Genomic DNA, 40,826 nt, shown 5'->3' with positions numbered 1-40,826 from the left:
CGCTCGCTACGGCGCTGTTGAGGGCGCGCTCGCGAGCGGCTTCGCTACCGCCGAGCTACACCACCTGTAGGGACACGACCCGTCGCAGTGTCACATCCATTCCCCTCCAATTTGGCGACGATCTCGCGCTGAAGCGCTACATGGCGCTCGCCGTCCGCGATATGTCTTTCCGCCGCTGCCAGGTGTTCCTTAATGAGGGCAAGGTGATCCATCCCCGCAATACAGCACAAGCGGTCGCATCCACGTTTCAGAACACCCCTCAAAGCTGACTGAAGCTCGCGCGGAACATCGCGACGTCGCAGCGATTTGGAGTGTACAAACCGGGAGGCAATCCAAATGTCTGCCATTGCACGCGATCCTGCGTCGGATAGCGCATTGTCCTCCGACCAGCGGAGTGCGACAGCCCTCAAACGTTGGTCGCTGCAAAGCGGAGAAGCGCTTTGACGTCAGCCGTCACCAGCGGTACGATCGCAAGCCTGACGACGACGGCGGCATTGGCGCTGCTCGCTGTGTTGGAGGAACGGAGCATTTTCCAGCCAACAAACGCGACGAGCACATGCCGCGCCATGGCGACGAACGGCCTGCCGAAGACGAGCGCCACGCCGTTCATTCAGCTTGCATCTAAGGATGGAGGCGGACCAATCAGGTGCGCAGCGGTTCAAGGTTCTCGAACAGCGACAGAGCCTCGGGATTTGCCAAGGCATCCTTGTTCTTGACCGGCCTCCCGTGCACCGTTTGCCGGACGGCCAATTCGACGATCTTTCCGGATTTGGTGCGGGGAATGTCCGCCACTGCTAATATCTTCGCCGGGACATGCCGTGGCGAAGCCCCTGTCCTGATGCGTGTCCTGATCGCCTGTTCAAGATCTGCATCGAGGTGAATGCCTTCCGCCAGTCGGACGAACAGGACGACGCGAACGTCGCCGTCCCACTCCTGGCCAATGCAAAGGCCTCGACGACCTCGTCCATCCGCTCGACCTGGTTGTAGATCTCCGCTGTTCCAATGCGGACACCTCCCGGATTGAGCGTGGCGTTCGAGCGACCATGTATCACGATACCATCGTGTTCAGTCCACTCCGCGAAATCCCCGTGGCACCAGACGTTGTTGAAGCGGCCGAAGTAGGCCGCGCCGTACTTCTCGCCGCCCGGATCGTTCCAGAAGATCGACGTGCTGGTTTGAGGTGTGGACGTGGACGCGCAGCTCGGGATGCCGCGCTGCGAACTCGCATAGCATCGCATGGAGGCCAGCGCTCGTCATCGGCGGAACCGAGACGCGCAAATCTCCACGCACGATGTCGTCGGTGGTTCGCACGCTTTGTTCGGCGGCGCGCACGGCCTCAAGTGCAATGCAAGCCTGCCGGTAGAACACCTCGCCAGCATCAGTGAGGACGAGCTTTCGCGTGGTACGGCGCAGGAGGCGTGCGCCGAGACGCTCCGACGCTCGCTCCCGGCTCCGGATCGACGAAGACAGCCTATCTATGGGCCTATGCCAGGGATGACCGACCATTTGGCGGCAGCGGTCCGCCGATGGTCGTCTACCGCTTCGAGGATAGTCGGGCCGGCGAATGCGTCGCCCGGCATCTCAACGGCTACCGCGGCATTCTGCAGGTGGACGGCTATGCCGCCTACAACAAGCTGGTCCGCTCCGATCGCGGCAATGACGGCGTTCTGCTGGCAGGCTGCTGGTCGCACAGCCGGCGGAAGTTTTATGAGCTGCATGTCGCGGAAAGCTCGAAGGTCGCAACGGAGACGGTCGAGCGGATGGCGACGCTCTGGCAGATTGAGGAGACCGTCCGCGGGCAAAGCCCCGATGCCCGTGTCGCGGCGCGTCAGCAGGCCTCTGCGGCGGTTGTCGCCGAGCTCTTCGCTCTCTGGCAGAAGACCCTGCCGCGGATCTCAGGCAAATCGAAACTGGCCGAAGCGATCCGCTATGCGATCTCGCGTCGCGCCATCTTCGAGCGCTTCCTGACCGACGGCCGCATCGAGCTCGACTCCAACATCGTCGAGCGAGCAATCCGGCTCCAGGCAATCACGAGAAAGAACTCACTCTTCGCCGGCAGCGACGGCGGGGGACGGAGCTGGGCAACCATCGCGACGCTGCTGCAGACAGCAAAGATCAACAACGTCGATCCGCTCGCCTGGCTCACGCAAACCCTCGAGCGCATTGCCAATGGCTGGCCGAGCAGCGAAATCGACGCACTCATGCCGTGGAACTACGCCGGCTGAACGGCCTCAGCTTGCCGCTTACCCGAAAAAGGCCGAGATGCCAGTATGTTGATTTGCACTGAGAAGTGACCCGGCATTGGAGTGCTCGCCCCGCGTTTTGATCTGGGAAACTGCGCGGCTTGCTCTAAGTGCTTCGGGTAACTTTTTCCCAGCTTTCTCAGTGCGCACGCTTCAGCCCGTCGAAACTGCGAGCGGGACGCTATGGATGTACAGAAAGCAGGAATGGCCGGCTGCTGCTGACAGCTCCTGAACTGCCCGATTGCGCGTGGATGTTGGAGGATCTCGCCTTCCTGAAACTATGCGACGTCTACGAGGTCGCATGTTTGCGACGCGACGTTATGCGATGCTCGGGCGAAAGAGAAGACGAAGCGTTGCTCAAGTCTGAAGAGGAATGCAAGAGCTTGGAGGCAATCGCCTACATTCGCGAGCGCCAGAAATTCTCCGGGATCATTGGGAAGGCGGCACCAGCCCGTCGGGCAGGGCTATTGTCTGAAACTAATCGTTGCGCGTGTGCCCTGACCCGGAGTGGAACGCACTTTGAGATCAGCTTTAGAGTTTTCGCGCAGCGATTGCACGATCAACTCGCCAAGCTTGCCCGGTTTGGGCCAGGTTTCTCCATCGGGGAGACCTAATCCGTCGTCCGCAACGATCACACGATAAGCTCCGTCTTCCAAGGTGCTTCTCAGAGTGATCACCCCTCCTTGGCGCCCGGTAAAAGCGTGCTTGAGCGCGTTAGTGAGCAGTTCGTTGACGACCAGCCCGGTTGGCATAGCTACGTTTATCGAGACGGGGTATGGGTCGATTTTCATGTCGAGGCTGACCCCATCGCAAGCGTTCGATGCCATCACGGCAGATGCGATCTGACCGATATAGATGCCAAGATCGACTATCTGGCTGCTCTCTCCCTTTGCGAGGGTTTGATACAGCGTGGTCAGTGCTTCAATCCGTCCGGCCAGCCTTTCGAACGACTGCGTGTCTGGGGCCGGATTGCTGCGTGCTTCGAGCCGGATCAGTGCCGTTATCATCTGAAGGTTGTTCTTCACCCGATGTTGCAGCTCCCGAAGTAGGAGATCCTGCTCTTTGACACGATTTTCGAGCTCCTCGCGTTCGGCCTGCTTGTGTTCTGTCACATCGACAAGGGCGACGAGGCGGAAACACGGCGTTCCCTCGTCGTCTTCAAGCACACTTGAATAAACGTCGATTATGATCGTCGCGTCCCCCACAGTTCTTTTGAAGGTTCCGACACGATCGGTCAGAATGGCGACAGCTTGACCCAGCGATGACATCTCCTGCGCGACGACGGGCTCTGCTTCAATTACGCCCCACTCCCGGTTCTCTACTTCCGCCGCGGTCAATCCTGAGAGGCTCTCGAACTCAGGGTTGGCGTAGATAATCCGCTCGCCCCGGCTACCAATTTTGGAAACGACGAGAGCGATCGGCACTTGATCGAGAAATCGTTTGAATTGTTCGTTTTCGAGAGCTTCCGCCAGATCGGCATTGTCGAGGAGTCGGTCGATTTGTTCGGGCAAATTGTCGGAGGTCATTTCGAGTCCCCAGTTAGGCATAGAAGTGTAACAGAAACATTGGAAGTGGGGGCCGAAAATGCGTCAGGAGCAAAATGGGCGCGCGCTGGTATTAGGACGCCGTCTCACATTGGCGTAAATCTCGTGCCGACGAGCTTCCGCTCAAGTCCCAACAAGACCTTTTATCATCCAGATTTTTGCGGCCGCGGGCGGCATTCTGAGACGCATGTTGGCGCTAGGCACGAGCCAGGTGCGCCGGCTGCTTGGGCGTCAGGACGGCTCCGGAGCACTCAATCGCTGGACTCGCCTATGGTGTCAGCCACGTAGGCGTCGCGCTTGCCCATTTTCTTGGGCGGACCGGTCGTGGAATCGCGCGCCGTCTGGTGCTCCAGCTCTGCGTTAAGCTCCGCGCCCACGATGATGATCATCGTCGATACCCAAATCCAGAGCATGAAGCCGATCAACGCGCCCATTGCGCCGTAGGTGGCGTTATAGTCCGCGAAGTTGTCGATGTAGAATGAGAACAGAAGCGACGCGGGGAACCAGCAGAGCGTGCTGAACGCTGCGCCCCAAGTGAGCCACCTCAGCTTCGGTGGATCTCGATGCGGCCCGTAACGGTAAACCAGGGCGATGGCAGCACCAATCAGGAGCAAGAGCACGGGCCAGCGCGCAATCCTTGCAAGCCTGTCCAGCCATTGGTCGAGCGGCAGAAAGGCAAGGACTGCCGGCAAAACCGCGATGGCAGCGATCAGTACAGCCGTGATCAGGAGACCACCCGCCGTAAAGCCAAGGATAAGCAGCGTCAGCCGGATGAAGCCTCGCTCCTCAACTTCGTCATAGGCGATGTTCATGGCCTCGAAGAGTGCTGCCACCCCGTTACGCGCGCTCCAGAGTGCGATGAGTAGCCCAGCAATGAAGCCGATACTCAGACTGGAGGCCTTCTGCGACGAGATCGCCTGCAATTGGTCCGTCACCAACTGAAGCGACTGCTTCGGCAGGACGCCCGCCAGGAAGGTGATCTGCTCACCAATGCCCGCCGGATCGGAAATGAGGCCGTAGATTGACACCAGCGAGGTCAGTGCCGGAAACAGGGCGAGAAGAATATAGAAGGTGACGCCGGCTGCGATGAGCGGCACCCGGTCTTCGCTGACCTGTGAGACCACGCGCCAGAAAACGTCTCTCAATCCACGCGCCGGGATCTCGCCGGGGGTGGTAGCGGTCCGTCCCCTCCCCGGCTTGTCCCGTGCCGCTCCTTCTTCTTGGTTTTCGTGGGAATTCATTGCGAGACCTCGTAGTTCGAGCGCCCCAAGGAAAGCGGGAGAACTTGATCGGCTCACGTGACGCGCGTCGACGCTCGATGGGTGGTGAGCTTCCATACCAACCGCTCACTTTATACCTTGTTCCGCTCGAGCCGGTCCGTGCGCGGAGGACTCCGCCCGAGGTAGGGGGCGACGTCAAAAATTCGAGAATGCCATCCAAGTAGCGAACGATCGTGTCGTGCGGGTGTGACACGCGGAGTAGGCGAATGCCCGGTCCTAGGAAACCTATTGGCGTGTCGCGCCGTTTTATAGAAGCGGGCAAGTTCGCCCGTTTTTTGCGAGCAGTTCCTATTGTTATGCAGAGAACACTTTGAACGCACGAGTTTCCCTGGGCGGTTCGAAGGGCGTCAACGTAAACGCGAGGGTCTCCGCCGGCGCGTGGACGAGTCCGCCATTCCGTTTCGACGGAAGGAGGATCACCTGAAGCGCGGTGGCGGCAGCAGCACCGCGAACCAGATTTGGATCGCCGGAGCGGTCGAAAGGCGCGGCAGGTTCGCGGTCGGTCGGATCAGGCTGGCACGCATTGCCGACCGCTCGTCCGCAAGCCTCATCCCGTTCGTGCTGGCGAACACCGAGCCCGGATCACACCTGCGGACCGACGAGAACTCCGCCTATCGGGCTGCGCCGGATCGAAGGGGGGGTCAGTTTTTCATTTCGCCCGACACCAGTTCCACGTCGAGCGATTCGGGGCTTACCGCTTGAACACCGCTGCCTCCCTGCTGCTATCGTGGGACCGCGCGATTCCGGTCGATGACAAGGCCGCCTGGCGCGATCCGTGGGTGGCTGAAGCCTATCAAGCCGCGGCGGTTGCCTCTGATCCGACTTCGCCCAGCCGCAACCCGCCATCCTTCAGAGCCCCGTCGGGCGCGATGGCCGACTCATTTGATCTCGCTTCGGGACGCAAGCTGTGGGATGCCGGTCCGATTACCGCGCATGTGCTGGTGATCCGCTCGCAGAATGATTTCTGGAGTCGACCGGAGGATGTCACAACGCTGGCGCAGGATTTGAGGCAGGCTGCAAGCGTGCGCACAGTCACAATCCCCGGGGCGACGCATTACGTTCATCTCGACAGACCGGAGCGCGGGCGCAGCAGGTTCATCGCCGAGGTGACCCGGACGCTCGCGCAGCCCGCCGATGTGAAACCGTTTGACTGAGAACGGATCATGGAGGCCATGCTCGTCTATCTGGAGAGCCTTCCTCCCAGCGTCGGGATGCGGACAGGAGTGTAGCCCTTTCCCGTCGTGAACCCGTTTCACGTGTTCGGATCGCCCTTCTGTTCGGTCGCATTGCGGTACGCGATCTCGGTCTCCTGGGCCTCGCCATGCCGTGACAGAGTCCAGTGGCGGAACCCTCATTCAGATTTGGTGATTGAGGTAGCCGCCACCCACCGCGTCGGATGCCGCCAACGTTCGCGTCTCGCCCGACTTGGAAAGGCTTGGTTTCCGCGATGTGCTCGCAAAAGCCCAGCGCCGGAACCCGGAGTGCGCTATACACTTGACCTCGCGCTCCAATTGGGCGGCTGGCGACTTGGGGAATGGTTGCGGCCCCGCGCCGTGGCGAGCGGCTAGTCGCGGTCGCCTTCCCCTCGTGCGGAGGAACCTGGTTCAGTCCCCCCGGCCGTCATCGTACTAGCAAACGGAAGCGCCGTACGGCAGCAGTCGGTCGCTTTGCCGGCTGGCTGCAGCGGTGCCCCTCGCGGTTGACGACCCGCGACTATCTGTGAGCGCGGCTCGGGCCAATCTAAGGCGACCGAAATTGCTGCCGCCTTCCTTGCTGAGCGTTCGAGCGATCCGCAACAGCCGATCCTCGTGATCAGCAACATTCGGGAGCCATTCCTCCGCCACACATTCGCACATCCGCGCCCAAGACGTCTCCATCAATGGATACCTCCCCGGGCTTCTGGCTTCGGCCGAATGTTCCATTGATACATCATGCGATCCTTTTTGGCCCAGAACGTGAACATCCTCGCAACAAGCCGTGCACGGCGCTCGTGAAGAACGGCTCCCTTCAAGACCAGTCGATCCGGCCGGACTGGCCGATCTCGAGGGCACCGTCATGCGGTCGCTGCGCACCGGTCGCATCACGCAGCGCCAAATGCGCGATGCCGATGGGCTTGAGCAGCCGATCCCCCTGAAGCAGACGATCCCGCCGCCATGCGGGCAGCAGCCCTGCTCGGACTTGGTGTCACGATGATCGCCAAGCCGGACGCCCTACCCTATCTGGAGCGAGGAGAACTCATCCGGCTCCTGCCCACCTGGTGGGTGGATGCAGGTCCCATCTCGATCTATTTTGCAAACCGAACCCTGCTGCCCTCGAAGACACGCGTGTTCGTCGACTTTATCGTCGAGGTGTTCCAGCGGGAGAGATTTGCCGAGCGGTTTGCCGGAGGCCTGGGGTAAAAGCCGATCACTTGCCTCTGCTCTTGAGGGGAGGTGAACTCGCGCCCCCAGCGACTATCTACGACAATCTATTGCGCTGGCCGAGGACGCGCCAATCGTCAGAGCCTCGGCAGAACTTAAGGAAAATGTCTGCTTCAGGCGCTCACTTCGGGAAGACGCCTGCCCGTGGCTGCCAAAAACAGATGTTCACTCGCCGCCCGCAAGGTGAAGCGGATGGTGTCGCCAGGCCTTACTGCAACGCGCTCGCGAAACAGCATGTTGATGTTTTCTTCCCCGATCCGGGCGACGACCTGCGTCTCCGCGCCCGTCGGCTCGACGACCACGACCTTTGCCGGCGTTCCCTCGTCGGCGATGACGAACTGTTCCGGCCTGATGCCGTAGATGAGCTCTTCGCCGGGATCGGCTGTGCCGGGGCGCAGCGACAGCGGCATGGCGACGCCGCTGTTCGTGCGAAAGACCGAAGGGGCGTCGGCCTGTATCCGGCCCTTGAGCAGGTTCATCGCCGGCATGCCGATGAAGCCGGCGACGAAAGTGGTTGCCGGGCGGTCGTATATTTTCAGCGGCGTTCCGATCTGCTCGACGATGCCGTCGCGCATCACGACGATGCGGTCGGCCATGGTCATAGCCTCGGTCTGGTCGTGGGTCACGTAGACAGTGGTGATCTTCAGCCGCTGGTGAAGCTCCTTGATCTCGGTGCGCATCGCCACGCGGAGTTTGGCGTCGAGATTGGAAAGCGGTTCGTCGAAGAGGAACACCTTCGGATCGCGCACGATCGCGCGGCCCATGGCGACGCGCTGGCGCTGGCCGCCCGAGAGATGGCGCGGATGGCGGTCGAGATAGGATTCCAGCGCCAGAATCTTTGCCGCGGACTGTACCCGGCTGCGGATTTCATCCTTGGCGGTGCCGCGCAGCTTCAGGGAAAAGCCCATATTCTCGGCCACCGTCAGATGCGGATAGAGCGCATAGCTCTGGAACACCATGGCAATGTCGCGCTCTTTCGACGGCAGGTCATTGACTGTGCGCCCGCCGATCGAAAGGCGGCCGTCGGAGATCGTCTCCAGGCCGGCGATCATGCGCAGCAATGTGGACTTGCCGCAGCCGGACGGCCCGACGAGCACGATGAATTCGCCGTCTTCAATATCGACGTCGACGCCGTGAATGACAGGCAGGTTGCCGTAGGACTTGCGGATGTTCTGAAGCGCGATCGACGCCATGATGTTTTCTCCCTGCCCTTGTGTTCAGGCCGCGCCCTCGCCCTCATGATTGACCGCCGTCCTGGTGCCGGAGGAGAACATGATCAGGGCGAAGAGCGGTTCGCTGCCGAGCGCGCGCGCCCAATGGCGGATGTTGCGGGGGATGCGGATCGCATCGCCGGCTTCGAGCCGATAGAGGGCGTCGCCGAGCTTGTGTTCGCAACTGCCGGAAACGACGTAGAGGATCTCCTCGCAATCGGGATGCGAGTGCAGCTGGTTGCGCTCACCGGGGTTGATGCGGCAGGTGCCGAAGGTCATCTCGGCGCCGGGCGTGCCGTCGCCGGTGATCTTCCAGTTGAGTTCGCCCCAGCTGGTCGGCATGAGTTCGCCACCCGCTTTCCTGAAAATGATATCGGTCTCGGTCAAGGCTGTGTCTCCGGTCAGAGATTGGTGGTGACGCCGGCATCCGTGCGTCGATAGAATTCGAAGAGCTTCATGATCTCGCGGGCAATTTCGAGCGTGCCCCGCGTGATCTGCGTGCCGGCAAGGATCGCGTCGGTCAGGTGCAGGATTTCGGGCACATAGCCGAGATAGAAGAGGTTGTTGTTGTAGAGCTGGCCGAGCGAATGCTCCGGCTCGTAGAGCAGCGCTGCATTCTCGTCCGGCTGGATGAAGCTCGCGGCGCGGCCGTAGACGGGCAGGTCCGCCTTGCGGAAATAGGTCAGCCGGCTGCCGTTTTCGACAATGGCATTGGCGCCCTCGCCGATGATCTCCACCCGCTCGAAGATGCTGCCGCCCGATTGGCCGGCGGCAAGATGCAGCGTGCCGATCGCGCCGCAGCGAAAGCGCAGGGTGGTGACGGTCGCGCCCGTCAGCGGCTCCCACTCGTAGCTCGCGCGCTCGATCTCCCCGCCGAGAAAGTTGAGGATCGACCCCGGATGGTAGATATGGTCGAGGAAACTTTGCATCTTGACGAGATCGGCGCGGTCCTCCCGGCTCGGCAGGCTCTGGGGATAGCGGACGTTAATCGAGGTCAGCCTGCCGAAACCGGGTGAGCCGATCAGATCCTTGAGCTTCTCGACGGTCGGGAAGAAGGTCTTCTTCAGACCGGTCATTACCATGCGGCCGGCCGCGGCGCTTGCCGCCCGCAGCCTTTCGGTATCCTCCAGGCTCGCCGCCGTCGGCTTTTCCATCCAGACGTGAGCGCCTGCCGCCAGCGCGTCCAGCGCGAGATCGGTCGCCTGTACCCGGCCGTCGGGATGATAGGCGGTGACGATGAAGACCAGCTCGGGCCTCTCGCGCTCCAGCATCTCGCGGTGATCGGTATAGGCTTTGCCGGCGCCGAAGAGTCTTGCGAATTTCTCGGCGCGGCCGAGATCGAGATCGCAGATGCCAGCAAGCTCGACCGGTGCATAACGTAGCGCCGGATAGACATTGCGGTAGGCATGGCCGCCGGCGCCGATGAAGCAGGCCTTGATGCGGTGGTCGAACTCGAAATTGTAGCGGATTTCCCGCTGAACGTGGTGCGACATGGTCAGCCCTTGATTGCCCCCTGCGTCAGCCCCTCGGTGAAGCGGCGCTGCATCAGGATGTAGAGAAGAATGATCGGCAGGAACGAAATGACGGTCCCGGAAAAGACCAGGCGGTAATCGGAAGCATAGGTGCTGGCGAAACGGACGAGCCCGAGCGGCAGCGTCTGCACATCAGGACTGATCAATACGATCAGCGGCAGGAAGAAATCGTTCCAGGTCGAGAGCGCGCTGATGATGACGAGCGCCTGGACCGCCGGCGTCGAGATCGGCAGGAAGACCTTGGTGAGGATCTGGATATGCGAGGCGCCGTCGATCTTGGCCGCCTCGATCAGATCATCAGGCACGCCGATGAAGAAGCTCCGCATCAGGAATATGCCGAAGGGAATGCCGTTGCTGACCTGCACCAGCACGATACCAGCAAGCGTGTTGACGAGGTTCAGCCCGAAGAGCACCTGATAGAGCGGGATGACGATCGCCTGGACAGGCACGGTCAGGCCGAGGATGAAGGCGTAGAACAGCCATTCCCGCCCGGGGAAGCGGATCTTGGCAAGCGCATAGCCGGCCGGCGCACAGGTGATCAGCGACAAGGCGACGACGCCGATAAGATTGAGGAGACTGTTGCCGACGAGTTCGCCGAATCCGCCGATCTGCCAGGCGTCGAGATAGTTCCGCCACATCAGGTCGGCAGGCCATGTAAAGGGGTCGGCCTGACCGATCTCCGCCTCGGTCTTGAAACTCGAGATCACCAGCCAGACGAAGGGGGCGAGGATCAGGATCAGTACCGGGGTCAGCGCCAGCGCCACCGGCCATTCGCGATGGCGCACACTCATTGGGACAGCCTCGCGCGCCAGCGGTTGAAGATGATGGTGATGACGATCGCCAGCAGGCTGAGCAGGATGCAGAGCACAGCCGCAAGCCCGTGATCCTGGGACTGGAAGGCTAGCCGGTAGATATAGGTCGTGATCAGCTCGCTCTGATAGAATGGCCCGCCATTGGTCATGACGAAGACCGTGGCGAAGCCCTTCAGGCCGTTGATCATCGCCAGCGAGACGACGAAGGTCATCACCTCGCGAAGTCCCGGCAGCGTCACATAGATCAGCTTCTGAAAAGCGTTGGCGCCGTCCACTTCAACCGCGTCATAAAGCGAGCGGTCGATATTCTGCAGGCCGGCGATGAAGAGCAGCATGTAAAGGCCGAAGCCCTGCCAAGAGCTTGCGACATTGACGGAGAACAGCACCAACGCGGGATCGGAAAGCCAGCCTTTGGTGAAGGCGCCGAGCCCGATGCGCGTCAGCGCGGTATTCAGCAGGCCGAAAAACGGATCGTAGATATTGGCCCAGATGACGCCGACGACCGCGAGCGAGACCAGATGCGGCAGGAAGAAAGCCGTGCGGAAGAAGACCTGGGTGGTCCTGAGTCTGCTGACGGCAAGCGCCAGCAGCAGGCCGAGACCGCCGGCCATCACCACGTGGCCGGCCAGCCAGATGAAGGTATGGACGAGGCTCTTCCAGACGATCGGATCATGCGCAGCTTTCGTATAATTGTCGACGCCGACGAAGCTCGCCGACGTGTTGAAGCCGGCGGAGCTGTTGAAGCTCAGCCAGAAGGTGGCGGCGATCGGCAGCAGGGTGAAGACGCCATAAAGCGCAAGTGCCGGCGCCATCAGCCAGAATGCGGTGCGGGCGTCGCCATCGGGCGAGGCAGAACCGGCCGTCCGGCGTTTGGACATACGGGCAGAGATGCCGCCCGTATGTCCCGCCACGGCAGGTGCAGCGCTGAGAGGAGCCATGACCTTGCTTCCCGGCGTTTCTCGAATGGCCACTACTTCGCCTCGGCCATCTTCGCCTGGATCTGCTTCATGCCTTCCTCACCGCCGATCTGGCCGGAGATCAGGCCCTGGATAACCTGGAAGTAGGTGTCGAGCACGGTGCCGGGCAGATAGACGCTCGGATTGTAGCCGACGCCGCCTGCGGCAGCCGCGAAGATATCCTTCAGGACCGGGGTCGGCGGCTCGACGCCTGGGATTTCGCGCGGATAGATCATCGTGCTTGCCGGATCCTGCGCGCGTTTCTTCATCACCGCATCCGACAGCATGAAATCGATCCACTTCATCGCAAGCTCCGGCTGCTTGGAATTGACAGGGACGAGCCAGCTCCAGCCGACGCCGCCGGTCGGCATCGCCGCCCCCTTGATGTCGGAAGGCATGGGCGCGTAACCGGCGTTGGCGAGGTCATAGCCTGCCTTGCGGGCATTGGCGGTGAACCAGGGGCCGGCAACGAACATCGCGGCGCGCTTGTTGAACCAGAGGCGCGAGGCGCCGTCGAGATCGAGGCCGGCCATTTCCTTCTTGATGTAACCCGCCTCGACCAGCTTCTGCAGCCGGATGGCGCCGGCGGCGACCGAAGGATCGTCCCAGGCGATCTCGCGGCGCAGGGCCTTGCCGATCACCTCCTTGCCGCTTGCCGATTGCAGCAGGTTGCCGAAGAGGTGGCCGGCGCTGCCCGTCGTGCGCGGCCCGATCGCGATCGGCTGCAGGCCGGTTCCCTCGATCGATTTCATCAACGTTTCGAATTCGCTCCAACTCTCCGGGATCTTCCAGCCGGACTGTTCGAAAAGATCCTTGTGATACCAGATGCCAAGCGCATCGAGGCCGTCGGGAACCTCGTAGATCTCCCCGCCGAACTGGCCTTTCAGCTCGGCGTAGAGCCAGGGATAGATCTTGTCCTTCCAGCCGCGCTTTTCATATTGGTCGGTCAGCGGGATGATCTGCTCGGCGTTCTTGACGACGCTGATGCGGCCGATGCCCGAATTGGTGAGGATCACGTCGGGGCCGGCGTCCGACTGGATCGCTGCCTGCACCGCGCCGTTGCTGATCGTCCCCGTCGGCGGCATGAACTCGACGGTCGCGCCGGGATTGGCCTTTTCGAAATCGGCCTTGATGCCGTTCCACAGCTGCGCGACCAGAGGTTCGGTGATCTGCTCCGGACCCCACATCCTCAAGGTTTCGGCATGCGCTAACGAACTTGCGGCGATCATCGCCGCCAGCGCCGTGCCGCGGGCAAGAAATTTCAGCATTGCTCCCTCCTCTTGGGCCGCTCCACGGCCATATCTTCGATCGATGAAAAGGAGACCTCCCTCTCCTTTTCCACCTGGCATTCCATCCCGCTACCGTGCCGGATTCTCCTTCTGAAACCGCGCCATGACGGCCTGCTGGACGTCGCTGATATGCGCGTGCATCAGCGCCTTTGCGCGCCGGATGTCGCGCGCCCTGAAAGCCTGCAGGATCTGATCGCGCTCCTCTGCCGCCCTCTCGGCGAGATCGCGACTCTCATTGGCGATCAAGCGGCAGATCTGGATCTGCAGCGCAAGCCGCGCCAGCGTTTCGATCAGCGGCGCGCTTCCCGAAAGCTCGGCGATGGTTTCGTGAAACTCCTTGTCGCGGACGCCATAGGTCTCCATGTCGCCGCGGTGGAGCGCTGCGACCGCCTCATCCAGGATGCGCTCAAAGCCGGCGATATGACGGTCGCTCATTTGCGGAACGGCGAGTTCGACGGCGAAGCATTCGAGCGTCTTGCGAAGTTCATAGAGGTCATCGATCTCCTTCGGCGCGAAGCTGCGTACGAAGAAACCGCGATAGGGCTTGATCTCGATCAGCCCTTCCTTGGCAAGCGTGCCGATCGCCTCGCGAAACGGCGTGCGGCTGACCTGCAGGCGTTCCGTCAGCTCCTTTTCGTCGATCGAGACGCCGCTCGGCAGCTCGCCGGAGACGATCAGGCGGACGATCTCTTCATAGATCCGCTCGCGAAGGGTGAGGTGGCGCGGTGCGTTCATGGTCTCCATTTCCACTGGCATTCGTGCGCTAAGTATGCAATATGCGACATAATATACAATATGGAAAACACAAAAACTTGAATTTTATCGGAAGTCGTCCGGGGCCGGTGTAAAAGGAGGAGGAAAAACAATGGGAAAGGTCTATATCGTCGGCACCTGTGATACCAAGGGCGCCGAATTGAACTACGCCAGAGAGGTGGTTCTTGCCACTGGAACCGATGCCGTGCTCGTCGATGTCGGCACGCTCGGGAACGGCGCCGGGGCAGACATCCGGGCACGCGACGTCGCCGAATTTCATCCCGATGGTGCTGCGACCGTGCTCGGGCAGACAGATCGGGGAATGGCGGTCTCGGCCATGGCCAAGGCGCTGACGGCGTTCCTCAAATCGCGTGATGACATCGGCGCCGTTCTCGGGCTCGGTGGCACCGGCAATACCGCGCTTGTCACGGAGGCGATGCGGGCGCTTCCCATCGGCCTGCCGAAACTGATGGTCTCGACGGTCGCCTCGGGCAATGTGGCGCCCTATGTCGGCCCGAACGACCTCACCATGATGTATTCGGTCGTCGACGTCGCCGGCCTGAATGCGATCTCCCGCAAAGTCATCGGCAATGCGGCGAACGCGGCGGCCGGCATGGCCCGCAATCCCGTTCCCGCCTCTGGGGATGACCGGCCGGGCATCGGCATGACCATGTTCGGCGTCACCACGTCCTGCGTCACCCAGGTTCGCGAGATGCTCGGCAAGATGCATGAGATCTACGTCTTCCACGCGACCGGCGTCGGCGGCCAGTCTATGGAGAAGCTTGCCGATTCAGGCCTGCTGCAGGGCGTGATCGATGTGACGACGACGGAGGTTCCCGATCTCCTTGTCGGCGGCATCTTTCCGGCGACGGAGGATCGCTTCGGCGCCATCATCCGCACCGGCCTGCCCTATGTCGGTTCGGTCGGCGCCGTCGACATGGTGAATTTCGGCGCGCGGGAAACCGTGCCGGCGCCGTTTCGGGACCGCAGGCTTCACGTCCACAATGCGCAGGTGACCCTGATGCGCACCACTCCTGAGGAAAACAGCCGGATCGGCGCTTTCATCGTCGAACGTCTCAACCGGATGCAGGGCCCGGTTCGTTTCCTGCTGCCGCGTCAGGGCGTTTCGGCAATCGATGCGGCCGGTCAGCCCTTCCACGACCCTGAAGCCGATGCGGCGCTGTTCTCCGCCATCCGCTGCGGCTGGCGCGATGCGCCGAACAGGCGCCTCGTCGAAATCGATGCCCATATCAACAGCCCGGAATTCGCCGCCGCACTCGTCGCCAATTTCCACGAAATTCATGCCTGAGGAGAGAATTTTGACCCGCATCGACAGAAACGACATTCTGAGCAAGCTCCGCCGCAAGATCGCCGAGGGACGGCCAATCATCGGCGGCGGCGCCGGCACCGGCCTCTCCGCCAAGAGCGAGGAGGCGGGCGGCATTGACCTGATCGTCATCTATAATTCCGGCCGGTACCGCATGGCCGGGCGCGGCTCCCTTGCCGGCCTGCTCGCCTATGGCAATGCCAATAAGATCGTCAAGGAAATGGGCCGCGAGATCCTGCCGGTCGTACGCCATACGCCGGTGCTTGCCGGCGTCAACGGCACCGATCCCTTCATGTTGCCCGATCATTTCCTCGACGAATTGAAGGCGATGGGTTTTGCCGGCATCCAGAATTTTCCCACCGTCGGGCTGATCGACGGCACCTTCCGCGCCAATCTCGAAGAGACCGGTATGGGTTTCGATCTGGAAATCGATATCATCGCCCGCGCCAACGCCAAGGACATGCTGACCACACCCTATATCTTCAGCAGCGGGGACGCGATTGCCATGACCAGGGCCGGCGCGGATATCGTGGTCTGCCATCTCGGCCTGACGACAGGCGGCGCGATCGGCGCCGAAACGGCGGCGACGCTCGACGAATGCGTGGAGAAAGTCAACGAATGGGCGGACGCCGCAAGATCGGTGCGCGATGATGTCATCGTGCTCTGCCATGGCGGCCCGATCGCGATGCCGGCGGATGCGGCCTACATGCTCGCCGGCTGCAAAGGTTGCAACGGCTTTTACGGTGCAAGCTCGATGGAACGTCTGCCGACTGAGGTCGCGATCAGGGCGCAGGTCGAGGACTTCGCGAAGATGTAGGTGTCGCGGTGCAACGAGGCCAGATGGGCCGGCACGTGCGGGGCAATCGCAGAGGAAGTCGACAAACCCGTCATTGAAGCCACGGGCGTCAGGCGCGGATCTCGCCTCTGTTGCTGCATTCTGGCGTCGGTTGTGCGAGAGCCGCGGTCGCATCAATACCCTGATCAACAACGCCGGCGTCGTGGTGCAACCGCTGGCGCAAGGCGACGCCAGATGGTTTCGAACTCGTCCCAAAGCTTGCCGGCGGCAATATGGGGCGGGCGCGGTGGCCGGCGCCGTCAGCGAAATCGTGCGTGCCGTCCAACGTCGCCGATGAGTCGGACCCGAGCCGTAGCAAGCCACGATCTGCGAGCTGCCAAGGCGCGTGAAGGTCTTGAGAGGATAATGAATCATCGGCCCTGTAGTCGCCAATCGTGCAGTTGAAGGGAAGCGAACCGCCGGCCCACCAATAGCTTTGGCGGGAATGTCCGAGCGCTCAGTGACCATTCGGCTCCTGCATCCATTGCGGAATGTCTCGCGTCGCATGTAGCACGCGCCACACATCGACATGATTTGGCTGCTCGCGATAGAAAACGAGATAGGGATATCGCTTCAGAGACACACACCGTAGGTCAGGCAATCCCAAATCGTATGCATACCGCAACGATCCGGCCTCCGGATGCTCTGGGATCAAAGCGTACGCCGCTTGAAGTGCGTCGATAAATCCGAGGGCGGCCTCGGTTCCTGCTTCGCGTGCGTAATAGTCAATGGCAGCCTCGACGTCGCTGCGCGCCAGCTGCCGTGGGATAATAGTCTTATTATTCACTTGCTCTGCTGACCACGAACTCGATCGCGCAGACTGGTGAAATATTCCGCGTCGACCGCCTCAGTTGGTGCGGACGAGGCTCCGTCAAGCAACAGCCGGCGTAACGCGAGGCGATCCTGATCTCGGCGTATCAACTCCCGGATATATTCACTGCTCGTCCCATACCCCCCTCCGGCGACTTGCTCATCGACGAAGCTCTTAAGATGGTCCGGCAGGGAAATGTTCATCGTGCCCATGCAAGTGACCATACCGGCTTTGGCAAAAATTGCCAAGACGCTCGCTTCCTTCAACCACGATCCGTCGCAATGCCGAATCCGCGGGCATGGCAGTGACGCCAGGTTCCAATCGATAGATTACGCGGTCGCTCTATTGTCCAGGTGCGACAGAGGCCTCCGGCGCCGGCAGTTCAATTTCGATTTCTCCACGAAATTCGAGGCCTACCAGTCAATGACGGCGCCCCCAATGACAGCGGCGATCTAGATCACAGCCTTCTCTAGGAATGGACGGTTCTGAATAACCCTTTCGAAGCCGACTTCCGTTAGGTCGAGGCTGCGATATTCGTCATAAATAATCAGTTCCGACACGCCCCGCCCGGTGGCCGGGCCCTGCTGAAGGCCGTGGCCGGAGAAGCCGTTGGCGAAGATAAAATTGCGAACTTCCGGATGCCGGCCAACGATCAGGTTGTGGTCCAGCGTGTTGAAATCATAATGGCCGGCCCACTGGTTGACCACCTTGATGGCTTCGAACCTTGGCGAACGTTCGGCCAGCGCCGGCCAGATGATATTCTCGAATTCCTCGTAGCGTGGCTCGAAATCGTCCCAGTCCGAGATCGGATCCTCGACCGGCGGGCATCCTGACAGGAAGAAGCGGCCTTCAGGGCGGCAGAACACGCCGCTCGGGTCGATCATCAGTGGCAGCCGGCCGCTGTTGATATTGGCTGTACCCTCGGGCGTATCGGCGCAATCGAAGACGAACAATGTACGCTTGCGCGGCTCTACCGGGATGTCGAGGCCGGCCATGCGGGCGGTCAAGGCGGCGCGCGGACCCGATCCATTCACGATCGTCCCCGCGCCGATGGTCCGGCCGGATTTCAGGGCGACGGACGTTACCTTATTGCCTTCCCGGGCGATGCCGACGACCTCGTCGGTGATGTATTCCGCCCCGAGCGAACGCGCCTTGTTGCGAAAGCCGTACATCAGGCCGGTGTTGTTGAACCAGCCCTCCCCCGACCGACCGTAGGAGGCAAGCTCGATATCGGCGACATTGAGATGCGGAAAGGCATCGGCGAGTTCGTCGCGGTTGAACAGCACGACATCGGCGCCGCAGGAAACCTGCACCGCATGGTTCTCCCGCAGGATCTGCACCTGTTCGGGCGTGCTGGCCAGGAACAGGTAACCGCCGGGGTGGAAGCAGAGATCCGGCCGGTCGTTTTCAACCTGCATCATGTCGGCGAAGTTGCGGATGACCTCCGAGCCGTACTGGCTGATCCTGACATTGATCGGGTTGGAGAACTGCGTCCGGATCGAGGACGACGACAACGAGGTCGACGCCTTCGCATAGGTCGGATCCTTCTCGATCACGAGAATGGAGCCGTCGAAATCCGGATTGGCTGAGAGATAGTAGGCGACGGCCGAACCGATGACGGCGCCGCCGACGATCACGACATCATAAGTATCCTTCACTTCGACACCTCGTCATCAGGATGCGGCAGATCGACGAACCAGCCCCCGAGATGCTGGGTCGCGGATGCATGCGGGTCGAGCCTCGGCACAGCGGCCTCCACCTTCTCGCGCGCGAATTCGGTATTGTCCTTCGGGTGGTAGCCGAGCCGGCCCCAGTTGGCGTTCTCGACGGGGCAGACCTTGTTGTCGGACAATCCGAAGGCGACCGTACAGCCGATATGCGGAGCAGTCAGCGCTGCTTCCACGAGCCGGACGCAATCGTCGAAGGACAGCCAGGACCACAGCATGCGGCGCTCCGGCGGTTCCGGGAAGGACGAGAAGATGCGCAGGCAGGCGCTCTCCAGGCCGAACTTGTCCCAATAGAACTGCGCCAGGGCCTCGACGAAGCATTTCGACACGCCGTAGAGGCTGTCGGGACGAACCGGTGCGGTCTCATCGATATTGTCGGTCAGCTTGTAATAGCCGATGGCATGCACGGACGAGGCATAGATCACGCGCTTTACGCCGTTACGACGGGCGGCCTCATAGATATTGTAACTACCCTCGATATTCGACGAGAGGATTGTCTTCCAGGCAGTTTCGAGCGGCGCGCCACCGAAATGCACGATGGCGTCGACGCCCTTGACGGCATTCTCGACCGCTTCGGCATCGGCGAGATCGAAGACGAAGGCTTCTTCATGCGGCGCAAGATCGGTGATCTCGACCCGGTCGGCGACGCGGACGTTTTCGGCAAGATGTACCAGCCCTTTCCGCAGTTCAGTGCCCAGCCGTCCGGCGGCGCCGGTGATCAGAATGGTGTTGTAATCCTTGGCCATGGTTCTGTCCGTCATATCTTGAGCCTGGCTACGGCGCGGCCAATGCGCGCCACGGCCTCAACCAGTATCTCGTCCGATGTCGCGGTGGAAATGCGGAAGAACGGCGACAGGCCATAGGCTGTGCCCGGCACCGCCGCCACGTGACCTTCCTCGAGAAGATATTTGGCCACCGCGACGTCGTCGGCCAATGTCTGCCCGGACGGCGTCACCGCACCGATAAGCGCGGCGCAGCCGATATAGGCGTAGAAAGCGCCTTCCGGCGGATCGAGCTGCAGCGCGTCGATCTTCGAGATGCCTTCAACCACGAGGTTGCGTCGCCGTTCGAAGGCAGTGCGGAACTTTGCCACGTCGTCCTGCGGACCCTCGAGGGCAGCCCTGGCGGCGATCTGGGCCGGTGCGCCGACCGATGTACAGGACTGGCTCTGGATGGTCGCCATCGCCTTGATCAGGGCCTTCGGCCCTGCGGCGTAGCCAACACGCCACCCGGTCATCGCATAGGCTTTCGAGACGCCGTTCACGACCAGCGTGCGGTCGAGCAGTTCCGGGCAGGCCGCGCCGAAGGAGACGAATGGTCGGCCATCGAAGATGATGTGCTCGTAGATTTCATCGGACAGGATCAGGACCTGCGGGTGCTTGACCAGCACCGTGCCGAGCGCCTGGAGCTGCTCCCTGGAATAGACGGCGCCCGAGGGATTGCCGGGCATGTTGAGGAACAGCCATCGCGTCTTGTCGGTGATCGACGCTTCGAGCACGTCGGGTGTCAGCCGGAAGCCCGCTTCAGCCGGGCATTCCGGCGTGACTGGCACGCCGCCGAACAACTTCGCCATCTCGGGATAGGACACGAAATAGGGCGCGGGGAGAAGGATCTCGTCGCCCTCCTCCACTGTCGCCATCAGCGCATTGAAGATGATCTGCTTGGCGCCATTGGCGACGGCGATCTGGTCGAGCGCATAATCGAGGCCATTTTCACGCCTGAACTTGGCCGCGATCGCCTGGCGCAGATCCGGCGTTCCGAGCGAAGCCGTATAGCGCATGCGCTCCCGGGTGGCGGCCTCGAACGCAGCCTTGGTGATGTGGGCGGGCGCCGCAAAATCCGGCTCGCCGAGCCCGAGATCAATCACGTCGACTCCGGTCGCGGCAAGCTCCTTGGCAGCCTCGGAGACGGCCATGGAGGCAGATGGCTTCACCGCCGACAGCCGGCTGGCAATATAGGTCACGACCTCTTCCCCGTAACATATCCTTTGGACAGATCTTCGGCCCGGGCTTCGCGCGAACGTTCGGCAGGATCGCCGAAGCCGCCCCCGCCTGGCAGTTCCAGCATCAGCCTGCGGCCGGCGGGCACGTGCTGCCAGCCCTTGGGACGCAACCTGGTGCCGTCATCGAGCCTGGCCGAACCCGGCGCACCATCCCCACCGCCCGCACGGCCGCGCGCCGGCGTCGTGATGCGATCGAACATGGCCGAGAAATCAAATTCATGTCCCTCGGCAGGCGCGATTTCGATGACCTGGCCGAGACCGCCGCGATACTTGCCGTCACCGCCGGAATCAGGCCGGAGTTCCTTACGCCAGATGACGATTGGGCCGGTATGTTCCGTCGCCTCGATCGGCATCGTATGAACACCCGATGGGAAGGCCGTCGAAGATAGGCCATCGAGGTCTGGGCGTGCGCCCATGCCCCCCGAATTGAACATCAGCACCTCGGCGCGCCGGCCGGGTGTTCCGGCAACCGGACGCACCGAGATATGCACGTTCCAGAGCGCCGCGGCACCTTCGGCCAGGATCTTGCCAGGCAGCGCCTGGGCCAAGGCACCGAGCACGAGATCCGGCACTATATGGCCGATGACATGGCGCACGGAGACCGGCGCCGGATGTTCCGCGTTGAGGATGTTGGTGGGCGATGACACGCTGAATACGGCGAGCGAGGCCGCATTGTTGGGGATGTCGGGCGCGACGACGCATTTCAGCGCATAGCAGGCATAGGCCTTGGTGTAGATCAGCGGCACATTGATCCCCCAGCGGCTCACCGCAGCGGTGCCGGAGAAATCGACATTGACGCCGTCATCGGCAATCGTGACCTTGGCGGCGAGCTTGATCGGCTCGTCATAGCCATCGGTCAACATCTCGTTCGACCACGACCCCTTCGGCAATCCCGCGATACGCTCCATCGTCGCGGCATGGGTGCGCGACAGGATGAAATCGCCCAGCGTGTCGAGGTCTTCATAACCGACCTCGTTCAGCATCTCGATCAGGCGACGATGGCCGACGTCGTTGCAGGCGGCGAGCGAGAAGAAGTCGCCGATCACCTGGTCGGGCTCGCGCACGTTGACACGGAGGATCTTCAGCAGATCCTTGTTCACTACGCCGCGCTCGGCGAATTTCATGATCGGGATCTGGATGCCTTCCTCGTACACCGACTTTCCGTCGGCGCCGAAACCGCGCCCGCCGACATCGACCACATGGGCCGTGCAGGCGAAGAAGCCGATCAGCCGATCGCCCTTGAAGGACGGCGAAACCATGGTGATGTCATGCAGATGACCGGTCCCCTTCCAGGGATCGTTGGTCACATAGGTGTCGCCGGGATACATTTCCTCGCGCGGGATCTCGGCGATGAAGTGCAGCACGGCTTCGGCCATGGTGTTGACGTGGCCCGGCGTTCCGGTCACGGCCTGGGCCAGCATCTCGCCCTTGGCATTGTAGACGCCGGCCGAAAGGTCGCCAGCCTCGCGCACCGAAGTGGAGAACGCCGTGCGGAGCAGGGTCAATGCCTGTTCCTCGACCACCGAGATCAGCCGGTTCCACATGACCTGCATGCGGATTTCATTGATGTCGCCCATGGATCAGAGCCCTTTCCGCACGAGCAGGATAGTGCCATCCGCCTGGATCACGGCATCGAATGGCGAAGTGACGACGGTCGAGGTCTCCCTCTCGACGATGACGGCGGGTCCGGCGATCCGGGCACCGGCTGGGAGCGTATCGCGCGGCACGATCGCCGTTTCCAGCTCTTTGCCGGATGCCGGGTCGAAGACCATGCGCATGGCATGGCCGGACGCGGGTTGACCGCCGGCATCGAGGGCGACCTTCTCGCCTTCGGGACGAATGTCCTGCGTCTTGACGGACCAGGTGACGAATTCCACTTCCGGACCCTCGACCGCACGGCCGAAGAATTGCGCGTACCGCTCCTTGAAGGCTTTTTCGATCGCGGTCTTGTCGGCGTCGACAAAGGCGCGGTCTGGCATCGGCACCGGGATTTCCCAGCCCTGGCCGGCATAGCGCATGAAGGCGGTCACTTCACGGGTAATCGCGCCGTCAGTACCGGCGCGCACGAAGCCCTCGGCGGTTGCCTTCAACTGGTCGAGCATCGTGTTGATCGATGCCGCGTCGAATTTCGACAGGCGCATGATCTTGGAGGTGAGCGCCTCATAGCCGAACGGCGCCTTGAGGAAGCCGATCGCCGAGCCGACGCCGGCGCCCCGTGGGATGAGGCAGCGATCGACGCCAAGCTTTTCGCAGAGCCGCGCCGCATGCAGCGGGGCAGCGCCGCCAAACGCGATCATCGTATTGTCGGAAATGTTCTTGCCATGCTCGACGGCGTGTACGCGCGCGGCGTTGGCCATGTTCTCGTCGACGACCTCGACGATGCCGAAGGCTGCCGCCTGTGGCTCGAGGCTGAGCTTGCCGCCGACATCACGCGCGATCGCGGCCCTGGCATTGTCGACCGAAAGCTTGATCTTGCCGCCGGCGAAATTGTCCGCATCGAGCTTGCCGAGCACCAGGTCGGCGTCGGTGATGGCAGGGCGCGCGCCGCCGCGCTGGTAGCAGGCCGGGCCTGGCTCGGAGGCCGCCGATTCCGGGCCTGCCTGGATCCGGCCCATGGCATCCACCCAGGCGATCGATCCGCCGCCGGCGCCGATCTCGATCATCTCGATGACGGGAATGGAGATCGGCATGCCCGACCCCTTGCAGAAACGGTAGGTGCGGGCAACCTCGAAGGTTCGCGCGGTCTGCGGCTCGAAATTTTCGATGAGGCAAACTTTCGCCGTGGTGCCGCCCATGTCGTAGGACACGACACGGTTGAGGTCGAAGCGGCGGGCGATGTCGGCTGCGAAGATCGCGCCACCCGCGGGACCTGACTCGACCAATCGCACCGGGAATTCGGCCGCGGTCTCCACCGAAATGAGGCCGCCGCCGGAATGGATCATGAAGACCGGGCATTGTGCGCCCATCTCCTTGAGGCGCACCTGCAGGCGGGAAAGATAATCAGCCATCTGCGGCCGCACATAGGCATTGGCGCAGACCGTGTTGAAGCGCTCGAACTCCCGCATCTGCGGCGACACTTCCGAGGAGATCGAAATCGGAATACTGAGCTTGCGCGACAGGATTTCCCGCGCCCGCTTTTCATGCGCGGGGTTCATGTAGGAGTGAATGAAGCCGATCGCGATGGCGCCGAAGCTGCCTGTCGCGATGGTCTCGGCGATCGCTTCGAGCGCTGCCTCGTCGAGCGGCTGGAGTTCGCACCCCTGTGCGTCCATGCGCCCCTTGACGGTGAAACGGTCTTCTCGGGGGATCAGCGGCTTGGGCAGCACGAGGCTGAGGTCGTACTGTTCGAAGCGGTTCTCCGTCCGCATTTCGAGCACGTCCCGGAAGCCTTCCGTGGTGACCAGTGCCGTCCGGGCACCGCGGCGCTCGATCAGCGCATTGGTCGCGAGCGTCGTGCCATGGATGACGATGTCGATATCGCCAGGTGCAATGCCGGCGTCCCTGACGACGATCTCGATGCCGTCGAGAATGGCCTGCTCTGGCGCCGCATAGTTTGTCAGCACCTTGGTCGAATAAAGCGTTCCCCCGACATCGAGCGCGATATCGGTGAAGGTGCCGCCGATATCGGCGCCGAGACGGATTTGGTGACGCGACGTCATTCGGGTTCCTTTGCGGCGAGAGCGGCCTGACGCATTTGGCTCAGCGTGCGGCGCGGTGTCAGTGCTTCCGGAGAAATCTCGAGATCGAGGAGGGCGCCGGTCTTCGAGGCACGGGCACGCTCGAAGGCTGCAGCGAAGTCAGCGGTCGTCGCGACACGCTCGGCATGGAAGCCATAGGCTTTCGCGAGCGCCACGAAATCGGGATTGACCATGGTCGTGCCGGAGACACGCTCCGGATAGTGGCGTTCCTGATGTGCGCGGATGGTGCCATAGATGCCGTTGTTCAGGAGCAGGATGATCGGCTGCGCGCCGGCCTGCAGCGCGGTCGCGAGCTCCTGGCAGTTCATCTGAAAATCACCGTCGCCGGCGAAGCAGACGACCGTGCGGTCGGGATATGCCACCCTGGCGGCAATCGCCGCGGGGACACCATAGCCCATGGCGCCGGACTGCGGCGCCAAGAGGCGCGCCTTCGGACCGAACCTGAAGAACTTGTTCGGCCAGACGGTGAAGTTGCCGGCGCCGTTCGTGAGGATGACGTCGTCGGGCAGAATGTCGTTGAGCAGCGCCGTGACCTTGCCCATGTCGACGGGGGACAGCAGGTCGCCCAATTCGAAGCCCTGCAAATAGGCATCGCGACCACGCTTGCGCCATTCCGACCATGGTCCCTTGACCGGTGCCAGAACGCGCAAGGCCTCCGCAAAGGCATTCGGCCCGGCCTGAATGCCGAATGCCGGGCGATAGACCTTGCCGATCTCGAGGTCCGAGCCGTGGACGTGAATGATCGCCTGCTTCGGGCTCGGCACGTCGAAGAGCGTGTAGCCGTCCGTGGAGTTTTCGCCGAACCGATTGTTGATTGCGAGAATGACATCGGCGTCCTTGAGCATGGTCCTGACGGATTCGACCATGCCGACACCGGCTTCGCCGCAGAAGGTCGGCGAATGATTGTCATACTGATCCTGGTAGCGGAAGACAGCGACCACGGGGATATCCGACGCCTCGGCGAATTGCTGCACGCGCGCCATCGCCTCGGGCTTCCAGTTGCAACCGCCATAGAGGATGACGGGGCGCTGGGCGCCGCCGAGCATGTCGTGAAGACGCGCCATGGCGGCCGGGGATGGCGCTGGCTCCGATATGTCGAGCGGGCCTGCCAGCGGCTCGGCATCTGTCAATGAGGTGAGCATATCTTCCGGCAGGGCGATGACCACAGGCCCGGGGCGCCCCGTGACCGCCATCGTCCAGGCCCGGGAAAGGATCTCCGGGATCCGATCGGCGTCATCGATCTCGACGGCCCATTTTGCAACGGTGCCGAAAGCCGCGCGATAATCGACCTCCTGAAAGGCTTCGCGGCCCCGCATGTCGCGGCCGACCTGCCCGACGAAGAGCAGCATGGGCGCGGAGTCCTGCATGGCGGTATGCACGCCGATCGACGCATTTGTGGCCCCCGGTCCGCGCGTCACGAAGCAGATGCCCGGCTGGCCCGTCAGCTTGCCGTAGGCGGCGGCCATGAACGCCGCGCCACCCTCGTTGCGGCACAAGACGTAGTCAAGCCGGCCGACCGTGTCATGCAATGCGTCGAGCACGGCGAGATAACTCTCCCCCGGCACGCCGAAGCTCTTCGTCGCGCCCAGCCCGAGCAGGCACTCGACAATGAGCTTTCCGCCATTCCGCTTCATACTGGTTTTCCTGTTCCATTAGGGTCCATTGGCATGTGACGCCCGGCAAGCAGGGCGGAGCCATGCCGTCCGGCCTTGGCCGGATCATGACGACAGCGGCGATCTATTGCGCGAACCTCACCATCTGGCCGCCGCCCGCGGCTTGGTCGGTCGGCAGGACCTCGACCCGGGCGACGTCGACATAGACCGGCAGCTCGATGGCATTTGCGATGACGGTGGCGATATGCTCGGGCTGGATGGCCCTGTAGCCGTCGTAAAGGACGGCCTGCGCCTGATTGTCGGCGATAGCCGTGCGGTATAGATCGGTCTGGACGCGACCGGGCACGACCTCCGTCACCCGGACCGACGTGCCGAGGAGATCGCAGCGCAGATTGTCGCAAAACAGGCTGAGCCCGGCCTTCGAAGCACCATAGGCACTCATGGAGGGATAGGGCGCCTGGCCGCCGGTGGAGCCGATGAAGATCAGGTGTCCCTTCTTGCGGGTGACCATGCCCGGAAGGACAACGCGGGTGAGATGCATGGGTGCCTTGAGGTTGACATCGATCATGGCATCGATTTCGGCGGGATCGATCTCGTGGAACAGGGCGCGGGTCGACAGGATCCCGGCGTTGTTTACGAGGATGTCGATCTCGACATCCGCAAAACGCGCGGCCAGCGCGGCTGTATCCCGAACATCCGCCTGCACCGTCTTCGCCCCGGACGACGACGCCAGATCTTCAAGGGCGGCTGCATTCCGTCCAACCGCGTAAACGTCAAGGCCCATCTGCCGGAGCCTGAGCACGGTCGCCCGGCCGATGCCGCTCGTCGCCCCTGTGACGACGGCCGTTCTGTAAGCCGTGCCGTCAGACATAGATGTAACCTCCGCTGATCACCACGTTCTCGCCTGTCGCATAGGTATTGCGGCTGCTGGCCATCATGACGATCCATTCGGCCATCTCGACCGGCTCTGCGGCGCGACCGAGGGCACTTGCCTTGGCAAGCTCGGGCAGGAAGCCCAGCTCCTTTGCGCGATCGGTGGCAAAGCCCGCCGGCGCAACGGAGTTCACCAGAATACCGTCGGCCGCGCATTCCTGCGCGAAAGATTTGGTGAGGCTGACAACCGCGGCCTTGGTGGCTGCGTAATGGGCGTTCTGGGGATGCGCCTTGAACGCATCGACCGAGGTGATATTGACGATACGGCCGGCGACTTCGGGCGGGTTCGCAAAGCTGCGCATATGCCGAACGGCCGCCACCATCATATGGTAAGTGCCCTTCACGTTGATTGCATTCTCGAGATCCCATTCCTCGTCGGTGATTTCGAGGATCGGCCTGCGCGGGTAGATGGCCGCACTGTTGACCAGCGCGTGGACCCGGCCAAGCTTGCTTACAATCTCATCAAAGCCGCGATGCGCCGTTTCGGCCCGCGAAATGTCCGCCACTGATGTCGCTACCTCGGCGCCGAGCGCCCGAAGCGCGTCGGAGGAACTCGCCAGGAGCTCTTCGTTGCGGTCGATCAGGCCGATCTTGGCCGCCCCACGCTCCACCATCAGCCTGGCTGTCGTCAGACCCAGCCCCGAGGCCCCGCCAACGATAATAACGGTCTGCTGCTGCATGTCTCGCCTCGCGCCACACGGTTGCGTCATTTAATTTGTATGTTATCACTTATATGCCAAATTTTTTCGGCGACAAGTGGCTTTTTGGAGGCAAGCTTGATTCCGCGCCTGAAAGTCGACGGAGTACGCGAACCGGCCCGCTCCCGGTTCTCTCAATCGGTTGATCGAGTATGGCTTCATGGGCGATATTACCGGTGAAAATCGCTCCCAATGGCAATGTAGAATGATATGTGATATGTGGTAAATCATATGTACAACGGGAGAATTTGTTGTCAGTCATCACGCAACGGGGCAATCTGGCCGAGATTGTCGTCGCCCAGCTTACCGGCCGTATCGACTCCGGTGTCTACCCGCCCGGAGAAAAGATTCCGTCGAGCGCGCAGCTGTGCGAAGAATTCGGCGTCAGCCGAACCGTCATTCGCGAGGCGCTGACGTCGCTGAGGGTTGCCGGTCGGGTCATTTCCCGTCAGGGTGACGGCGTCTACGTGACGGAACGCGACTCCAAGGCGCTCAATTTCGAGATCAGCCGGATCGAAGACATCCGTTCCGCGATGGAAATTCTCGAGCTTCGCCTTGGCGTCGAAATGCAATCCGTGGCGCTTGCCGCGGCACGCCGCACCCCCGAAGCGCTCGCCGATATCGCGCGCGCATTCGATTATCTCGACAATCTTCAAAGCGATGACGCCGAGGTCGAGGCGCGGGCGGATTTCGAATTCCACCTGGCGATCGCCCGGGCAACCCGCAATCCTCATTTTCCGCAGTTTCTCCAGGCCGTCTTCAGCGAGATCAGCTTTGACCTCGTCATGAAACACCGTCAATCGGCGCGGACCTATCAAACCTATCTGAAAAAGATCAACAAGGAACATGCCGCGATCCTCGCGGCCATCACCCAAGGCGATGTAAAATCAGCCAAGAGCGCGTTGGCCGCACATCTCGAAGAGAGCCTCAACAGATATCGTGCGATGCTCGACGAGCCTCAGATTGAGACCGCCGAGTGACGAGTTCCTCCTCCCGCTCCAGTGGGAAAGGGACGTAAGGGCTGTATGGCAATTGAAGTAGCCTGACATCGATATGCCGCAAATCAAAGGCGTTGCAACATCAGTTCGCGCTATCGTTCAGGGGCTATTGGCGGAGTCGAAGACATCCTCTTTGGGCGACGGAGACGATGCGCGAATCATAATCCCGTCTTCCCTGGCTCGGCCGGGATAATCACGACGCGGTTGACAATATCTGACTGAGCGCGCCCAGCTTTCAAGCCGGTGATGTCTTGTCCCGCCAGGTTCGGCAATCTGACGCAGCGCGCCGGTCCGGTGAACCCGGACGACTGCGTCCCTGTGGCCGCCAGACTCTTGATTAGGCGTGCCATTTCCTGTCGACATTTGTTCATACAACAGGCAGAATGGCGACGGCTCATTGGAACTTCAGGATTCGATGAGCATCCGCTAACCCCTTACAATTAGAGCGACGTTCGGAATATGACTTTGCAAAATGCGCTCAAGGTCGGCAATGTGAGCGGCAATAAGGAAACCGGCAGCGCACGCGTCTACAAGAAGCTCCGTGACGACATTCTCCGCGTTCTGATACCGCCTGGCACATCGCTCGACGAGGTCAGCCTCAGCCAGCGGTTCAAACTTTCGCGCTCGCCCATCCGCGAGGCGCTTGTGCGGCTCTCCGGCGAGGGTCTGGTGCAGATTCTTCCGAACCGCAGCATCATCGTTGCTCCCATGGAGTTCGACAAGATGCCGGAATTCCTCGACGCGCTGGACCTGATGCAACGCGTCGTCACCCGGTTCGCGGCGCTTCACCGCACGCCCGACGACCTCGCCAGGATCCGCGCGGCGGAGGAGCAGTACGAGCGTGAAGCCGTCAATGCGATGACCTCCGGCGATTCCATCGGCATGATCGAAAAGAATTTCGAGTTCCACATGGCAATCGCCAGCGCCTGTCGCAACGCCTACTTCGCCGACTCCTATCGTCGGCTGCTGCAGGAGGGCCGAAGACTGTTGTTCTTTCATTTCCAGTACCAGTCACTGGACCCAAATCTGTCGCTGGACGAGTTGGCCAGTTCGCATCGCGCCATGATCGACGCGATCGAAAAGCGGGATGCCGATCGGGCCGAGCGTGAAGCCCATCTGCACGCCGTACAGTTCAGGGGCCGTTTCATGGAGTTCCTGAACCGGAATCTCACCGCCAAGCTGACGCTCAACTATGCGAAGTGATCGTCAGTATCCGAAGTAGGACACCATCAGTTCGATCTGCGAATCGAGCATTCCCGCACCGTAGCGAACCTCGCACCCCCGCGCGGTTGCCGCTTGCAGAAGCGGCGTCTCGCGCGGCTTCATGATAATGTCGGCGACGAGTATGTCCGGCCGCAATTCGGCGACGTCGACCGGCAGCGGATCTGTTTCCGGGTGAAGCCCGCAGGGCGTCGCGTTGACGAGCATGTCGATGCCATCGAGGTTTGGGCTCCCGGCGGTGACGGCCTGGTCCGGGTAGCGGTTCTTTACATCGGCGGCGAGCACTTCCGCACGCTCCGGATCGGCATCGCTGATCCGGATCGACTTGCTGCCGCTCTTCGCCAATCCGAATGCGATCGCCTTGCCTGCGCCGCCGGCGCCGACGAGCAGAACGTCGCGCCCCTCCGCGTCACGCCCCCCATTCAACATGCCGCGCAGGAAGCCGAGGCCATCCATGTTGGTGGCTATCATTCGACCGTCGGGATCACGCCGGATGACATTGGCCGCGCCAAGCTCCTCGGCGGCCCGATCCACTTCATCCGATAACGCGCAGGCCTGCTCCTTATGGGGAACACTGACGACGATGCCGCCCAGATTGCGCGTCCTTTTCAGCGCCTCCCAGCCCATGGCAAAGTCTTCGGGGCTGAAATGCACAGGCACCATGACGGCGTCGATGCCGCGCGCAGCAAACACGGGGTTGATGACCTCGGGCGTGCGAACATGGGCGATCGGATGCGCAAGCATGTAGAAAATCTTCGTGGTGCCGGAAATCATCATCGACGCGCCTTTTCAAATTCGCTGCGGCTCCAGGACCGGGTCCGCTGGCAACATTTTTTGCACATTGTCTATGGAATGTCGACATTAGATATGCAATATTCGCCACGATATCTCAAGAGGATGACGAAGGGAAGTTTCCATGCCGGTTGTACGCGTCGACATGCTGTCAGGCCGCACCTACGAACAGAAGACGGAGATCGCGGAAGTCTTCACGAGGGAACTCGCGCGGATCGCCAAATGCACCGAAGATGACGTGCAGATCGTCTTCAACGAATATGAGAGAAGCAACTGGGCCAAGAACGGCACCATGATCGACGCCAAGACCCGAGCAAAGTAAGCAAATGGCAAACCTGTCGGTGAGTGACGTCACAGTTATCGGCGGCGGCATTGTCGGCGTATGCTCGGCAATTGCCCTCCAGGAAGAAGGCTTCAACGTCGAACTGATCGATCGCGGCCTCGAGACCCAGGCCGCGAGCTATGGCAACTGCGGATTGCTGGCAGTCGGCGAAATCGTCCCGATTTCCAAACCGGGCATCCTGCCGAAGATTCCGAAGTGGCTTTCCGATCCCAAGAGCCCGCTCTTCGTGCGGCCCCAGCACATGATCAGCCAGATGCCCTGGCTGCTGCGCTTCCTATGGGCAGGCCGGCGGAGCAAGGTGCTGGAGATCGTCGAGGGCATGACCCCTCTCCTGTCGCGCGCCGAGCAGGACTATCGCGTATTGCTCGATGCCGCCGGCCTGTCCGACAAGCTGGTCAACAAGCCAAATATCATGGCGTTCAATTCGAAGGCCGACATCGACGGCGACAGCTTTACCTGGAATCTCAGGACCAGCAACGGCTTTCGCCAGAGGTTCCTCGACACCAAGGACCTCAAGGCGGTCGAACCATCGCTGTCCGGACCGATCACCTGCGGCCTGCTGCTTGAACAGTGGCTGCAGTTTTCCGATCCCGGGATCGTGCGCAACAAACTGGCCGAATTCTTCCTTTCGCGCGGCGGTACGCTCAGAACCGGTTCCGTGCGCAATCTTGTCGTCAAGGGCGGCAAGGCCACCGCCATCGCCCTCGAGGGCGGCGAGCAGATCGGCATAAAGCGGATCGTGCTGGCTGCCGGTGCCTGGAGCGGCAAGCTTGCACGGGATATCGGCGTGCGGGTGCCGCTCGCGGCCCTGCAAGGCTACCATCATCAACTGCCCAACCCGAATGTGACAGTCAATCACGCGGTGCTCTATGCCAATGGCGGCTTCGTGCTCACGCCCATGGAAACCGGATTGCGCATCGGCGGCACGATCGAGGTCGCCGGGCTTGATCCAAAGCCCAACTTCGAGCGCGCGAATATCATTGCCGAGAAGGCGAAATTCGTTCTTCCTGGGTTAGACACTTCCGGCGGCAAGCAGTGGATGGGACCCCGCCCCTTCTTGCCCGATACCATGCCGGTCATCGATAAAGCGCCCAATCACGATAATGTCGTCATGGCATTCGGGCATGGCCAAGTCGGCATGACACTCGGAGCCACGACCGGAAGATTGGTTGCCGATCTCGTCGCAGGTCGCAGGCCGACCTTGAACCTCGCTCCATACCGGGCAACACGGTTCTCGTGGAAGTCGAATGTTACGAAGCCGGAAGAGGGTAACGATCTCATTCGATACCCTCCCTACTGATCGCGCTGCCGCCGTCGTCGGAGGCAAGTGGCCGCTACTTGCGCGGCGCGACCAGAGGACCGCAACGCTCGATGGCGATACGCACCGTCTCTGCCGGATCGCGCTCCCACCAGTCGATCTCGGAGAACAGCTCCAGTTCGAACGGGCCGTCATAGCCGATATCGTCCAGCCAGCCGCGAATGCGCGGCAGGTCGATGACGCCATCGCCGACCATGCCGCGGTCACGCAGGTTCCGGGTTGGTACCAGCCAATCGCAATAGTGGAAGGTCTGGATCCGCTTCGGCCCTGCCCGTCGCAATTCCCGCTCGAATGCAGGATCCCACCAGCAATGATAGACGTCAGCGACGAGGCTGGTCGCCTCATCTCCCAACGCGTCGATCGTGTCATTGCATTCCGTGATGAGGTTCATCGCGCTGCGGTCGCCGCAATACATCGGGTGCAGCGGCTCCAACCCGAGCTTGACCCCGACAGAGCGGGCATAGGGCGCGAGCTCGACCAATGCATCGTGGATGCGGGCTCGCTGGGCGCCGAGGTCCTTGCTGCCCGCTGGCAGGCCGCCGACCACCATGACAACGCAGGGTGCTCCAATCGCCGCAGCCTGATCCAGTATGCGCTTGTTGGTATCGATCGCGGCGCGCAGCCGCGCCGGATCAGTTTCGTTCACCCAGGCACTGGTGCAAAGAGACGCGACCCACATTCCGGCGTCCCGCAAATGCCGGGCGGTCGCCTCGACCCCATGGTCATCGAGGAAATTGCGCCAGACCGCAATGCCGGGAATGCCCTGGGAGACATAGCCCTCAATGGCTTGCGGCATCGACCATTTGGGCGTGGTGATCTGGTTGATCGCGAACCGCGAGAGATCGTAGCCGGACATCATGCTGCTGCCTGGCGACGGGCGGCGGTCTTCACCTCATCGATCGACGAGCCGTCTGCAGTGAAGACGATGCCGTGGTGTGCCTCGGCATAGGCCGGGCTGATCTTGCCATTGGTGAGATCGTCGCGAATGAGCTCGAGCGGGCGCTTCAGCGGATCGCCGTAGCCACCGCCACCCGCCTGTTCATGGCGGACCACGACATTCTTGCCGATGGTGCGGGTGATCTTGGCGGGCAGCACGATGTTCTCGCCGTCCGGATCGAGGATATTGACGCATTTGGCCGCCGGCTTCCCGCCGAACAGTCCGAAAGGCGCGTGATCGTGTCGGTCGGCGCGGATTTGCAGCACCGCTTCCTCGGCGAGCAGGCGATATTGGCGAATGAGGCCGAGGCCACCGCGAAATTCGCCGGCGCCGCAGGAATCGGGCCGCAGGCTATATTCGTCCATCATCATCGGATAGCGGACTTCAAGCGTCTCGACCGGCAGATTGGACATGTTCTGCGAGGGATTGGTGACACCCTCGACGCCATCCTTGTTCCAGCGTCCACCCCAGGCGCCGTTGATCATGTCGACGAGCACGAAGGGTTCGCGCGTCTCCTTGTCCCAACCGCCGAAGGCGAGAACCGTATTGCCGCCCTCGCCTGCCGCCATGACCTTCTTCGGTGCGATCTGCGACAAAGCGCCGAGCACGGTATCGACCACGCGATAGCCGGTCAGAGCGCGGGCTGCGACAGCGGCCGGCATCTGCGGATTGAGGATCGATCCTTCCGGCGCGGTAATGGTTATGCAACGGTAGACGCCGGCGTTGTTCGGAACTTCGGCATCGAGCGCGCAGCGCACCGACAGATAGGTCGCCGACTTGACGAAGGAAAGCGTCGAATTGATCGCGCCCTTCACCTGAGGCGACGATCCGGCGAAATCGACGTCGAGGTGATCGCCCTTTACCGTCAGCTTGACGCGGATCGGAATGGCATCGGTCGAGAAGCCGTCACCGTCGATGAAATCCTCGAAGCTGTATTCGCCATCCGGCCAGGAGCGGATCGCCGCACGTGTGAGTTGTTCGCCATAGTCGATCAGGTCGTCGAAATAGCTGTCGAGTTCATCGGCGCCATAGCGCTCGATCAGGCGCAGGAGCTCGCGCTCGCCGAGATTGCAGGTGGCGAACTGGGCTTCGAGGTCGCCGAAGACCAGTTCCGGCAGCCGCACGTTCTTTTCGATGATCCGCATCAGCGTGTCGTTGAGCACGCCCTTGCTGTAAAGCTTCATCGGGGCGATGCGCAGGCCTTCCTGATAGATCTCGGTGGAATCGGCCGCATTGGAGCCGGGCACGCGGCCACCGACATCGCAATGGTGGGCGATCACCACCGAGAAGCCGCGCAGGCTGCTGTCGCTGTGGAAGATAGGCCGGATCATAAAAATGTCCGGCAGGTGCATGCCGCCTTCATAGGGATCGTTGAAGATGATGACATCGCCCTCGGCGAGATCATCGGCGTAGCGCTCCATGATCACGGCCATGGCGTCCGGCACGGCGCCGAGATGGAGGGCAACGGTTTTTGCCTGGGAAAGAATACGGCCGTGCTTGTCGCAAAGCGTCACCGAGTAATCGAGCACGTCGCGGACGATCGGCGATCGCGCGGTCCGCATGACGGCAAAGGCCATGTCGTCGACGATGGTGTCGAGCGCGTTCTTGATGACGGCAAAGGTGATGGGATCATTTGTCTTCTGGGCCATGGGAAGCTCCTTGGATGGATTAAGCCAACGGGTGTCAGGCAAGCGTGGCGACGACGTTGCCGAAGGCATCGAGGTCTGCCTTGGCACCCGGCGGAACAACGATCGTGGTGTCGGGGCTCTGGATGATCAGCGGTCCGACCGCACCACCGCGGAACGTGGCGCGTTGATGGATCGGCGTGTCGATCCAGCCGTCCTTGCGTGAGAAATAGACCTTGCGGGTCGTCACGTCAGCCGGGCCGTTCTCTGGCTCATGCGCCGTGAATGCCAGGAGATTGCCGCTGTTGCCGCCGGCATTGAGCCGGATGTTGACGATCTCGACGCTGTCGTCGGAGGCATAACCGTAGATCGCCTTGTAGGCCTCACGGAACGCCGCACGTAGGCTCGCGCGGTCATTTTCGGTCACCGTATCGGGAAGCGCGATCGGAATCTCGAAATCCTGGCCCTTGAAACGCAGGTCCGCCTCGAAGCTGCACTCGATCTGGTCGTCCGTATAGCCCTCTTCCGCCAGCGAAGCGTAAGCCTCGGCGCGCATCTCCTTGAGGAGCGCGTTGACCTCGGCGACCGGCAACTGGTCGAGCCTGCCGTGGAGGCTACGCAGGAAGTAGCGCTCGACCTTGGCCGCCAGCATCCCCGTTGCGGTGAAGACGCCCGGCGAGCGCGGGAAGATGACGCGGGAGATGCCGAGCGTGCGGGCGAGATCGCAGGCATGCACCGGGCCTGAGCCGCCGAAGGCAAGGATGGCGAAGTCGCGCGGATCGACGCCGCGCTCAACCGTCACCGCCTTGATGGTGCGGGCCATGTTGATGTTGACCACTTCGCGGATGCCAAAGGCGGCATCTTCGATCGATAGCTTCAGCGGGTCGGCGAGGTCGCGCCCGATGGCGGCGCGGGCGCCGTCGACGTCGAGCTTCATGCTGCCGCCGGCCAGCGCCGCCGGCAGGAAGCCGAGCACCACATTGGCGTCGGTGACGGTCGGCGAATTGCCACCGATGCCGTAGCATACCGGACCCGGATCGGCGCCAGCCGAAAGCGGGCCGACATGCAGCAGGCCACCTTCGTCGATGCGGGCGATGGAGCCGGCCCCACTGCCGACCTCGGCCACGTCGACCGTGGGAACACGCATCAGGTAGCCGCCCGCCTTGATGAAGCGGCTCGGCGTGGAAATGCCGGCGCGGAATTCATATTCGTTGGCGCGCGACAGCTCGCCCTTGTGGATCAACGAGGCGGAGGCCGTCGTGCCGCCCATATCGAAGACGACGAGATCCTTCTCGCCCGCCACCTCGCCCAGCCGGCCGGCGCCGACCACGCCGGCGGAACGCCCGGACGAGATGAAGAAGACAGGCTTTTCCTGAGCCATGCGGGCGCTAGAAAGCCCGCCGTTGGAGTTGCTGATCAGGAGCGGCGCGGAGACGCCGATTTCGCGAAGGCCGTTTTCGAGACGTTGGAAATAGGCGCGCAGTGACGGCAGCACATAGGCGTTCACCGCGGTGGTCGAGGTTCGCTCATATTCGCGGATTTCGGGCAGCACCGAGACCGACGCCGTCACCCACATGTCGGGAAAATGCGCGCGCATGATCTCCAGCACCCGGTTTTCGTTCTCGGGATTGCGGTAGGAATTGATGAAGCACACCGCGACGGACTCGACGCCCTCGGCCTCGAAAAAGCGGCCGATCTCGATCACTTCCTGCTCGTTCACCCCCTTAAGGATGCGACCATCGGCGGTCGAGCGCTCGTCCACTTCCATGCGGTAACGGCGGCCGATCAAAGGCACGGCCTTTTCCCAGCTCAGATCGAACATAGTCGGCGTCCGGACGCGTCCGATTTCCAGCACATCGCGGAAGCCCTTGGTGGTGATTAGGCCGGTTTTCGCACCGACCTTCTGCAGCAGCGTGTTCGAGCCGACGGTCGTGCCATGCACCACTTCCGCTACCTTGGAAACCGAAACGCCCGCGGTCTCGGTGATCTGGCGGATGCCGGTCAACACCGCTTCCTCGGGCTTGGCCGGCGTCGAAGGCACCTTGGTGAAGAACGTCTCACCGCCATCGCCGAAGAGAACCAGATCGGTGAACGTTCCGCCGATATCCACGCCGATGCGTGCACTGTTCATTGCTGCCTCCTGCGCGTCAGCGCTTCTGAAAGATCGAAGATGCGGTTCTGCCGGGAAAGCCGGCCGGCTGCGCATCAGGCGTTGACCGGCTGCCTCGTTCCCGTTATAGAACTAATTAGTTTAATAGTGACGTTGCTAACGAACAGGAGGCTTCCGGTCAACCGAAATCTTGCGCGACCGCTCATTTTTTCTTTTGATTACAGCAACTTGCGAAAGGGGCCCCGCCTGCCGCGAGCCCTTACACTTGCGGACTTGCGATCCAGCAGATCTTTGCTAGGGATAGCCAGAGCCCACCGGGCGGGCATCGCGTGACAGACCAAGAGGCGGCAGTGAAGAAACGCATCCGCAATCCCGAGCAGACCAAGAGCCGCATCATTGAATTTGCGATCGAGGAATTCACCGAACGGGGCCTCGACGGGGCGCGCATCGATGCCATCGCCGAACAGTCCGGGACCAACAAGAGCCTGATCTACAAGTATTTCAACAGCAAGGAAGACCTCTATACCGCGAGCCTGGCGAGGACCTATGAGAAGCTGCGCGCCTCCCAGCACGAGATCGATCTCGATGATCCCGACCCGCTCGTCTGCATAGAGCAACTGGTCGAGCGCACATTCGACACCTTCGCCAACAACCCCCGTATCGTGCGGATGCTGACCCATGAGAACGTGCTCAACGCCCGCTTCCTGAAAGAGACGCTTTCGGTAAAGCTGCTCTATACGCCGCTGCTGGAAAAGATGGAGAAGGTCGTCCGCAGCGGTCAGGAGCAAGGGCTGTTCCGGCCCGATATTGACCTCAAGCACCTTTACATCTCGATCTCGGCGCTCGGCTATTTCTATTTTTCGAACATGCACACGCTGGGCATCGTCCTGGAGAAGGACCTCGCAAAGTCGGACGCGGTCGCAACCCAGAGACGGATGGCCGTCGAGATGACGATCGGCTATCTCCGCAAGCCGGGGGCATAGAGCTGGAGCACCGAAAAATCCCATGCCCGAGGGCATGGGACGAGTGCTGCCTTGGGAGCCAATCAGTCCAGAAGATGCACCTGGGGTCCCCAGGTGTCCGACAGCGCAAAACCCTTGGTGAAGGGATCGTGGTCGACTAGCCGCAATTCCTGCTTGCCATAGACGAAGCCTTGGCCGGTGATGCGTGGAATGACCGCCTTGCGGCCGCCCACTTCGGTTTCCTCCAGTGCCTGGACATGGAATTCCCCGCCGATGATCGAGCGAGAGACTTTCGTGTCTCCGACCGCAATCAGACCACGCGCGTGAAGGCTTGCAAGATTGGCCGAGCTGCCGGTGCCGCAGGGCGAGCGGTCGACGCGGCCAGGTTTCAGCGTCGTGCAGGTTCGGACCGCGCCATCCGGCTCCTGAGAACGGAACATCACATAGGCGATCTCGTCGACGCCCGACAACGTCGGATGCTGAACCTTGACCTGCTCCCCCAGCAGAGCCTTCAACTCAATGCCGGTCTCGGCAAGCGCGCGGGCATTGTGCGGCTCGATGCTCAATCCAACCTGCTCGACGTCAACCAGACCATAATAGACGCCGCCGAAGCAGATGTCGGCCTTGATCCGGCCCCAGCGGGGTGTCTCGACCTCCTGGTCGAGAACTTCCGCAAAGGCCGGGACATTGTCGATGCTGACCGACAGGCAGCGGCCGTTTGCGCAACGCGCCCGCGCCGTGACCAGTCCTGCCGGCATATCGAGACGAACAATCGTTTCCGGCTCGACCATAGGGACGCGGCCGCTTTCGAGCAGCGCGGTGACGACGCAGATGCAGTTCGAACCCGACATTGCGTGGGCGCGATCGGCCTGCAGCACGATGAAGCCGGCATCCGCATCAGGGCGGGTTGGCTCCAGCAACAGATTGACGGTCATGGCGACATTGGCGCGCGGCTCGAAGGTTACGAAACGGCGCAGGCTGTCGTCGACATTGTTGATGTAGTTCATCTTGTCCAATGCGGTTGCCCCCGGAATTTCCGGTGCGCCGGCGACGAGAACGTTACCGATTTCTCCCTCGCAATGAACCTGGAGAATCTCAAGCTTACGGTCGAATATCATATGGCCTCTCATTTGCGGGCACGCGGGCCCGACTGTTCTAATTTAGTGTCCTTCAGGCGGTCCGTTCTCAATCGCCGTAGGGCAGATAGGATCGTCTCTCGACCTCGGGGAAGCGTTCGCCCGTGCGGACGAATTTGGTGTGCTCGCGGATTGGGTCGGGATAGTGCTCCCAGTCGCGCAGCTTGCCCTTCTGCATGGCACGATTGACGAATTGGCGGACGCGTTGACTGCGCATCACGTCCTGCTTCAGACCCGCCAGATCCCAGGTTTTTCGCACCCCGGCCAGTAGCGCCTCCACCGTTTCCCGCCATTCAGTCTCGTCGGCCAGATTGCGCGTCTCCCCCGGATCGCGCGCGAGGTCGTAAAGCTGCAGCGGATAGGCTTCGGAGACGACGAGTTTATGTGGGCCGCGCCGGAGCATCACGCGGGGCGCATTGGTGCCACCATCGAGATGTTCGGCATAGACCGTCCGGTCCGGCCTGTCCTCGCTCATCAGGGATAAAAGGCTGCCGCCCTCGTGATCGGTGACGATCGCATCCAGCGAACCGGTGGCGAGCTCGACCAATGTCGGCAGGACATCGACCAGAGAAACCGGCGCGGCGATGCGCTTGCGGCCCTGCCGCCGCGGATCATAGAGCACCAGCGGCACGCGGATTGCCGGGTCGAAGAGGTTCTTCTTGAACCACAGGCCGCGCTCACCGATCATGTCGCCGTGGTCGGAGGTGAAGATGATCACCGTATTGTCGGCAATGCCGGCGTCTTCCAGCGTTTGCCTGAGTTCGCCGAGCTTGCGATCAATGTAGCTGATCATGCCGTAATAGCCGCGCCGAGCCCGGCGGTAGATCGCATCAGTGACCTCGAACTTGTCGAGGCTGTAGTGGAAATAGAGCGAACGGCTGTGCGGATCCATTGCCTCCAGCGGGATCGCTGGTGTCCGTGGCGCATCGATCGCTTCGTCCGTATAGAGATCCCAGTAGTCGCGCGTGATCACATAGGGATCGTGCGGCTGGGTGAAGGACACGGTCATGAACAGCGGCCGCCCATCGCCGTAGCGTCGCCAGTCATAGATATGCTGGATCGCACGGCGGGCGACCTCGTCATCATAGTCGATCTGCTGCGAGCGCGCGAGCGGCCCGGCATCGGCGATCGTTTCGACGCTGGAGACGCCAAAGGGGACCGCGCCTGTGGCCTTGAGTTCTTCCGCCTCCAGTTCGTCATAGGTCTTCGGCGGAACCCAGCTGAAGTCGGCCGGATAGATTTCCGTTGTCAGACGATCTTCATAGCCATGATGCTGGTCGGGCCCGACGAAATGCATCTTGCCCGATATGCAAGTATAGTAACCCGCATCGCGCAGATAGTGCGCAAGCGTCGGCACGGAGGCGGGAAATTCGGAGGCGTTGTCGAACGCGCCGATCCGCGACGGCAGACGGCCGGTCATCAGGGCAAACCGGGACGGGGCGCAGAGCGGATAGTTGCAATAGGCATTGTCGAATACCGAACCCTGCCCGGCCAGTCGGTCGATATTGGGCGTCCTGCATACCCGATTGCCATAAATGGACAGGGCAATCGCGGTCATCTGGTCGGCCATGACGAGCAGAATATTCGGCTTTTCGGAGATCGATTGCACGTCCGCGCCTCCTAGCAGGCTGCTGAAAATCGTGTTGCGTTACCGCAAGCCATCGCGGTTGGTGCGATTTTTTGGCGGATTTCGGCAGGAT

The 40,826-nt window shown here is 61.8% G+C and carries 36 protein-coding genes and 4 pseudogenes; 13 read left to right on the top strand and 27 right to left on the bottom strand.

Annotated elements, in window-relative coordinates:
* Nucleotides 1–269, top strand: a 269-nt coding sequence (locus tag ATB98_RS29745; RefSeq protein ID WP_210178131.1) for a hypothetical protein, incomplete at its 5' end; no start/stop codon positions are given.
* A 137-nt stretch (nt 270–406) separates the two neighbouring features.
* Here ATB98_RS29745 and ATB98_RS03000 read toward each other — a convergent pair.
* Both ATB98_RS03000 and ATB98_RS02995 read right to left on the bottom strand, forming a co-directional pair.
* Nucleotides 407–610 (bottom strand): hypothetical protein, encoded by a 204-nt coding sequence (locus ATB98_RS03000; protein WP_066868795.1) that lies wholly within the window; start codon nt 608–610, stop codon nt 407–409.
* Nucleotides 611–642: 32 nt separating this feature from the next.
* Nucleotides 643–1,163: pseudogene (locus ATB98_RS02995) on the bottom strand (AMP-binding enzyme); the annotation flags it as partial.
* 270 nt (nt 1,164–1,433) lie between these two features.
* On the opposite strand from ATB98_RS02995, the pseudogene tnpC reads away from it, so the two are divergent.
* Nucleotides 1,434–2,225, top strand: a pseudogene (gene tnpC, locus ATB98_RS02990) (IS66 family transposase); the annotation flags it as partial.
* Nucleotides 2,226–2,426: 201 nt separating this feature from the next.
* Nucleotides 2,427–2,677: pseudogene (locus ATB98_RS29900) on the top strand (hypothetical protein); the annotation flags it as partial.
* A 30-nt stretch (nt 2,678–2,707) separates the two neighbouring features.
* On the opposite strand, the gene ATB98_RS02985 reads toward ATB98_RS29900, so the two are convergent.
* Nucleotides 2,708–3,769 (bottom strand): sensor histidine kinase, encoded by a 1,062-nt coding sequence (locus ATB98_RS02985; RefSeq protein ID WP_066868789.1) that lies wholly within the window; start codon nt 3,767–3,769, stop codon nt 2,708–2,710.
* 269 nt (nt 3,770–4,038) lie between these two features.
* Nucleotides 4,039–5,028 carry a YihY/virulence factor BrkB family protein gene (locus ATB98_RS02980; protein WP_066868786.1) on the bottom strand — a complete coding sequence of 330 codons (990 nt, stop codon included), beginning with the start codon at nt 5,026–5,028 and terminating at the stop codon, nt 4,039–4,041.
* Between the two features lie 417 nt (nt 5,029–5,445).
* On the opposite strand from ATB98_RS02980, the gene ATB98_RS27755 reads away from it, so the two are divergent.
* From ATB98_RS27755 to ATB98_RS02970, 3 genes and pseudogenes are all read left to right on the top strand, one after another.
* Entirely contained in the window at nt 5,446–5,769 is a 324-nt protein-coding gene (locus ATB98_RS27755; protein WP_167354050.1) for a transposase, read from the top strand.
* Nucleotides 5,766–6,221 (top strand): alpha/beta fold hydrolase, encoded by a 456-nt coding sequence (locus ATB98_RS02975; protein WP_234781855.1) that lies wholly within the window; start codon nt 5,766–5,768, stop codon nt 6,219–6,221. Before ATB98_RS27755 ends, ATB98_RS02975 begins: the two co-directional genes overlap by 4 nt.
* Nucleotides 6,222–7,080: 859 nt before the next feature.
* A pseudogene (locus tag ATB98_RS02970) lies at nt 7,081–7,466 on the top strand (LysR substrate-binding domain-containing protein); the annotation flags it as partial.
* 134 nt (nt 7,467–7,600) lie between these two features.
* On the opposite strand, the gene ATB98_RS02965 reads toward ATB98_RS02970, so the two are convergent.
* From ATB98_RS02965 to ATB98_RS02935, 7 genes are all read right to left on the bottom strand, one after another.
* Nucleotides 7,601–8,680 carry an ABC transporter ATP-binding protein gene (locus tag ATB98_RS02965; protein WP_066868782.1) on the bottom strand — a complete coding sequence of 360 codons (1,080 nt, stop codon included), beginning with the start codon at nt 8,678–8,680 and terminating at the stop codon, nt 7,601–7,603.
* Nucleotides 8,681–8,704: 24 nt separating this feature from the next.
* The gene (locus tag ATB98_RS02960; RefSeq protein WP_066868778.1) at nt 8,705–9,085 is read right to left on the bottom strand and encodes a cupin domain-containing protein; all 381 of its coding nucleotides are present in this window, start codon (nt 9,083–9,085) and stop codon (nt 8,705–8,707) included.
* 14 nt (nt 9,086–9,099) lie between these two features.
* A complete protein-coding gene (locus tag ATB98_RS02955; protein ID WP_066868776.1) occupies nt 9,100–10,191 on the bottom strand; it encodes a Gfo/Idh/MocA family protein in 1,092 nt (363 codons plus the stop codon).
* Nucleotides 10,192–10,193: 2 nt separating this feature from the next.
* On the bottom strand, nt 10,194–11,021 hold the full coding sequence (locus ATB98_RS02950; RefSeq protein ID WP_066868774.1) for a carbohydrate ABC transporter permease: 828 nt from the start codon (nt 11,019–11,021) through the stop codon (nt 10,194–10,196).
* Entirely contained in the window at nt 11,018–11,980 is a 963-nt protein-coding gene (locus ATB98_RS02945; RefSeq protein WP_153435750.1) for a carbohydrate ABC transporter permease, read from the bottom strand. The genes ATB98_RS02950 and ATB98_RS02945 overlap by 4 nt, the downstream gene beginning before the upstream one ends.
* Before the next feature lie 32 nt (nt 11,981–12,012).
* A complete protein-coding gene (locus ATB98_RS02940) occupies nt 12,013–13,266 on the bottom strand; it encodes an ABC transporter substrate-binding protein (protein WP_066868769.1) in 1,254 nt (417 codons plus the stop codon).
* Between the two features lie 90 nt (nt 13,267–13,356).
* On the bottom strand, nt 13,357–14,022 hold the full coding sequence (locus ATB98_RS02935; RefSeq protein WP_066868766.1) for a GntR family transcriptional regulator: 666 nt from the start codon (nt 14,020–14,022) through the stop codon (nt 13,357–13,359).
* 130 nt (nt 14,023–14,152) lie between these two features.
* Here ATB98_RS02935 and ATB98_RS02930 point away from each other — a divergent pair, with 130 nt between their 5' ends.
* Together ATB98_RS02930 and ATB98_RS02925 are read left to right on the top strand one after the other, a co-directional pair.
* A complete protein-coding gene (locus tag ATB98_RS02930) occupies nt 14,153–15,349 on the top strand; it encodes a Tm-1-like ATP-binding domain-containing protein (protein WP_066868764.1) in 1,197 nt (398 codons plus the stop codon).
* Between the two features lie 10 nt (nt 15,350–15,359).
* A complete protein-coding gene (locus ATB98_RS02925) occupies nt 15,360–16,184 on the top strand; it encodes a phosphoenolpyruvate hydrolase family protein (protein ID WP_202879848.1) in 825 nt (274 codons plus the stop codon).
* 475 nt (nt 16,185–16,659) lie between these two features.
* Here the strand turns inward: ATB98_RS02925 and ATB98_RS27750 are convergent, their stop codons facing one another.
* The 10 genes from ATB98_RS27750 to ATB98_RS02880 all read right to left on the bottom strand — a co-directional run bounded on the left by ATB98_RS27750 (nt 16,660) and on the right by ATB98_RS02880 (nt 27,666).
* On the bottom strand, nt 16,660–16,989 hold the full coding sequence (locus ATB98_RS27750) for a type II toxin-antitoxin system RelE/ParE family toxin (protein WP_084435252.1): 330 nt from the start codon (nt 16,987–16,989) through the stop codon (nt 16,660–16,662).
* The gene (locus ATB98_RS02920; protein ID WP_066868760.1) at nt 16,986–17,261 is read right to left on the bottom strand and encodes a type II toxin-antitoxin system ParD family antitoxin; all 276 of its coding nucleotides are present in this window, start codon (nt 17,259–17,261) and stop codon (nt 16,986–16,988) included. Before ATB98_RS02920 ends, ATB98_RS27750 begins: the two co-directional genes overlap by 4 nt.
* A 204-nt stretch (nt 17,262–17,465) precedes the next feature.
* Entirely contained in the window at nt 17,466–18,671 is a 1,206-nt protein-coding gene (locus ATB98_RS02915; protein ID WP_066868758.1) for an NAD(P)/FAD-dependent oxidoreductase, read from the bottom strand.
* Nucleotides 18,668–19,501 carry an NAD-dependent epimerase/dehydratase family protein gene (locus ATB98_RS02910; protein ID WP_234781854.1) on the bottom strand — a complete coding sequence of 278 codons (834 nt, stop codon included), beginning with the start codon at nt 19,499–19,501 and terminating at the stop codon, nt 18,668–18,670. Before ATB98_RS02910 ends, ATB98_RS02915 begins: the two co-directional genes overlap by 4 nt.
* Nucleotides 19,498–20,703 carry a pyridoxal phosphate-dependent aminotransferase gene (locus tag ATB98_RS02905; RefSeq protein WP_066868756.1) on the bottom strand — a complete coding sequence of 402 codons (1,206 nt, stop codon included), beginning with the start codon at nt 20,701–20,703 and terminating at the stop codon, nt 19,498–19,500. Before ATB98_RS02905 ends, ATB98_RS02910 begins: the two co-directional genes overlap by 4 nt.
* A complete protein-coding gene (locus ATB98_RS02900) occupies nt 20,700–22,319 on the bottom strand; it encodes a hydantoinase B/oxoprolinase family protein (RefSeq protein ID WP_066868754.1) in 1,620 nt (539 codons plus the stop codon). The genes ATB98_RS02905 and ATB98_RS02900 overlap by 4 nt, the downstream gene beginning before the upstream one ends.
* 3 nt (nt 22,320–22,322) lie before the next feature.
* Nucleotides 22,323–24,401: a hydantoinase/oxoprolinase family protein gene (locus ATB98_RS02895; RefSeq protein WP_066868752.1), complete on the bottom strand. Its 2,079-nt coding sequence runs from the start codon at nt 24,399–24,401 to the stop codon at nt 22,323–22,325.
* Nucleotides 24,398–26,074, bottom strand: a complete 1,677-nt coding sequence (locus ATB98_RS02890) for a thiamine pyrophosphate-dependent enzyme (RefSeq protein WP_066868750.1) — start codon at nt 26,072–26,074, stop codon at nt 24,398–24,400. Before ATB98_RS02890 ends, ATB98_RS02895 begins: the two co-directional genes overlap by 4 nt.
* Before the next feature lie 103 nt (nt 26,075–26,177).
* Nucleotides 26,178–26,924, bottom strand: a complete 747-nt coding sequence (locus ATB98_RS02885) for an SDR family oxidoreductase (RefSeq protein ID WP_066868748.1) — start codon at nt 26,922–26,924, stop codon at nt 26,178–26,180.
* Nucleotides 26,917–27,666 carry an SDR family NAD(P)-dependent oxidoreductase gene (locus ATB98_RS02880; protein ID WP_066868746.1) on the bottom strand — a complete coding sequence of 250 codons (750 nt, stop codon included), beginning with the start codon at nt 27,664–27,666 and terminating at the stop codon, nt 26,917–26,919. Before ATB98_RS02880 ends, ATB98_RS02885 begins: the two co-directional genes overlap by 8 nt.
* 269 nt (nt 27,667–27,935) lie before the next feature.
* On the opposite strand from ATB98_RS02880, the gene ATB98_RS02875 reads away from it, so the two are divergent.
* Both ATB98_RS02875 and ATB98_RS02870 read left to right on the top strand, forming a co-directional pair.
* The gene (locus tag ATB98_RS02875; RefSeq protein ID WP_066868744.1) at nt 27,936–28,664 is read left to right on the top strand and encodes a FadR/GntR family transcriptional regulator; all 729 of its coding nucleotides are present in this window, start codon (nt 27,936–27,938) and stop codon (nt 28,662–28,664) included.
* A gap of 477 nt (nt 28,665–29,141) precedes the next feature.
* The gene (locus ATB98_RS02870; RefSeq protein WP_066868742.1) at nt 29,142–29,885 is read left to right on the top strand and encodes a GntR family transcriptional regulator; all 744 of its coding nucleotides are present in this window, start codon (nt 29,142–29,144) and stop codon (nt 29,883–29,885) included.
* 3 nt (nt 29,886–29,888) lie between these two features.
* Here ATB98_RS02870 and ATB98_RS02865 read toward each other — a convergent pair whose 3' ends face one another.
* Complete coding sequence (locus tag ATB98_RS02865) at nt 29,889–30,680, bottom strand: shikimate dehydrogenase family protein (RefSeq protein ID WP_066868740.1); 792 nt, start codon at nt 30,678–30,680, stop codon at nt 29,889–29,891.
* A 139-nt stretch (nt 30,681–30,819) separates the two neighbouring features.
* Between ATB98_RS02865 and ATB98_RS02860 the strand changes: the two genes are divergently transcribed.
* Together ATB98_RS02860 and ATB98_RS02855 are read left to right on the top strand one after the other, a co-directional pair.
* Entirely contained in the window at nt 30,820–31,017 is a 198-nt protein-coding gene (locus ATB98_RS02860) for a tautomerase family protein (RefSeq protein WP_066868738.1), read from the top strand.
* A 19-nt stretch (nt 31,018–31,036) separates the two neighbouring features.
* The gene (locus ATB98_RS02855) at nt 31,037–32,338 is read left to right on the top strand and encodes an NAD(P)/FAD-dependent oxidoreductase (RefSeq protein WP_084435256.1); all 1,302 of its coding nucleotides are present in this window, start codon (nt 31,037–31,039) and stop codon (nt 32,336–32,338) included.
* A gap of 34 nt (nt 32,339–32,372) precedes the next feature.
* Here the strand turns inward: ATB98_RS02855 and ATB98_RS02850 are convergent, their stop codons facing one another.
* The 3 genes from ATB98_RS02850 to ATB98_RS02840 are packed head-to-tail and all read right to left on the bottom strand — an operon-like array spanning nt 32,373 to nt 37,049.
* Nucleotides 32,373–33,212: a sugar phosphate isomerase/epimerase family protein gene (locus ATB98_RS02850; RefSeq protein ID WP_066868734.1), complete on the bottom strand. Its 840-nt coding sequence runs from the start codon at nt 33,210–33,212 to the stop codon at nt 32,373–32,375.
* Nucleotides 33,212–34,942, bottom strand: a complete 1,731-nt coding sequence (locus ATB98_RS02845) for a hydantoinase B/oxoprolinase family protein (protein ID WP_066868732.1) — start codon at nt 34,940–34,942, stop codon at nt 33,212–33,214. The genes ATB98_RS02850 and ATB98_RS02845 overlap by 1 nt, the downstream gene beginning before the upstream one ends.
* A gap of 34 nt (nt 34,943–34,976) precedes the next feature.
* Nucleotides 34,977–37,049: a hydantoinase/oxoprolinase family protein gene (locus ATB98_RS02840; protein ID WP_066868730.1), complete on the bottom strand. Its 2,073-nt coding sequence runs from the start codon at nt 37,047–37,049 to the stop codon at nt 34,977–34,979.
* Between the two features lie 329 nt (nt 37,050–37,378).
* On the opposite strand from ATB98_RS02840, the gene ATB98_RS02835 reads away from it, so the two are divergent.
* The gene (locus ATB98_RS02835) at nt 37,379–38,011 is read left to right on the top strand and encodes a TetR family transcriptional regulator (protein WP_234781853.1); all 633 of its coding nucleotides are present in this window, start codon (nt 37,379–37,381) and stop codon (nt 38,009–38,011) included.
* Between the two features lie 62 nt (nt 38,012–38,073).
* Here the strand turns inward: ATB98_RS02835 and ATB98_RS02830 are convergent, their stop codons facing one another.
* Nucleotides 38,074–39,108: a proline racemase family protein gene (locus ATB98_RS02830; RefSeq protein ID WP_066868726.1), complete on the bottom strand. Its 1,035-nt coding sequence runs from the start codon at nt 39,106–39,108 to the stop codon at nt 38,074–38,076.
* A gap of 67 nt (nt 39,109–39,175) precedes the next feature.
* Complete coding sequence (gene betC, locus ATB98_RS02825; protein ID WP_084435248.1) at nt 39,176–40,735, bottom strand: choline-sulfatase; 1,560 nt, start codon at nt 40,733–40,735, stop codon at nt 39,176–39,178.
* Nucleotides 40,736–40,826 lie beyond the last annotated feature (91 nt).

Origin of the sequence: Sinorhizobium saheli (assembly GCF_001651875.1) — a bacterium.
Lineage (GTDB): Bacteria > Pseudomonadota > Alphaproteobacteria > Rhizobiales > Rhizobiaceae > Sinorhizobium > Sinorhizobium saheli.
This window is presented reverse-complemented; position numbering and strand designations above follow the sequence as displayed.

Excerpts from the sequence above, each read along its gene's own strand:
- ATB98_RS02935 (WP_066868766.1), bottom strand. The coding sequence starts at position 14,022 with ATGAACGCACCGCGCCACCTCACCCTTCGCGAGCGGATCTATGAAGAG.
- ATB98_RS02940 (WP_066868769.1), bottom strand. The coding sequence starts at position 13,266 with ATGCTGAAATTTCTTGCCCGCGGCACGGCGCTGGCGGCGATGATCGCC.
- ATB98_RS02850 (WP_066868734.1), bottom strand. The coding sequence starts at position 33,212 with ATGTCCGGCTACGATCTCTCGCGGTTCGCGATCAACCAGATCACCACG.
- ATB98_RS02895 (WP_066868752.1), bottom strand. The coding sequence starts at position 24,401 with ATGACGTCGCGTCACCAAATCCGTCTCGGCGCCGATATCGGCGGCACC.
- ATB98_RS02870 (WP_066868742.1), top strand. The coding sequence starts at position 29,142 with ATGACTTTGCAAAATGCGCTCAAGGTCGGCAATGTGAGCGGCAATAAG.
- ATB98_RS02865 (WP_066868740.1), bottom strand. The coding sequence starts at position 30,680 with ATGATGATTTCCGGCACCACGAAGATTTTCTACATGCTTGCGCATCCG.
- ATB98_RS02840 (WP_066868730.1), bottom strand. The coding sequence starts at position 37,049 with ATGAACAGTGCACGCATCGGCGTGGATATCGGCGGAACGTTCACCGAT.
- ATB98_RS02890 (WP_066868750.1), bottom strand. The coding sequence starts at position 26,074 with ATGAAGCGGAATGGCGGAAAGCTCATTGTCGAGTGCCTGCTCGGGCTG.
- ATB98_RS03000 (WP_066868795.1), bottom strand. The coding sequence starts at position 610 with ATGAACGGCGTGGCGCTCGTCTTCGGCAGGCCGTTCGTCGCCATGGCG.
- ATB98_RS02980 (WP_066868786.1), bottom strand. The coding sequence starts at position 5,028 with ATGAATTCCCACGAAAACCAAGAAGAAGGAGCGGCACGGGACAAGCCG.
- ATB98_RS02930 (WP_066868764.1), top strand. The coding sequence starts at position 14,153 with ATGGGAAAGGTCTATATCGTCGGCACCTGTGATACCAAGGGCGCCGAA.
- ATB98_RS02830 (WP_066868726.1), bottom strand. The coding sequence starts at position 39,108 with ATGATATTCGACCGTAAGCTTGAGATTCTCCAGGTTCATTGCGAGGGA.
- ATB98_RS02985 (WP_066868789.1), bottom strand. The coding sequence starts at position 3,769 with ATGACCTCCGACAATTTGCCCGAACAAATCGACCGACTCCTCGACAAT.
- ATB98_RS02880 (WP_066868746.1), bottom strand. The coding sequence starts at position 27,666 with ATGCAGCAGCAGACCGTTATTATCGTTGGCGGGGCCTCGGGGCTGGGT.
- ATB98_RS02910 (WP_234781854.1), bottom strand. The coding sequence starts at position 19,501 with ATGACGGACAGAACCATGGCCAAGGATTACAACACCATTCTGATCACC.
- ATB98_RS02945 (WP_153435750.1), bottom strand. The coding sequence starts at position 11,980 with ATGGCTCCTCTCAGCGCTGCACCTGCCGTGGCGGGACATACGGGCGGC.
- ATB98_RS02885 (WP_066868748.1), bottom strand. The coding sequence starts at position 26,924 with ATGTCTGACGGCACGGCTTACAGAACGGCCGTCGTCACAGGGGCGACG.
- ATB98_RS02860 (WP_066868738.1), top strand. The coding sequence starts at position 30,820 with ATGCCGGTTGTACGCGTCGACATGCTGTCAGGCCGCACCTACGAACAG.
- ATB98_RS02955 (WP_066868776.1), bottom strand. The coding sequence starts at position 10,191 with ATGTCGCACCACGTTCAGCGGGAAATCCGCTACAATTTCGAGTTCGAC.
- ATB98_RS02965 (WP_066868782.1), bottom strand. The coding sequence starts at position 8,680 with ATGGCGTCGATCGCGCTTCAGAACATCCGCAAGTCCTACGGCAACCTG.
- ATB98_RS02950 (WP_066868774.1), bottom strand. The coding sequence starts at position 11,021 with ATGAGTGTGCGCCATCGCGAATGGCCGGTGGCGCTGGCGCTGACCCCG.
- ATB98_RS02845 (WP_066868732.1), bottom strand. The coding sequence starts at position 34,942 with ATGGCCCAGAAGACAAATGATCCCATCACCTTTGCCGTCATCAAGAAC.
- ATB98_RS02900 (WP_066868754.1), bottom strand. The coding sequence starts at position 22,319 with ATGGGCGACATCAATGAAATCCGCATGCAGGTCATGTGGAACCGGCTG.